Source organism: Thermasporomyces composti (genome assembly GCF_003386795.1).
In the GTDB taxonomy this organism is placed as follows: Bacteria; Actinomycetota; Actinomycetes; order Propionibacteriales; family Actinopolymorphaceae; genus Thermasporomyces; species Thermasporomyces composti.
Map to the genome: position 1 here is coordinate 2,010,864 of NZ_QTUC01000001.1, position 57,671 is coordinate 2,068,534.

At 67.3% G+C, this 57,671-nt stretch carries 50 protein-coding genes and 1 tRNA gene (2 of these 51 cut by a window edge); 23 read left to right on the forward strand and 28 right to left on the reverse strand.

Features of this window, described 5'->3' with window-relative positions; translation table 11 throughout:
* From DFJ64_RS08780 to DFJ64_RS08805, 6 genes are all read left to right on the forward strand, one after another.
* Window positions 1-845: the 3' portion of a MurR/RpiR family transcriptional regulator gene (locus DFJ64_RS08780; protein ID WP_115850019.1), read on the forward strand. Its footprint begins 64 nt before the window's first position; 845 of the gene's 909 nt are visible here — the last part of the coding sequence; its start codon lies off the left edge, out of view; its stop codon occupies window positions 843-845.
* Between the two features lie 167 nt (window positions 846-1,012).
* Complete coding sequence (locus DFJ64_RS08785) at window positions 1,013-1,966, forward strand: GNAT family N-acetyltransferase (RefSeq protein WP_211310543.1); 954 nt, start codon at window positions 1,013-1,015, stop codon at window positions 1,964-1,966.
* Window positions 1,967-1,982: 16 nt separating this feature from the next.
* Window positions 1,983-3,281, forward strand: coding sequence for an ABC transporter substrate-binding protein (locus DFJ64_RS08790; RefSeq protein WP_115850020.1), 1,299 nt, complete (start codon window positions 1,983-1,985; stop codon window positions 3,279-3,281).
* 18 nt (window positions 3,282-3,299) lie between these two features.
* Window positions 3,300-4,271 carry a carbohydrate ABC transporter permease gene (locus DFJ64_RS08795; protein ID WP_115850021.1) on the forward strand — a complete coding sequence of 324 codons (972 nt, stop codon included), beginning with the start codon at window positions 3,300-3,302 and terminating at the stop codon, window positions 4,269-4,271.
* Complete coding sequence (locus DFJ64_RS08800) at window positions 4,268-5,140, forward strand: carbohydrate ABC transporter permease (protein ID WP_115850022.1); 873 nt, start codon at window positions 4,268-4,270, stop codon at window positions 5,138-5,140. The genes DFJ64_RS08795 and DFJ64_RS08800 overlap by 4 nt, the downstream gene beginning before the upstream one ends.
* Window positions 5,141-5,147: 7 nt before the next feature.
* Window positions 5,148-5,837: a PIG-L deacetylase family protein gene (locus DFJ64_RS08805; RefSeq protein ID WP_115850023.1), complete on the forward strand. Its 690-nt coding sequence runs from the start codon at window positions 5,148-5,150 to the stop codon at window positions 5,835-5,837.
* Window positions 5,838-6,054: 217 nt separating this feature from the next.
* Here DFJ64_RS08805 and DFJ64_RS08810 read toward each other — a convergent pair whose 3' ends face one another.
* Entirely contained in the window at window positions 6,055-6,474 is a 420-nt protein-coding gene (locus DFJ64_RS08810; protein ID WP_115850024.1) for a VOC family protein, read from the reverse strand.
* Window positions 6,475-6,701: 227 nt separating this feature from the next.
* On the opposite strand from DFJ64_RS08810, the gene DFJ64_RS08815 reads away from it, so the two are divergent.
* The 3 genes from DFJ64_RS08815 to DFJ64_RS08825 all read left to right on the forward strand — a co-directional run bounded on the left by DFJ64_RS08815 (window position 6,702) and on the right by DFJ64_RS08825 (window position 10,115).
* Complete coding sequence (locus DFJ64_RS08815) at window positions 6,702-7,838, forward strand: hypothetical protein (RefSeq protein ID WP_115850025.1); 1,137 nt, start codon at window positions 6,702-6,704, stop codon at window positions 7,836-7,838.
* A 72-nt stretch (window positions 7,839-7,910) separates the two neighbouring features.
* Window positions 7,911-8,774 carry an endonuclease/exonuclease/phosphatase family protein gene (locus tag DFJ64_RS08820; RefSeq protein WP_115850026.1) on the forward strand — a complete coding sequence of 288 codons (864 nt, stop codon included), beginning with the start codon at window positions 7,911-7,913 and terminating at the stop codon, window positions 8,772-8,774.
* Window positions 8,775-8,963: 189 nt separating this feature from the next.
* Window positions 8,964-10,115, forward strand: coding sequence for an aminotransferase class V-fold PLP-dependent enzyme (locus DFJ64_RS08825; protein ID WP_115850027.1), 1,152 nt, complete (start codon window positions 8,964-8,966; stop codon window positions 10,113-10,115).
* A gap of 114 nt (window positions 10,116-10,229) precedes the next feature.
* On the opposite strand, the gene DFJ64_RS08830 is transcribed toward DFJ64_RS08825, so the two are convergent.
* Entirely contained in the window at window positions 10,230-11,597 is a 1,368-nt protein-coding gene (locus DFJ64_RS08830; RefSeq protein WP_115851935.1) for a TrpB-like pyridoxal phosphate-dependent enzyme, read from the reverse strand.
* A 419-nt stretch (window positions 11,598-12,016) separates the two neighbouring features.
* On the opposite strand from DFJ64_RS08830, the gene DFJ64_RS08835 reads away from it, so the two are divergent.
* Window positions 12,017-12,781, forward strand: a complete 765-nt coding sequence (locus DFJ64_RS08835; RefSeq protein ID WP_211310544.1) for a helix-turn-helix domain-containing protein — start codon at window positions 12,017-12,019, stop codon at window positions 12,779-12,781.
* A gap of 26 nt (window positions 12,782-12,807) precedes the next feature.
* Here the strand turns inward: DFJ64_RS08835 and DFJ64_RS08840 are convergent, their stop codons facing one another.
* The 6 genes from DFJ64_RS08840 to DFJ64_RS19425 form a co-directional block, all read right to left on the reverse strand.
* Window positions 12,808-13,542, reverse strand: a complete 735-nt coding sequence (locus tag DFJ64_RS08840) for an HAD hydrolase-like protein (protein ID WP_115850028.1) — start codon at window positions 13,540-13,542, stop codon at window positions 12,808-12,810.
* Between the two features lie 112 nt (window positions 13,543-13,654).
* Window positions 13,655-14,431: a class I SAM-dependent methyltransferase gene (locus tag DFJ64_RS08845; RefSeq protein ID WP_115850029.1), complete on the reverse strand. Its 777-nt coding sequence runs from the start codon at window positions 14,429-14,431 to the stop codon at window positions 13,655-13,657.
* Between the two features lie 93 nt (window positions 14,432-14,524).
* The gene (locus tag DFJ64_RS19225; protein WP_147304649.1) at window positions 14,525-14,800 is read right to left on the reverse strand and encodes a DUF6199 family natural product biosynthesis protein; all 276 of its coding nucleotides are present in this window, start codon (window positions 14,798-14,800) and stop codon (window positions 14,525-14,527) included.
* A gap of 410 nt (window positions 14,801-15,210) precedes the next feature.
* Window positions 15,211-16,833: a phosphodiester glycosidase family protein gene (locus DFJ64_RS08850; RefSeq protein ID WP_115850030.1), complete on the reverse strand. Its 1,623-nt coding sequence runs from the start codon at window positions 16,831-16,833 to the stop codon at window positions 15,211-15,213.
* A gap of 546 nt (window positions 16,834-17,379) precedes the next feature.
* Complete coding sequence (locus tag DFJ64_RS08855) at window positions 17,380-17,763, reverse strand: DoxX family protein (RefSeq protein WP_115850031.1); 384 nt, start codon at window positions 17,761-17,763, stop codon at window positions 17,380-17,382.
* A 191-nt stretch (window positions 17,764-17,954) separates the two neighbouring features.
* Window positions 17,955-18,497 (reverse strand): SH3 domain-containing protein, encoded by a 543-nt coding sequence (locus DFJ64_RS19425; RefSeq protein ID WP_211310545.1) that lies wholly within the window; start codon window positions 18,495-18,497, stop codon window positions 17,955-17,957.
* 467 nt (window positions 18,498-18,964) lie between these two features.
* Here DFJ64_RS19425 and DFJ64_RS08865 point away from each other — a divergent pair, with 467 nt between their 5' ends.
* The gene (locus DFJ64_RS08865) at window positions 18,965-19,432 is read left to right on the forward strand and encodes an SRPBCC family protein (protein WP_115850033.1); all 468 of its coding nucleotides are present in this window, start codon (window positions 18,965-18,967) and stop codon (window positions 19,430-19,432) included.
* Between the two features lie 159 nt (window positions 19,433-19,591).
* On the opposite strand, the gene DFJ64_RS08870 is transcribed toward DFJ64_RS08865, so the two are convergent.
* The 3 genes from DFJ64_RS08870 to DFJ64_RS08880 form a co-directional block, all read right to left on the reverse strand.
* Entirely contained in the window at window positions 19,592-20,188 is a 597-nt protein-coding gene (locus tag DFJ64_RS08870; RefSeq protein ID WP_245941020.1) for a DinB family protein, read from the reverse strand.
* Between the two features lie 161 nt (window positions 20,189-20,349).
* Window positions 20,350-21,234, reverse strand: a complete 885-nt coding sequence (locus DFJ64_RS08875; protein ID WP_115850034.1) for a TIGR03560 family F420-dependent LLM class oxidoreductase — start codon at window positions 21,232-21,234, stop codon at window positions 20,350-20,352.
* Window positions 21,235-21,401: 167 nt separating this feature from the next.
* Window positions 21,402-21,857, reverse strand: coding sequence for a hypothetical protein (locus tag DFJ64_RS08880; protein ID WP_211310546.1), 456 nt, complete (start codon window positions 21,855-21,857; stop codon window positions 21,402-21,404).
* Between the two features lie 371 nt (window positions 21,858-22,228).
* On the opposite strand from DFJ64_RS08880, the gene DFJ64_RS08885 reads away from it, so the two are divergent.
* Window positions 22,229-23,200 (forward strand): GlxA family transcriptional regulator, encoded by a 972-nt coding sequence (locus DFJ64_RS08885; protein WP_115850035.1) that lies wholly within the window; start codon window positions 22,229-22,231, stop codon window positions 23,198-23,200.
* Window positions 23,201-23,243: 43 nt separating this feature from the next.
* Here the strand turns inward: DFJ64_RS08885 and DFJ64_RS08890 are convergent, their stop codons facing one another.
* Entirely contained in the window at window positions 23,244-24,269 is a 1,026-nt protein-coding gene (locus DFJ64_RS08890) for an SDR family oxidoreductase (RefSeq protein ID WP_115850036.1), read from the reverse strand.
* A gap of 62 nt (window positions 24,270-24,331) precedes the next feature.
* Here DFJ64_RS08890 and DFJ64_RS08895 point away from each other — a divergent pair, with 62 nt between their 5' ends.
* The gene (locus DFJ64_RS08895; RefSeq protein WP_115850037.1) at window positions 24,332-24,937 is read left to right on the forward strand and encodes a TetR/AcrR family transcriptional regulator; all 606 of its coding nucleotides are present in this window, start codon (window positions 24,332-24,334) and stop codon (window positions 24,935-24,937) included.
* 19 nt (window positions 24,938-24,956) lie between these two features.
* Here the strand turns inward: DFJ64_RS08895 and DFJ64_RS08900 are convergent, their stop codons facing one another.
* Window positions 24,957-26,024, reverse strand: a complete 1,068-nt coding sequence (locus tag DFJ64_RS08900) for a phosphotransferase enzyme family protein (RefSeq protein WP_170152556.1) — start codon at window positions 26,022-26,024, stop codon at window positions 24,957-24,959.
* 65 nt (window positions 26,025-26,089) lie between these two features.
* Window positions 26,090-26,959 carry a phosphotransferase family protein gene (locus tag DFJ64_RS08905; protein WP_115850039.1) on the reverse strand — a complete coding sequence of 290 codons (870 nt, stop codon included), beginning with the start codon at window positions 26,957-26,959 and terminating at the stop codon, window positions 26,090-26,092.
* 120 nt (window positions 26,960-27,079) lie between these two features.
* Here DFJ64_RS08905 and DFJ64_RS08910 point away from each other — a divergent pair, with 120 nt between their 5' ends.
* Window positions 27,080-27,889 (forward strand): RibD family protein, encoded by an 810-nt coding sequence (locus DFJ64_RS08910; protein WP_115850040.1) that lies wholly within the window; start codon window positions 27,080-27,082, stop codon window positions 27,887-27,889.
* Between the two features lie 175 nt (window positions 27,890-28,064).
* Here DFJ64_RS08910 and DFJ64_RS08915 read toward each other — a convergent pair whose 3' ends face one another.
* Entirely contained in the window at window positions 28,065-28,709 is a 645-nt protein-coding gene (locus tag DFJ64_RS08915) for a hypothetical protein (RefSeq protein WP_115850041.1), read from the reverse strand.
* Between the two features lie 478 nt (window positions 28,710-29,187).
* Here DFJ64_RS08915 and DFJ64_RS08920 point away from each other — a divergent pair, with 478 nt between their 5' ends.
* A complete protein-coding gene (locus DFJ64_RS08920) occupies window positions 29,188-30,588 on the forward strand; it encodes an NsdA family TPR-like regulatory protein (RefSeq protein ID WP_115850042.1) in 1,401 nt (466 codons plus the stop codon).
* On the opposite strand, the gene DFJ64_RS08925 is transcribed toward DFJ64_RS08920, so the two are convergent.
* Window positions 30,589-31,530, reverse strand: coding sequence for a phosphotransferase family protein (locus DFJ64_RS08925; RefSeq protein ID WP_211310547.1), 942 nt, complete (start codon window positions 31,528-31,530; stop codon window positions 30,589-30,591).
* Between the two features lie 95 nt (window positions 31,531-31,625).
* Complete coding sequence (locus tag DFJ64_RS08930) at window positions 31,626-32,129, reverse strand: nucleotidyltransferase domain-containing protein (protein WP_115850044.1); 504 nt, start codon at window positions 32,127-32,129, stop codon at window positions 31,626-31,628.
* An 80-nt stretch (window positions 32,130-32,209) separates the two neighbouring features.
* On the opposite strand from DFJ64_RS08930, the gene DFJ64_RS08935 reads away from it, so the two are divergent.
* The 3 genes from DFJ64_RS08935 to DFJ64_RS08945 are packed head-to-tail and all read left to right on the forward strand — an operon-like array spanning window position 32,210 to window position 33,625.
* Entirely contained in the window at window positions 32,210-33,223 is a 1,014-nt protein-coding gene (locus tag DFJ64_RS08935) for an aminoglycoside phosphotransferase family protein (RefSeq protein ID WP_115850045.1), read from the forward strand.
* A complete protein-coding gene (locus tag DFJ64_RS08940; protein WP_147304650.1) occupies window positions 33,220-33,414 on the forward strand; it encodes a hypothetical protein in 195 nt (64 codons plus the stop codon). Before DFJ64_RS08935 ends, DFJ64_RS08940 begins: the two co-directional genes overlap by 4 nt.
* A 19-nt stretch (window positions 33,415-33,433) precedes the next feature.
* Window positions 33,434-33,625, forward strand: coding sequence for a hypothetical protein (locus DFJ64_RS08945; protein WP_115850047.1), 192 nt, complete (start codon window positions 33,434-33,436; stop codon window positions 33,623-33,625).
* 43 nt (window positions 33,626-33,668) lie between these two features.
* Here DFJ64_RS08945 and DFJ64_RS19230 read toward each other — a convergent pair whose 3' ends face one another.
* The 5 genes from DFJ64_RS19230 to DFJ64_RS08965 all read right to left on the reverse strand — a co-directional run bounded on the left by DFJ64_RS19230 (window position 33,669) and on the right by DFJ64_RS08965 (window position 47,218).
* Window positions 33,669-36,251 (reverse strand): DEAD/DEAH box helicase, encoded by a 2,583-nt coding sequence (locus DFJ64_RS19230; RefSeq protein ID WP_147304651.1) that lies wholly within the window; start codon window positions 36,249-36,251, stop codon window positions 33,669-33,671.
* Between the two features lie 37 nt (window positions 36,252-36,288).
* Window positions 36,289-39,663 carry a Swt1 family HEPN domain-containing protein gene (locus tag DFJ64_RS08950; protein WP_115850048.1) on the reverse strand — a complete coding sequence of 1,125 codons (3,375 nt, stop codon included), beginning with the start codon at window positions 39,661-39,663 and terminating at the stop codon, window positions 36,289-36,291.
* Window positions 39,664-39,670: 7 nt separating this feature from the next.
* Window positions 39,671-42,481, reverse strand: coding sequence for a DUF1156 domain-containing protein (locus DFJ64_RS08955; RefSeq protein WP_115850049.1), 2,811 nt, complete (start codon window positions 42,479-42,481; stop codon window positions 39,671-39,673).
* A complete protein-coding gene (locus tag DFJ64_RS08960; protein WP_115850050.1) occupies window positions 42,478-46,095 on the reverse strand; it encodes a helicase-related protein in 3,618 nt (1,205 codons plus the stop codon). Before DFJ64_RS08960 ends, DFJ64_RS08955 begins: the two co-directional genes overlap by 4 nt.
* A gap of 1,032 nt (window positions 46,096-47,127) precedes the next feature.
* Window positions 47,128-47,218, reverse strand: a tRNA-Ser gene (locus tag DFJ64_RS08965).
* Between the two features lie 153 nt (window positions 47,219-47,371).
* Here DFJ64_RS08965 and DFJ64_RS19235 point away from each other — a divergent pair.
* Together DFJ64_RS19235 and DFJ64_RS08970 are read left to right on the forward strand one after the other, a co-directional pair.
* On the forward strand, window positions 47,372-47,566 hold the full coding sequence (locus DFJ64_RS19235) for a hypothetical protein (RefSeq protein WP_147304652.1): 195 nt from the start codon (window positions 47,372-47,374) through the stop codon (window positions 47,564-47,566).
* An 81-nt stretch (window positions 47,567-47,647) separates the two neighbouring features.
* Window positions 47,648-48,226 carry an AAA family ATPase gene (locus DFJ64_RS08970; RefSeq protein ID WP_245941021.1) on the forward strand — a complete coding sequence of 193 codons (579 nt, stop codon included), beginning with the start codon at window positions 47,648-47,650 and terminating at the stop codon, window positions 48,224-48,226.
* Between the two features lie 3 nt (window positions 48,227-48,229).
* Here the strand turns inward: DFJ64_RS08970 and DFJ64_RS08975 are convergent, their stop codons facing one another.
* The 6 genes from DFJ64_RS08975 to DFJ64_RS09000 form a co-directional block, all read right to left on the reverse strand.
* Window positions 48,230-49,096, reverse strand: coding sequence for an endonuclease/exonuclease/phosphatase family protein (locus tag DFJ64_RS08975; protein ID WP_245941022.1), 867 nt, complete (start codon window positions 49,094-49,096; stop codon window positions 48,230-48,232).
* Between the two features lie 251 nt (window positions 49,097-49,347).
* On the reverse strand, window positions 49,348-50,400 hold the full coding sequence (locus tag DFJ64_RS08980; RefSeq protein ID WP_115850053.1) for a Gfo/Idh/MocA family protein: 1,053 nt from the start codon (window positions 50,398-50,400) through the stop codon (window positions 49,348-49,350).
* 19 nt (window positions 50,401-50,419) lie between these two features.
* A complete protein-coding gene (locus DFJ64_RS08985) occupies window positions 50,420-51,796 on the reverse strand; it encodes a hypothetical protein (RefSeq protein ID WP_147304653.1) in 1,377 nt (458 codons plus the stop codon).
* A 137-nt stretch (window positions 51,797-51,933) separates the two neighbouring features.
* Window positions 51,934-53,364, reverse strand: coding sequence for an MFS transporter (locus DFJ64_RS08990; RefSeq protein ID WP_115850055.1), 1,431 nt, complete (start codon window positions 53,362-53,364; stop codon window positions 51,934-51,936).
* A 91-nt stretch (window positions 53,365-53,455) separates the two neighbouring features.
* Window positions 53,456-54,220 carry a WecB/TagA/CpsF family glycosyltransferase gene (locus DFJ64_RS08995; protein ID WP_115850056.1) on the reverse strand — a complete coding sequence of 255 codons (765 nt, stop codon included), beginning with the start codon at window positions 54,218-54,220 and terminating at the stop codon, window positions 53,456-53,458.
* A 119-nt stretch (window positions 54,221-54,339) separates the two neighbouring features.
* Window positions 54,340-55,137 (reverse strand): carbon-nitrogen hydrolase family protein, encoded by a 798-nt coding sequence (locus DFJ64_RS09000; protein WP_115850057.1) that lies wholly within the window; start codon window positions 55,135-55,137, stop codon window positions 54,340-54,342.
* 394 nt (window positions 55,138-55,531) lie between these two features.
* On the opposite strand from DFJ64_RS09000, the gene mobA reads away from it, so the two are divergent.
* The 3 genes from mobA to DFJ64_RS09015 form a co-directional block, all read left to right on the forward strand.
* Entirely contained in the window at window positions 55,532-56,296 is a 765-nt protein-coding gene (gene mobA / locus DFJ64_RS09005) for a molybdenum cofactor guanylyltransferase (protein ID WP_115850058.1), read from the forward strand.
* Window positions 56,297-56,520: 224 nt separating this feature from the next.
* Window positions 56,521-56,850: a DUF6457 domain-containing protein gene (locus DFJ64_RS19670; RefSeq protein WP_211310548.1), complete on the forward strand. Its 330-nt coding sequence runs from the start codon at window positions 56,521-56,523 to the stop codon at window positions 56,848-56,850.
* 12 nt (window positions 56,851-56,862) lie between these two features.
* Window positions 56,863-57,671, forward strand: the 5' portion of a protein-coding gene (locus DFJ64_RS09015) for a potassium channel family protein (protein ID WP_115850059.1). The gene runs 292 nt beyond the window's last position; the window shows 809 of its 1,101 coding nt (coding positions 1-809); it begins with the start codon at window positions 56,863-56,865; its stop codon lies off the right edge, out of view.

A 57,671-nucleotide genomic window follows, 5' to 3' on the forward strand; every position in this document is an offset into this window, starting at 1 on the left:
TCCTGCCGCGGCTCGCGCGCGCCGAGCGCCGGGTCGCCGAGGCGCTGCTGGCGAACCCGTCCCTCGTCGTCGAGAAGACGATCACAGAGGTCGCCCGGGCCTGTCAGACCTCCGAGACCACGGTGGTGCGGTTCTGCCGCGCGGCGGGTTTCCGCGGCTACCCCGACCTCCGGCTGGCGCTCGCCACCGAGCTGGGTCGGGACACCGCCCGGCGGTGGGAGGAGCTCCTCACCGGCGCCGACATCGACCGTGACGACCCGCTCGCGCAGCTGGTCGCCAAGGTGGCGCGCACCGAGGCGGCCGCGATCGAGGACACCCTCAAGCAGCTCGACCTCGACCAGCTCGACAAGGTCGTGACCGCGCTCATCCAGGCCCGCCGCATCGCCCTCTTCGGGCTCGGCGCCAGTGGCTTCGGCGCGCAGGACCTCCAGCAGAAGCTGCTCCGCATCGACCGGATGGCGTTCGTCGTGGCCGATCCGCACCTGGCCTTGGCCACCGCGGCGCTCCTGACCAACGGTGACGTGGCGATGGCCTGGTCGCACAGCGGCCAGACCCGCGAGACCATCGCCTGTCTGGCCAAGGCTCGCGAGCAAGGCGCCACCACCGTCGCCGTCACCAACGACCCGCACTCACCGCTCGCCGCCCAGGCCGACCTGCTGCTGACGACGGCGGCGCGCGAGACGCGCTTCCGAACGGGCGCCATGGCCAGCAGGATCGCCCAGCTCGCGGTGGTCGACTGCGTCTACCTGGCTGTCGCCCAGCGCACCTACGACGCCACGATGGCGGCCTTGGCGAAGACCTTCGACGCCGTGCACGACCCGGATAGGTCCGGCAACGCTTGGTAACTCCTACGGGCCCGGTGCGCTGATCGCCACCCTCCCGTGCCACGCTGACGACGAACCGCTACCAGCAGGAACCCGTCCCGCACGCATGGCAACAAATTGACGCGAGCATTGGTCGTTGGTAATTTTCCAACCTATCACTAGCCCATGCCGTGAGGAGGCTGCAGCCCATGGCAGAGATCACCGGCTTCCGCGTGGGCGACGCCGAGGCCGTCGTCGACCTGTGGTGTCGGAGCGCTCCCGCGGACGCGATCACCCTTCCACGGTTCCGCAACCTGGTCTTGCTCGACGCCAACTTCGACCCCGAAGGGCTCCGTCTCGCCTGGGAGGGCGAGCGTCTCGTGGGAGCCGCCTACGCGGTCCGACGTCAGGTCGCGATGGTCGGTGACGACCTCGAACCCCAGCGCGGCTGGCTGACGTTCTTCTTCGTCGACCCAGACGCGCGCGGCCGCGGACTGGGGACGCAGCTCCTGCGCGACGCCCTCGCCTGGCTGCGCGGACACGGCCGGACCGAGGTGTACTTCGCCTCGTACACGCCGAACTACATCGTGCCCGGCCTGGACCGCAAGGCCTACCCCGAGGCCGCCGGCCTCCTCAGCAAGCTCGGCTTTACAACCCTGTACCAAGCCGCGGCGATGGACATGAGCCTCGTCGGCTACGCGACACCCCCGCGGGTCCACGAGCGCGCCGCGAAACTTCGTAGCGCCGGCTACTCCTTCGGCACACCCACCGACGACGAACTCGTCGCCCTCGTGCGGATGGCCAACGAGCACTTCAACCCCGACTGGGGACGGGCCATCCGGGAGGCCGTGATCGCCGGGCTTCCGCTCGACCGGATCGTGGTGGCCCGCGCGCCCGACGGTCAGCTGGTCGGCTGGGCCATGTTCGCGGCGTACGAGGGGATGGTGGAACGGTTCGGGCCCTTCGGGGTCCTGCCCAACCGCCGCGGCACCGGCCTGGGCGAGGTCCTGCTGCACCTCAGCCTGACGCGCATGCGCGCCCTCGGTGCGCATGGGGCGTGGTTCTTGTGGACCGGAGAGGAGAGCCCGGCCGGTCACCTCTACCGCAAGACCGGGTTCACCACGACCCGGTACTTCGACGTGATGCGACTCACCCTCGACTGAAGAGCGAAGGACGACCATGAGGTGGGGAACCGCTGGCCGCGCCGCCGCGCTGGCCACAGCCGCCGCACTCGCCCTGGCGAGCTGCTCGACCGGCGGCGGTGACAGGACGACGGACTCTGACAAGGTCACCTTGACGGTGCTCACGCACTACGGGAACGACCCGCTGAAGTCCGGCTTGCAGAAGATGGTCGACGAGTGGAACAAGAACAACCCGTCGATCCAGGTCAAGACGCAGGCCGTGACCTACGACGACCTGCTCCAGACCATCACAGTGCGCCAGACCGGCGGCAAGGCGCCCGACATCATCCAGGCCTACAGCTTGTGGGGTGGCCAGCTGGAGCGGGCTCGGGTCCTCGCTGAGCCCCCGGAGGACATCCAGCAGGACATCAAGACCAACTACTCCAAGGCGGCCGTCGGCTCTGTCACCGTCGACGGCAAGATCCTCGGCTACCCGACCGAGGTGCAGACCTACGCGCTCTTCTACAACAAGAAGCTGCTCGCCGAGGCCGGCGTGACCGAGCCGCCGAAGACCTGGGACGAGATCGCTGAGGTCGCCGCCAAGGTCACCAAGCGCGACTCCAAGGGCAACATCCAGGTCGCCGGATTCGGCCTGACCAGCGGCTGGGACTCCGCCGTCGTCCACCCCTTCCTCAGCCTGCTGCAGGCCGCTGGTGGTCAGTTCGTCTCCGACGACGGCACCAAGGCCGCGTTCAACTCCCCCGCCGGCAAGGCCGCCCTGGAGTTCGAGAAGTCGCTCATCGACGCCAAGGTCGCGGACCCGGCGATCAACGTCCTCCAGGCCTTCCCGTCGGAGAAGGTGGCCATGACCATCAACGCCGGGTGGTGGATCGGCAGCCTCAAGACGGCGATGAAGGACAAGTACGAGAACGTGGGCGTCGTGCCCGTTCCGGGTCCCAAGCCCGGCGACAAGGGCTCCCTCGCGTATGGGTTCTTCATGGGTGTCAACAACAAGAGCCCGCACAAGGACGAGGCGTGGCAGTTCCTCAAGTGGATGAACGCGGAGAAGGGCCCTGACGGCGCGACCCGCATGGGCTCCTTCCAGTACTCCATCGGAACGATCCCCGGTCGACCCGCGGACTCCGAGGCTCTCGCGGACGAGATCACCGACCCCAACTACCAGCCGTTCACCGAAGCGCTGGAGTACGCGATGCCCGAGCCCAACGGTCGTAACGGGCAGAAGATCAAGACCACCCTGCAGAAGAGCATCGAGGGAGTCTGGACCGGCACCCAGTCGGTCGACGAGGCGCTCGCCAACGCTGCCGAACAGGCGGACGCGCTCCTGTCATCCGGCTGAGCGAGGTCCACGGTCACCATGGCCACAGTCCTCCACGAGAACGAGCAGCGGAGCCCGCGCGGCGGCGCAAGCCGTCGGGCGGGCTCCGTCCCAAGCGGGATGGCGAAGGCACGCCGTCGCGAGGCGATCGTCGCCTACGCGTTCCTCTCGCCGAGCCTTCTCTTCTTCGCGATCTTCCTGATCCTTCCCCTGATCTTCGCGGTCGTGCTCGCCCTCTCGGCCTGGGGAGGTTTCGACCTCACCCAGATCGAGTTCGTGGGGCTCGACAACTTCGCTGAGATCCTCAACCCGGCGTCGACGTTTGTCGCGCCCATCCTGGTCAACACGCTGGTCTTCGCCGCCGGCTCCGTGGTCTTGACGTTGGTCGCCTCCGTCGTGCTCGCCAACGCGATCAACCGGCTGCGCTTCCAAGGCTTCTGGCGCACGCTGTACTTCCTGCCGATCGTCACGACCGTGGCCGCCGTCGGCAACATCTGGAAGTACCTCTACGAACCCAGCGGCGGTCTGATCAACGGCGTCCTCAACGCCCTCGGCATGTCGTCGGTCCGGTTCCTCGCCGATCCGGACACCGCGCTTCCCTCTGTCGTCGTCGTCCAGGCGTGGGCCTCGCTGGGCACGGCGATCCTCATCCTCACCGCGGGGCTGAAGAACATCCCCGAGACCTACTACGAGGCGGCCGAGCTCGACGGTGCCGGCAGCTGGCGGATGTTCTGGAACATCACGTTGCCGCTGCTGCGTCCGACGCTGCTGTTCGTCCTCATCACCCAAGTGATCGCCGGGCTCCAGTCGTTCGCCCTCATCATCGTGATGACCGGCGGCGGTCCCGGTGACGCCACCAACGTCGCGGGGTTCGAGATGTACCAGCAGGCGTTCAACTTCGGCATGTGGGGCATCGCGAGCGCGATGGCGCTGGTGCTGTTCCTCATCATCTTCGCCATCACGCTGCTGCAGCTGTGGCTCTTCCGGCAGCGAGGGGAGGAGACGTCGTGAAGCCGCGCAGGACGCCGTGGTTCTCCTACCTGCTCGTGGTGGCCGGCGCCGTCATCATGGTCGTGCCTTTCCTCGACATGGTGATGACGTCGTTCAAGGGCCCGGGCGAGGCCGGCCGGCTCCCGTACCGGTTCCTGCCGGAGAAGTTCCACCTGGACAACTACCTCGCGGCGCTGGAACAGCTCAACATGGGGCTGCTGTTCCGCAACAGCGTCATCATGACCGCTGTCGCCGTCGCGTCGGTCCTGCTGACCTCGAGCATGGCCGGCTACGCGCTGGCCAAGCTGCGCTTCCCCGGCCGGCCGATCGTCTTTCGGTTCGTGCTGGCCACCATGATGTTCCCGCCGTTCCTGTTCCTCATCCCCGACTTCCTCATCCTCACCAACTGGCCGTTGGCCGGCGGCAACGACCTGTTGGGGCGAGGAGGTGACGGCGGGCTCACCACCTCGGTGGCGGCGCTGTTCATCCCGTTCCTGGTGTCCGGCTTCGGGATCTTCCTGATGCGGCAGTTCATCGTCTCGATCCCGGACGAGGTGATCGAGGCGGCCCGGATCGACGGCGCGGGAGAGTTCACCATCTGGCGGCACATCATCCTGCCCCAGACCACGCCGGTGCTCATCACGCTCGGGTTGCTCACCTTCGTGGGCACCTGGAACGAGTACGTGTGGAGCCTGCTCATCTCCACCGTCAACCCTGACTTGATGACCCTGCCGGTCGGGATCCAGCTGCTGCAGAGCTACCTCGACCCGAACCAGACCCTCCCCATCGTCATGGCGGGACTCGTCATCAGCATCGTCCCGGTGCTGACGATCTTCCTGCTGCTGCAGAAGTACTACATCCGTGGCGTCATGATCAGCGGCCTGAAGTGAGGAGCGCATGAAGACCTACCTGGCCATCGGAGCCCACATCGGTGACATGGACCTGACCGCCGGTCCGCTGCTCGCCACGGCGGCGCTGGCCGGTCACCGAACCGCCATCGTGGCGCTCACTCCAGGCGAGCGGGGTCACCCCCGAATGAGCCCGGAGGACTACAAGGCGCAGAAGATCGAGGAAGGCCGCACGTTCGCGGAGAAGATCGGGGCCGAGTTCCGGGTGCTCGACTACTCCGACGGCTTCCTCGAGGCCACCCAGGAGGTGAGCCTGCAGGTCGCGGACATCATCCGCGAGCTCAAGCCGGACGTGATCATCGCGCACTGGAAGAACTCCATCCACAGCGACCACGCCAACGCGTCGATCATCGCCGAGAGGGCTCGCTACTACGCCGGCCTGCCGATGGACCACCCGCTGCCGCGCCACGGGGTCGGGCGGTTCGTCTACGCGGAGAACTGGGAGGACGAGGAAGGCTTCCAGCCGTCGCTCTACGTCCCCATCCCGGACGAGGCGTTCGAGCGCTGGCGTGACGCCATCTCCGGCCAGGCGTTCGCCCGCGGCGAGACGTACGGGTTCCGCTACATCGACTACTACACCGCGCTCATGACCATGCGGGGCTGCCTCGCGGGGGTGCCGCGGGCGTGCGCGTTCGCGGTCCCGAGCAGCTCGACCCGAGACGTCGTCGACCTGCTGTAGGTCAGGCGCGCATCGCTTCTCGAGGTGGTGGCAGGCATCGTCGGCCACCACCTCGATGCTTTTCGACGCACCCCGCTGGTCGGCGGCACGGTCGCGCCGCCCATCCCTTCGGTGCCGTTCGGCACGTCCGCGTCGTCGCGACCCGAGGGCAGGGCCGTCCGCGGCCGAGTCGCCCCGTCGACCACGAGCATGGTGGTCAGGCGGCCGAACCCCGTCGTCAGCGCAGTGTCGTCGAGCCGTCGTCGTGGATCGTCCAGAACGGGTTGTGCGCGACCTCCCACGCATGACCGTCGGGGTCGGTGAACACCCCCGAGTAGCCGCCCCACGACGTCGGCGCGCCGGGCCGCTTGACGGTGCCACCGGCCCGCTCGACCTCGGCGAGCACCGCGTCGACCTCCTCCGGCGACCGCACGTTGTGCGCCAAGGTGATGCCGCCCCAACCGCCGCTGTCGGTGACGACCGTGTCCTCGGCAAGGCGGGCTCGATCCCACAACGCGACGACCAGCCCCGGCATCTGGTAGAAGGCCACGTCATCCTCGGGCCTGGACTGCGTCCGCCAGCCGAGCGCCTCGTAGAAGGCACGGGCACGGGCGAGGTCGGCGACACCGAGCGTGATCAAGCTGAGTCGTTGTTCCACCCGGCGATGGTACGCGCACCACCCAGGGGACGTTCGCGGTCGCGCGTTCGCGGTCCCTGAGCAGCTCGCCCGGGGACGTGGCCCCCCCGCGCACGTCGGCGAGGGGCGTCGACGTGCTGAAGGTCGGACCAACGTCGGCATCCCGTCGTGGTGTCTGGCGTCCGCCACGGCGCCACCGCGCCGCCATCCCGGCACGTCCGTGTCGTTTGGGCTATAGGGTCGGGGCCGTGAGTGAGATCGACGCCGTCCTGGCGAGCCCGCGTGGACGCCGCTTCTGCTTCGAGGTCGCCGCCGTCCTCGACGAGGACATTCGCGGCGCCTTGTGGACCGTCTCCTCGCGTTCCGACGACGAGGACGTCGCAGCGTCGCTCACCGGCGCCCTCCGCGCCATCGACACGGCCTCGGTCGGCGCGCTGTCGGAGCAGGTGGTGACCGAGTGCCTCGCTGACGCCGTCTGCGAGGCACGGTACTGGCAGGAGCCCGACCCGGAGGACATCGTCCTCGCTCGCCCGGACGTCGCGAACGCGCTCGCGCCGCTGGCGGCGACGCTGCTGACCGCCGACGCGACGAGCTGGTGGCGCTCGCCCGCCGACCTGGACGACCAGCGCTTCGTGGAGTGGCTGGGCGAGTACGCCACCGAGCCGCCGTCGCTGTCGGGCAGTCGCGAACGCCTGGCCAGGTGGCGCGACGACACGGTGGCCGAGGAAGAGCGGGCGGCGCGGGAACGCCCCACCGACCCGCGGGCGAGCGTCTCGGGCGTGTGGTGGTCGACACCGCCGTCCGATGGGCTGGCGCACACCTGTCGTGCCCGACTTTGGCTCGGCGCGATGCAGCTGCTCCTGACCGAGGACGACGCCGGATGGGAGCACGCCCGCGTCTGGCCGCTCCGGCCAACCCGTGAGGTCCGCGTCTTCGAGATCACCGGGCCGGAAGCTTGGGCCGCGCTCGTCGATGGCTACCCGCTGCGCCTCACCGCGTCCAGGCGGCACGACTGGTGGCGTACCACTGGCGTGGACACCGAGTGGTACATCCCCGACTGGACGGCGGTCGCGCGGGACTACGACGCCGTCCACCTCACGATGGTCGGCTACCTCACGACGCCCGGCACCGCGATCCCCGTGCGCGGCGGCGCGACCGTCCTCGCCGGCTGGAACCCGGACGAGACGTACTGGCTCGCCGACCTGCTCGAGCCCGCCGGCGAGCCGGTCGAGTGGGAGCGCCGCGACACCGGCCGCGACCACGACGAGTGGACGCCCGTGGCGTCGGGCGCTCGACGTCCCGTCGGTTCGCCCGAGGAGCGGAACCTCCCGCGAGACGGTCACCGGATGCCGGCCAGCTACACCGACCAATCGCGAGACAGCTAGGAGCGACGCAGCCACACGGCCGCTCCTGGCCAAGGGCCCGCGGAGATCCAACGACATCCCTACGGTGTCGCTATGCGACGTTCTCACCTCAGCAGACGACGCCTGTTGGGGATCGGGGCCACGGCCGGTGCCGCCGGCCTCGGTAGTGCCCTCCCGACGACTCCCGCCGTCGCCGCCGAGCACGGCATGGCGGCAGCGAGGACGCGGCGGCGCCATGCGATCAGGATCGCGACGTTCAACATTCACCACGGCGCCGGACCCGACGACGTCCTCGACCTCGAGCACACCGCCGAGGTGATCGCGGCGACCGACGCCGACGTCGTCGCTGTGCAAGAAGTCGACCGGCACTTCAGAGATCGGAGCGACTGGAAGGACCAGGCTGGCGAGCTCGCTCGCATGCTGGCGATGCGGGTCGTCTTCGGCGCCAACATCGACCTGGACCCGCTCGAGCCGGGTCAGCCGAGACGTCAGTACGGGTGCGCGATCCTGACCCAGGGTGCGATCCTCTCCTGGCGCAACACGTGGTTGCCGAAGTACCCGACCAGCGAGCAACGCGGCCTGCTCGAAGCGGTCGTCCAGATCCACGGCACACGCCTCCGCGTCGCCACGACCCACATGCAACACACGGACGACGCCGAATGGCAGGAACAGGCGGACGCGATCGTCGATCTTCTCGCCGGTTCCCCCGAACCGGTTTTCCTCACCGGCGACACTAACGCGGTGCCGGAGTTCCCCGGCATGACCACGTTCACCAGCCGTTTCACCGACGTCTGGGCCGCGGTGGGCATCGGCGAAGGGCTCACCACCTCGCACTGGCGTTTCGACTACATCTTCACGCCACCGAACGCGGACATCCGCCACGCCTGGCTCATCTGCACAGATGCCTCCGACCACCTGCCGCTGGTGGCCGATGTCGTGCTGCCTGAGACACGGTGACAGCGGCTCGGTCGCACGGTGACAGCTGTCGCTCGGTCGTCACGCCTGAGCGGATACGACCCGAGGTAAGGACGCGTCCCCTGGTGGCGGAACACCGTGCCTGGTCGGCATCCGTCCCCCGGGCCCCCAAGGCCAGCCCCACTATGCTGCTCGGGCAAGCAAGCGTTGCCGACCCTCCCACCAGGAGCCGTGACGGTGGAGTTCCTCCCCCGACCCGAGCTGTGGTCTCTCGACCCGCGCGCCCTGCACCTCAACCACGGTTCGTACGGCGCGGTCCCGCGGCGTACCCAGCACGTCGCCGGCGGGCTGCGGTCGGAGATGGAGTCGAACCCGATGGCGTGGTTTCGTGGCTTGCCGGAGCGGTTGGCGGCGAGCCGTCGACGGCTGGCGGAGTACCTCGGCGCCGATCCGGACGGCTTCGCGCTCGTGCCGAACGCCAGCGCCGGCGTGACCGTCGCCTTGTCCGCCGTCCCGATCGCCCCCGGTGAGCGCATCGTCCTCACCGACCACGCCTACGGCGCGGTCCGCTACGCCGCCGAGCGGGCGGGCACTCTGCGCGGCGCGGAGGTGGTCACCGTCCCCGTTCCGCTCGAGGCGGATGACGACGAGCTCCTGGCGGCGGTCGCCGACGCCCTCGACGACCGCACGGCCGTCGTGGTGATCGACCAGATCAGCTCGGCGACCGCGCGGGTGTTCCCCGTCGACCGGGTGGCGCGCCTGTGTCGGGACGCCGACGTCCCGGTCATCGTCGACGGCGCCCACGCGCCCGGGCTCATCGACCAGCCCATCGTGGACGGCGCCGACTTCTGGACCGGCAACTTCCACAAGTGGCCGTGCGCCCCACGTGGCACGGCCGGGCTCTTCGTCGCCGAGCGATGGCGGGACCGGACGAAGCCGCTGATCACGTCGTGGGCGGAGTACGACGAGCTGCCCGCGCGGTTCGACCAGCAGGGCACCGGCGACTACGTGCCGTGGTTGGCGGCGCCCACCTCGCTGGAGGTGCTCGAGGCCCTGGACTGGCCGCGCCGGCGCTCCTGGTTGACGACGATGCTGACCGAGGCCAGCACGATCGTCGCGAAGGCGCTCGGCACCTCCCTGCCAGACGTGACCACTCCGGCACCGACGATGCGGCTGGTCGAGCTGCCCGCCTCTGTCGCCGTGACGAGCGAGTCCGAGCGCGCCGCCCTCGCGGCCCAGGCGTCCGAGCGGATCGGGGCCGAGCTGGCCATCACCGCCTTCGGCGGCCGGTTGTTCGTGCGGCTGTCCGCGCACGCGTACAACTCGTTCCGCGACTACGAGCTGCTGGCCGAGCGTCTTCCGACGTTGCTGCGGGAGGGGTGACCATCCCAGCTCGACAGGGGCCCGAGCGCGCCGTCCGGCGCCGCTCAGCATGGCGGCCGTGCGTGGCTGGGCCCCTGTGACCGGACCCAGCCACGCACCGAAACGGAGTCGACCTCAGGCGTTGGTGACGGGCAGCGCCGCGGTGTTGGCGGCCACCTCGGCACTGTCCAGCTCGTGGTCGACGAGGTCACCGGCGAAGTACGCGGCGTACGCCGCGAGGTCGAGGTGCCCGTGCCCGCATAGCGCGGTGAGGATGACCTTCTCCTCGCCGGTCTCCTTGCAGCGCAGCGCCTCCTCGATGGCGGCGGCGAGCGCGTGCGTCGGCTCAGGCGCCGGGACGATGCCCTCGGTCCGCGCGAACCGGACACCCGCCTCGAAGCACTCCCGCTGCGTCTTCGCCACCGCCTCGATCAGCCCGAGCTCGTAGATGTGGGAGACGAGTGGGGACATGCCGTGGTAGCGCAGGCCGCCCGCGTGGATCGGGTCGGGGATGAAGGTGTGGCCGAGGGTGTGCATCTTCAAAAGCGGCGTCATCCCGGCGGTGTCGCCGAAGTCGTACGCGTAGACGCCCTTGGTGAGCGACGGACAGCTCGCCGGCTCCACCGCGCGGATCGTCACGTCCATGCGACCCGCGAGCTTCTCGCGCAGGAACGGGAAGGCGAGACCGCCGAAGTTCGAACCGCCACCGGTGCAGCCGACGATGAGATCCGGCGTCAACCCCACCTTGGCGAGCTGCGCCAGCGCCTCCTCGCCGATGACCGTCTGGTGCAGCAGCACGTGGTTGAGCACACTGCCCAGCGCGTAGTTCGTGTCGGCGTTCCGCGCGGCGACCTCCACCGCCTCGGAGATCGCGATACCGAGCGAACCAGGCGAGTCTGGGTCCTTCGCCAGCACCGCCCGGCCGGCCTCGGTGAGGTCCGAGGGAGACGGGTGGATGACGCCACCGAAGGTCTCGATCATGACCTTGCGATAGGGCTTCTGGTCGTAGGACGCCCGCACCTGCCAGACCTCGCAGTCAAGCCCGAACTGCGAGCACGCGAACGCCAGCGCCGTCCCCCACTGGCCGGCGCCCGTCTCCGTGGTCAGCCGGCGGATGCCCGCGGCGGCGTTGTAGTAGGCCTGCGGCACCGCGGTGTTCGGCTTGTGAGAGCCGGCGGGCGAGACGCCCTCGTACTTGTAGAAGATCTTGGCGGGCGTGCCGAGCGCCTTCTCCAGGCGACGCGCGCGGTAGAGGGGCGTGGGGCGCCACAGCCGGTAGACGTCCAGGACCTCCTCCGGGATGTCGATGTAGCGCTCGGTCGACACCTCCTGGAGGATCAGGTCCCGCGGGAACAGCGGCGCCAGGTCGTCCGGGCCGATCGGCTCCTTGGTGCCCGGGTGCAGGGCCGGCGGCGGAGGGCTCGGGAGGTCGGCGAGCAGGTTGTACCAGCGACGTGGCAGCTCGGACTCGTCGAGCAGGATCTTGGTGGGCTCGGTCGTCATGGCGGTCACAGTAGCTACGTCGAATCTTGGACCGGAAGGACCCCGCCACCAGGTGATCCGCGGCACATCCCGCACCCTCCCTGCGCACAAAGACGCAACGTGCTCGTTACGCATTGTCATCGAGCCTACGTATCTGGCTGCCTCGTTCGCGGATCAGTTGGGTAGGCGGGCGGCCGGCTGAACTCACGACCGCCCGCCGAATCTCGCGGGGGAGGGCACGGGGAGGGAGACCGCAAGGGATGGGCCGAAGTCCGCAGTACGGCCGCCGACCATCCATGCCCCTCTCCCCGATGGGGGTGCAGCAATTGCAACGCTGAGGGCACGGACACCAACACATCACTGGAAGGGAACTTACGGACATTTCCTCCGCGTAAAATGTCCCATCTCGCCCCATCGCATGTCCCTTGGAGCGGGGTCTCATGGCCAAGATGGTGAACGACCGCCTGCGCAGCACGCTCCGGGCGAACGGCTATACCGTGGCGGATCTCGCGGACGAGCTGGGTGTCGACGCCAAGACCGTCCAGCGATGGGTGACCCAAGGCCGCGTGCCACACCGGACCACCGCCCATCGCGCCGCGAAGCTGCTTGGTGTGCCCGCACACTGGCTGTGGCCGAGCCTCGAGAAATCCTCAGACAACGGCGCAGCAAGTGAAGTCGTCAACTTCTACCCGCACCGCGCCGACACCCCGAAGCAGCTCTGGCTCGACCTCCTGCTGTCGGTGCGGGAGCGGCTCGACATCTTGTCGAACGCGAGCCTGTTCTTGCCTGAGGACAACCCCGAGTCGATCGACATCATCCGTCACAAGGCCGCGAACGGTGTCGCCGTACGCATCTGCCTCGGCGACCCCGACAGCGACACCATCAGACTGCGCGGGTGGGAAGAGAAACTCGGTGAAGGCCTCGTCGGTCGAGTACGCATGGCACTCGCCTACTATCGCCCACTCCTCGGCGCGGAAGGCGTCACTTTTCACCTGCACCAAACGACGTTGTACAACAGCATCTTCCGGTACGACGACCAGATGCTGATCAACCAGCATGCCCTCGGCATCTACGGCTACATGGCGCCGATCCTGCACCTGCGCCGTATCGAAGGCGCCGACCTCTTCGACACCTACATGAAAAGCTTCGAACGCGCCTGGGAGGAGTCCTACCCATACGTACCCAAGGACAGCTCGAGCCGGTGAGTCGCAGAGTGAGGCGAGCCGGCCAACTAGTTGCGCCTGCTCTCCAGCTCGATCCCCGTCACCTTGGCCAGCGTCGCCACGACCACATGCGGATCAGTGAGATCCGGAAGCGTCGCGTGTGCCCCCGCTGCCGACAACTCGTCCTCGCTCGCCTGACCAGTCGCAACGCCGATCACCAGGGCGCCACCGTTCAGGGCCGCCTCCACGTCTCGCTCCGTGTCACCAACGAGCAGGGTGTCAGCAGGTCCAAACTCGTAGCCATATTTGCGCGTGGCCTTCGTTTGGGCTATGCGTACCAGGCTCGCTCGGACCGGGGCGTCGGAGCCGTATCCGCCGACTTCGAGGTCCAAGACGGACAGAGACTCCCCTAGCAGTCGAAGCTTCGTCGCCGCGTTCGGCGCGATGTTCCCGGTCAGAACAGACTGCACGACGAGGTCGATCTCGCTGAGCGTGGCGAGTGTCTCCGCGACGCCCGGCAGCATGAACCCCCGTCGGAGCAATTCCCCGACGTTGTGCTCCATCGCTGCTGCCAGCGCGGTTGTCACCTCGTGCTCGGTGAACACCGCCGGATCGGCCCCATTGTCGCTGAGCAGGCCACGCATGATCTCGGGATCGGTACGCCCGTCCGTGCGGGCAGGCCGCTCCGGCCGCCGTCCGGTTAATAACTCGAACGCACGGGCGTAGTTCTCTTTCGAGACACCCGCATTCTCGATCAGCGTGTGGTCCACGTCCCAAAGGACCAGCAGTCGGCGATCGGACATGCGCGAGGCGACCTCTCCCTACCCGACAACACCGCCATCGACGGTACATGATTCAGATGTCGATTGACATGTCGAGCCAGCGCTGTCCGCTCGTCGGCCGTGGCATCCCGCGTCAGGGAGCGTCATCCGGCTTGACCGCCCTGATGATGTAACGGTGGTTGTGGACGACCAAGGGTCCCTCGGCGCGAATCCGGCGATCGAGCTCTCTCAGCTTCGCGTCGTAGCGCGTCACGTCAAACCCAGGCGCCTGCCACGACACGATCGTCAGCTGGTAGACCACCTCCGCGATGTTGTGAAAACGCACCGCTGGGAACGCCTCGACGGCTTCGAGCACCTGGAAGCCTTGGCGCTCGAGTCCCGCCACCGCGCCCGCGCAGGTGTCGGAGTCGGGCTCGAGCGCTGGCGGGGCGCCGAGTGCGGCGTTGAGCTCCAGGTCGTTGCGGCTCCCGACTTGCTGCATGAGGAAGTGCCCGCCGGGTGCAAGGGCCCGCCACACCTCCGCGACATCGAACGCCGCATGCCGGTTCAGGACGAGGTCGAACTCGCCATCCTCCACGGGCAACGTCTCTCCATGAGCTCGGCGGACTTCCACACCGAGAGGTTCGAGACGCTCCCGCGCGACACGAATGTTCGGCTCCCACCCTTCCGTGGCCACGGTGTGCGGCGGAAGCGGCGCCAGCGATGCCAGGACCTCGCCGCCTCCGGTGTCCATGTCGAGGAGACGCCTCGAACGACTGATCGCGTCGCGCGCGAGGTTCGGGTACGACCAGGGCAAGGGATCCGTGCTCGTACGGCCTTCGAGGTAGTCGAAGTCCCATCGGCGCATAGCATCGGCGGCCGCGAGCGCGTCGGCGACAAGCTCGTCGTAGCTGAGGTTCACGTCATCCACGTTCCTGATGGGAGGCTCAGACCGCTCAGTCAGGGCTACTCTGGCAAGAGGCCCTGGCACCAGTCCTCTGGTGACAGGAGACCATCCTCCTCGTCATTCTCTTCCAGGCACTCCTGGTACTGCTTGTCCTGCTGAGCGCGCTCCCAGTCGGTCGACGCTTGAGGCGATATGAATCCAGAGACCGATGAAGACCACCAGGAAAATGCCACCGAACACCCGCATCGTCGTGTACGCGGCGTCGCTCGGCTCGTTGGCCTCAGGGTTCTTGTACTGCCAGGCCGCGGTCTTCCGCCAGAATGATCCTGGCGAGATCAGCATCCACAGCATGAGACCGCAAAGCGTCATCAGCATAAGGTACACGAATCCCATCGGCACTCCAGTGGTTGAGGTGACCTCGACTTCTCCACGAGGCCACTCAGCGTGTCACTGATCTCGCCACGATTAGACTTGACCGCGTCGCGCGGCCCTCGGGAACCTGGGCGAGTCGGTGAAGTATCTCACCAGCAGCCAACGGGGGCGACGGTGTGCCTGGATGGGCATCGAACTTTGCCAGAGCACAACGGGCTACCTGCTCTCTCGCACCCGGCAGCTGCCAATCGGCGTACCGCGCGGCGGCAACGACCTATTCCTCCCGGACGAGGCACAGTCGACCTCGTGAACGGCACCTCGCTCGTGTCCCTTGGCTGCACGAGACAGCAGCGATCCGACACGTGCGGCAAGTGGCCTTGGCAAGTGCAGAGTCGAACAACGCCGCTCTTCAGCGGAAGCGTTGACGACGGTCACCGCCGCACGACGATGTAGTTGCCGAGCGACCGTTGCCCGGTCGCGTCCGACGGGCGGTTGACGATGCCCTCCTGTGTGGCCATGACGCTCGAGCCGCCGCCGTCGAGGTTGACGGCCTCGCGGGCACCGAGCAGCTTCATGAGCTCGGCTGCTTGGGCGACGCCAAGTCCTTCGCTGTAGCCGGCCTGGCGCCCGTCGACGACGACGAGCATGAGGCGGCCCTGCTCGTCCACGCCCATCATCGTTCGGGGGTTGCCTCGTACCACCCAGTTGTACGTGAACGTCTGGTCGGAGCCCTCCCGGATCAGGCCGTCACCACGCGCGTTCACTGACACCTGACCGTCTCTCACCAGGGTGGGACCGGCCTGCACGATCGTCGTGTCCTTGGTGAGTGCCACGACGTCGCCGTCACCGTCGACGACGCGGGAGATGACCTTGACTCGCCGGCCCAGCGCGGTGTGGTCGAGCAGCCACGGGGCCAGGTCTCCCGTCGCCTGGATCGTCGCGCCACCGGGCGGGATCGCGGTCCCGCGGTGCTCGTGGATGGCGACGACGGTGTTTCGCGCGTCCAAGACCACTTCAGCGCCCGCACCGGTCGGTGTCGTCGGGCCCCACTGGTGGGTGAAGAGGACGAGCTCGCTGTCGTCGGTACACATGAGGTCGTGTTGCGGGTTCTCCGTCGGCACGTCGCCACCGATCCCACCACAGTTCCAGACGCGGCCGGGCAGCCTGTTCACCGCGTCGAGCACCGTCGTCGTCCGATCCAGGTGGACGCGAATCGTGGAGCGGAACGTGTCGACGTCGACCGTCCGGCCACCGTTGCGCAGGAGCACTCCACCCCGCCCGTTCGTCGCGGACGTGAGGAGATCGCCGCCGCTGACGAACAGTCCGCCCGGCGCGCTGTCGTAGAACCACTGGCCGTTGACGCCCGCTAGCGCGGACGTCTCGGCGAGATGGTCGGTCAGCTTTTCCAGCGTGGACAGCGTCTCGCCGTACTCCGCCTCGACACGACCGTCGAAGACGTCGAAGTCGATCCTCATGATGTGGACCTTCTGCGGGGCGAGCGGATCCGTCCCGTCCTGGGCGGTGTAACGGGTGCCGCCCGCGAACCCGGCGGCACGCAGACGGGACAGCTCCTCCGCCGCCTCCGCCGATGTCTCGTAGGCACCGACACGCACGATCCAGCCAAGTGTTCCAGCCGGATAGTCGGCGAACTCCGGCATTAGGACTTCTTCGAGCCGAGGCTCGAAACCCTTCTCACGCAATGCGTCCGCGACCCGCTCGGCGATCGGACGCGGACCCAGTGCCGTGTTAGCCGTCGGCAGTGGGTCGTCGATAGCGCCAGGGAGGTAGACGTGGACCGTCCAGAAGTCGTTCTCGTCCTTCTCACCGAGGGTGAGCGACGTCAGGGTCACCCCAGGTGCGATGGTCCGTGTTTCGGGCGGTGCGCTGATCGGTAGCTGACCGCCGAAGAACCCGGAGGACGCGGCACCGGCGTCTGATCTCGTGCCGACCTCGCCGGTTGTGACGCGCGGTGCCGTCGCCTGGGCCGACGTGAACGTCGTGCCGGCCAGAGCGAGGACAGCGGTTGCAGCGACGATCGCACTGCGGGCGCCCATCGGTGCCTCCTTGTCGACGGCTGTGCGGCTGGACGCTAGCAACGTGCGCCCGTCTCGTAAGGCACTTTCCACTGAGCCGTCCGGAGGCAGCCGTCCGGAGGCGGCACCTGGAGGGCAGCGTCGTAGGCCAGTGCGCTGTTCGCAGCTATGCGACAACTGTCGCAGCGCCGCTCAGGCGAGCGCTATGACACCGGCCCGAGACCGGAGAGGAATGTGTTCTCCCGGTCAGGTGAAGCCCTCGTAGGGGCGATGAGGACGTTCTTGTATGGGACAGTTGAGCTGGCGGAGCTGGTTGCGACCCCTCGTGGTGGGCGATGAAGACCCGATGGTAAGCCCTAGGTCCGACACTGCTTTCGCCCAGCGACGCGACGGCAGTTTGCAGCAGACCTCCGGTTGCGCACCCGGCCCCGGCGTGTCGCTGCGACGACAGCATGGCTGGCCACCTCCGCGACCACAAGAAGGTCGCCGCCTAGGAGCGGCCTGGTGAACCACGCACCCCGACCGCTCCTCCCGCCAGCGTCCGTCTGCAGAGTTCGAGTGCCGGTGTCACCCCAGGAAGGACTCGGGGCCGAAGCGACCCCACGCAACGAAGCCGGCCAGGGCTAGGTAGACAGCGTTCGCCACCAGGTGCGCGTTCTCGCGACGTCGTAGGTGGACGATCATCGCGCCCACCATCAGCAGGATCACTCCCACGGCGGCCAGCGGCACCAGGACCGGTGCGAGGTCGAGGACGGCGGGCAGGACCAAGCCGACCGCGGCCAGGACTTCGAGAACTCCAATGAGCTTGACGGCGGCGGCGCTGTAGTTCTCGACCCATCCCGCACCGCGAACCGCGAGCAGCTTTTCCCTCGGAACGGCCAGCTTGACGACACCGGCCAGCAAGAAGACGAACGCGAGCAGCGCGGCGACGATCCACAGGGCGAGATTCATGGCTTTGCCTCCCTTCACGAGCGAACCTCGTGCAGGAGACGAGGAAGGACCTCAGCCCTGTGACATCCCGCCGCGTGACGTGCGTCACGCGGCATTGGTCGGCGCGCCGGGCAACGCGGCCGGCGCGCTATCGCTCAAAGCAGAAGTGAGGTGGCGAGGCCTCGACCCGGCCACCTCACGTGAAGAGCTCGTCAGCAGTACGGCGGAGCCGCGCCGACGTTCGCCACGTACCGGGCGGCCACCCACTGGCCACCGCCGTCACCGGTCAGCTGGTACCAGCGAGGGTTGCCGTCGACCACCTGGCTGTCGACCTTGCAGACGATGAACAGCCGCGCGCCCAGCGTCGCCGAGGACACCTTCGCGTTCGCTGTGTTGGGACCGCTGCGAACGTTCAGGACGGAGGTGGTCACGCGTCCGACGTATTCCTTCCCGTCACCGCAGAATCGCGGCGCCGAGCCGATGTTGGCGACGTACCGAGCGGTCACCCACTTCTTGGTGGAAAGCTTGTACCAGAGCGAGTTGCCGTCGACCGACGGTCCGAAGACCTTACACTGGATGGTGACGGTCGCGCCGGAATTCAAGCTACCGACCTTGGTCGCGGCTGTCGTTGGCGCGCTACGGATACTGAGGAAGGCGGTAACCCTGCCCTTGTAGGTTGTGGCCGCGTGGGCTGGCGGCGCCGCCGCTATCGTGGCCGCCGACAGCAGGGCGGCCGCGGCGGTTGCGACCGTCACCTGACCTGCGCGACGAAGAGGGACGTGGACGCGGCTCAGCCGTCGGAGGGCAGCAGCGCGTTCGCGGATGCGGAGACCGAGTCGTCGCAGGCCGGAGCTGTTCCCACCGGCGGTGGTGGATGTGCGATGAGTCATGATGGCTCTCTTTCCCCGTGTTTTGCCCGGCACTAACTAAGACTCCTCGCGCCGGGTCGGGGTTGCCGGCCGCGCGAACGTTTCCCGCTCGACGAGCGCGAGCGCCGAGGAGGTGGCCGCGGACGAGGCGTGCGAGACGCAAATTTGCGCACGCCTTCCGTTGACCGACGGGTCGCTCCCCCTCTTCGCCGCGAGGACGTCGCTGGGGACGGCTCGCCGCCGGGCGCCTTGAAAGAACTGTCGATCAGGCTCCGCCGATAGCGATGAGTTCTCGGACCGAGAGCCGTCTCTAGAGGCGACACCGCAGAGCACACGCACGAAGGAGCGGAACCATGGCGGAGACGACGTTCACCGCTGAGCCCAACCGTCACGACGCCACCACGGTGTCCCTGATCGACGCGCCCCTGCCCGCCGTGTACAAGGCGTACACCGACGCCGACCTCTACAGCCAGTGGTGGGCGCCGCCGGAGCTCACGGTCCGCGTCGACCGGTTCGAGCCCGTGACGGGCGGATCCTGGCGGATCGTCAACGTCGACGCGGACGGCAACGAGTACGCGTTCCGCGGTGTCTTCCACGAGGTGTCGCCGGAGCGGATCGTCCAGACCTGGGAGTTCGAGGCCATGCCCGGCCACGTCTCACTCGAGACTGTGACGTTCGAGGAGGTCGACGGCAAGACCAAAGTGACCAGCCACACGGTGTGCCAGTCGATCGAGGATCGGGACGGGCTCAAGGACTCCGGTATGGAAGCTCACGCGCCCGTCGGCATGAACCAGCTCGAGAAGGTCGCGCAGAGCCTCTGAATTTCCGTCGTCCGGTTGGCTGTGGACGCACCCGGCGGCCCGGGTCACGCCCCGTCGTGACCTGGGCCGTTTCACGAGACAAAGACAGCAGGGGGATGAGGCCGGGTCCCCTGTGGCCGCGTCGCCGGAGAGGTGCCGTCCGACGGATGAGGCCGTCGGCTACTGACCTACGCGCCCGTCAATCCGCTCACGCAGCAAATCGGCGTGGCCGTTGTGCCGGGCGTACTCCTCGATCATGTGGACGAGGACCTCGCGCAGAGTCAACCCCGACCTCGTGCCCACGATCTCAAGGCTCGGCGCCTCGTCGACGAAGCGGTCAGCGAAGGCGACCTCCGACCGCCACCTCCTCCACGCCTCGGCGACGACCTCCGGGTCGGGCACGGCGCCGTTGAAGTCGGCGTCCCGATCCTCGGCGGTCCGGTAGTGCCGCTGACCGTCCTCCCCGGCCAGGTCCAGCCGGAACCACGTCTGCTCCACACCTGCCATGTGGCGCACCAACCCCAGAAGCGACAGGTTGGACGGGGGCACCGACCGCCGGGCCAGGTCCGCCGCGTCCAGCCCGGCACACTTCAGCTCCAACGTCAGCCGCTGGTCCCGCAGGTATCCCACGAGGGTGGCCTTCTCGCCCTGGAAGCCTCCCTCGCTACGGGGATCCTCCTCGGGCTTGACGAACATGTTCGACCAGCCGAACCTCCGGTCGCTCGGTGAGATTCGGGTATCGCCAAGGTTGGGCTGGGGCGCCGGATTGTCGATCATGGGGTCCCATTAGAGGCCTCTACCGCACACGACAGCAACCGGAATTCGCGGCGAGCACCCGCCGCGCGAGACAAAGCGGTGGTCGGCGACGACGACGGTTGCTCCGCGATCGAGCTGGTCCAGACCGCTCACCGAGCGAGCGGACACCAAGGCGTCCAAAGCTATGTGCCGCCTGCACCGATCGGGGCGACCGCGCGAGCCGCGTCGCCGACCGTCCGGACGGCGTCCTCGGTCCACGGGCCCCTCGTGATCACGACGACGTGGTCGAGACCGAGGTTGGCCAGCTCCACACACCGGCGCGCGAACTCGTCCGCGGACTCACCCGGCTCGATCCGGGTGGAGATGGTCGTCTCGATCTCCTCGTACGGACGCCCGATCGCCGCGCAATGGTCGGCCAGGACGCTGAGCTTGTGCCGGACGGTCCTGCCTCCGTCCGGGATGTCGAACACGTTGCAGGCGTCGGCGTACCGTGCGACCAGCCTGAGGGTCTTTCGCTCGCCCGTGCCGCCGACCAGGATCCGTGGGCGCTTGATCGGATGAGGACTGTCGACCGGGTGAGCGAGCTGATAGTGCCGACCCTCGAACGGGGACTCGTCACCGGACCACATCTGGTGCGCGAGCCGCAGCGTCTCCTCGAGGCGCTCGAACCGCTCGGTCGCCGGGCCGAACGGCAGCCCCATGTCCCGCGCCTCGCCCTCGTGGTGCCCGGCGCCGATCCCGAACCACGCGCGACCGCCCGAGAGGACGTCCAGGGTGCTGATCGACTTGATCAGGACAGCGGGCGGACGGAAGGTCACGCCGGCGACCAGGGCACCCAGGCGGACCCGCTCGGTACGCGCGGCGAGGAACCCGAGCGTCGTCACCGCCTCGAGGTGCTCGGTGTGCCCAGGGTCGACGAACGGGTCCGCCTGGAGGAGATGGTCGGCGACCCAGACGGTGTCGACGCCCACCTCGTCCGCGACCCGCGCGACCCGGCTGAGGTTCGTTCTGATGCTCGCCGCACCGCCCGGCCAGGAGTAGTTCGTCACGCCGATGCTGACACGCATGTGGCCTCGCCTTCTCTCGGCTCCTCCGGGACAGCCTCCCCAGGGATCCGCCGCGCGGCGCCCCTTCGGCACCAACGATCGACCGCCCGCTGGTGCTCCCTGGCCGGCACCCGGTCGAGGCGGGATGTGCGGCGGAGCGCTCGGCGTTCGACATGGGTCCGTCGACGTCACGGTGACTCGGACACCTGGCCGCCAGCGGCGACGACCTCGTGGCACGCGCTCGGCGAGGCGTGCGCGTGGTGGTGCGTGTACTCCCCTCGCCGGGCCAGCATCGCGCCGAGCATGAACAGCGGCATCAGGATGTGCCCGACGACCATGAAGGTGGCGGTGCTGATCGCGCCCACCCACAACGGCGGGAGCAAGACCAGGAAGCCGGCGAACATCGCGGCCACCATCTCCACCGTCAGCAGCGCGCGGTGACGCCGGTACACCATCCAGGCGACCATGGGGATGGACATCGCGGTCGCCATCACGATCCCCGCGACATCAGGCCGGTGCACCCAGCTCTCCGCGGGAGCGTCGCTGGTCGCCATGACCCAGAGCGGGTAAAGCGCCATGCCGAGCAGCATGGCGACGATCATTTCGAGGTAGTGCCGGACGAAGATCCAGATCGGTTTTCTCACCACGCACCCCCAACCAGTGCCCGGCACCGCGACCGCTCAGCGTCCGGGCGATCTCGAACAAGCGCCGACGACCCTGCGCGCGGCCATGCCTTCTCGGCTCTTCACGAGGTCACTCGGTCGTGGGCATGGCCGCCGGACCGCCGTCTCGAGCGAGAACGTAGGCACGGCGGCAGGCCAGGGGCACGTCGTCGCGGCACGCGTGGCCGCGATCCTGGTGATCGTGTCCGAAACAGCCGCCCGCTGGGCGGGAGGGGGTGGCCGGCGGACCTCATCACCACCGTCCCGAGCGGGCCAGCGGCGTTGTCGAGCATGCCGCCTGGCGAGTCTCCACACCGCCCGGTCTAGACAGCTTCGGCTCGTACTGTGGAGACATGCCCGGAGCACGGAGGGTCGTCGTCGTGGGGTATCCCGCCGCCGAGGCGCTGGATATCGCCTGCGTCGTCTCGACCCTCAAGATCGCGAACTACGTGCGGGGAACGACCGAGTACCGAGCTGAGCTGGTCTCGCTGGGCGGGGCGCCGATCCACACCGCCACGGGGTTGACGGTGCACGCGGATGCCGCACTGGAGCGCGTCACAGGACCACTCGACACGCTCATCGTGTCGGGCGGGCTCGGGTACGTGGGGGCGATGGAGGATCAGCAGCTGGTCGCACACGTCCGACGCCTCGCCCGCGAGAGTCGCCGGGTGGCCTCCGTGTGTACCGGCGCGGGCATCCTGGCCGCGGCGGGCCTGCTCGACGGACGCCGCGCGGCGACCCATTGGGACCACGCTGAGTACCTGGCGAAGCGGTTCCCGACAGTGGAGTTTGATCCGGTGCCGATCTTCGTCGTCGACGGCTCGCTGTGCACGTCGGCGGGCGTGACCGCGGCGTTAGACCTGTGCTTGTCGTTCGTCGAGTCTGACGTCGGGCCGGACGTCGCCCGGGCGGTCGCGCGGCAGCTGGTCACCTACATGCAGCGGCCGGGAAACCAGGCGCAGATGAGTGTCTTCACCTCCGCGACTCCACGTCACTCAGTCGTCCAGCAGGCCGTCGAGTACATCGAGACGCACCTCGGCCAGGAGCTGACACCGGCGCTGGTCGCTCGGCATGTCGGGGTCAGCGAGCGGCACCTGACGCGGCTGTTCACGCGTGATCTGACCGTGAGCCCGGCGAGGTTCATCCGCCGACGCCGCGCGAGCGCCGCCGCGCGGCTGCTGTCCGAGACGAACCTGACCCAGGACGCGATCGCCGCCCGCGTCGGCTTCCGGACGGTCGAGACGATGCGCCAGGCGTTCCAACAGTTCTATGGCGTCTCGCCGTCCCACTTCCAGTCGACCCAGCGCAGCACCCAGCGACCGTGACGCCTCGAGGCTCGGGGAGTACTCCGGAACTCTTGCCGCGGGCTCAGGCCAATCCGCGCTCCAGGAGGCTTCGCGCGCTCGCAACAACCGCCTCGTGCGTGGGCCGCAGAGGACGGCCAAGAAGCTGAAGACCGCTGGAGACGTCATAGCTGCGAGGAACATCGAGCCGGGAGAGGTTGTCGCGCAAGGACTTGTTGAACAGCGCGACCACGCGCGCCATCCACGCCGGCATGCGTCGAGCTGGGATCCTCTCCGCATGTTCGGGGAATCCCTCGCGCAGCATTCGGGCGATGTCAGCCAACGGAACACCGTTGTTCGCGACGATATGACGCTGTCCGCCGGCTTCTGCTGTCTCCATCGCGGCCACGTGTGCGTCCGCCACGTCTCGCACGTCGACATAGGGGAAGATGAGGTTCGGAATCATCGCCATCTCGCCCTTCAGCAGGCGCTGGATGATGGCGACCGACGTTCCAGGATCATCGTCCAGCAACGGCCCTAACATCGTGCCCGGGTTGATGACCGCAAGCTTCTGCCTGGCACCTTCGGAATCCACCAGTCGCCAGGCCTGCTGTTCCGCCAATGTCTTGGACTTGTGGTAGGCGTTGACGTGAGGACCGTCGACCCGGGTCCAGTCGTGCGTGGTGAATGGCCGACCATAGCTGACGTGACCGCCGTCGATCGCCACAACCGACGAGGTGAGGACGATTCGCTCATGGCCGGCCTCGAGCCCCGCGCGGATCGCCCTCCGCGTCCCCTCGACCGCGGGGCGGATTAGCGCGTCCTCGTCCTTGGGCATCGTCAACACGAAGGGTGAGGCGACGTGGTGCAGATAGCGGCATCCCTCGGCGGCTTCAGCCCAACCGCGATCGTCGAGCAGATCGAGCACGCACAGCTCAAGCCGTGTGATATCCGCACCGGCCGCTCGAAAGCTTTCCCGTACCTGACTCGCTCGAGCTGGGTCGCGTATGCTTCCACGAATGGAGTAGCCTCGCTTCAGAAGCGCGGCAGCGACGTAACCCCCCAAGAATCCCGAAATTCCAGTGACGAGGACGCGCTTCTCGGACGACATACTCACACTGATTCCTTCGATGTCAGGTCCAAACCGTACGAGCTGATCTTAACAATGTCAAGATGAAGCGGAGCTATCACCACGGGGACCTGAGGCAGGCGCTGATCGACGGCGCGTTGGAGGTGCTGGCGGAGAAGGGTGTCGACGGCTTCAGCCTCCGCGAGACGGCGCGCCGTGTGGGAGTGTCGCCGGCGGCGTACAAGCACCACTTCGCCGATACCAGAGCCCTGCTGACCGCGCTCGCGGCCCTCGCGTTCACGCGGCTGGCGAACCTGCTCGAACAGGCGTGCGCAGCGGTGGACCTGGAGCGGCGTGACTGTCTCAGAGCTCAGGCCGCCGCCTACCTCGAGTTCGCGCTGACCGAACCGGCGCTGTTCGACCTGATGTGGCGGACTCCGCTGCTCGATCTGTCCGATCCGACGTTGGTGGCGGAGAAGACGCGCGCCTTCGAGTGCCTCGACCGAGTGGTACGAGGGCCCGATGCGCCACGCGTCCCACCGGACGACCCAGCCATGGCCCCCGCCATCACCTGTTGGTCGCTCGTCCACGGTTTCGCGCGTCTCGTGCTGGATGGGACGCTCGGCCACGACGGTGAGGCACGGACGCGTGCGGCCAGCCGCCTGCTTCCGCTCATGCTCGACCTGGTGACGATCCCGGAGGACGTGTGAGACGCACGCCGGGAGCCCGCTAGGTGAACGCCACGCGCCAGCGTTCCAGGTCGCGTGCGATCGGGAGGGTCCGGTGGAGCTCACGGACCAGGATCTCCGCGAGACGACGGGCGGAGGCCTCGTCGAGCCTGGTGATGTGGCCGAACGCCCACAGTTGCTGACGCGCGAGCGCTGCCGGAATGGCCGCTCGTTCCTCCGGTGCGAGGGGGTGGTCGAGGCCGCTCTCGTAGCGGTCGACCAGACGGCGTAGCAAGGGGATCCGCTCGTCTTCGGGTGGTGTGAGCGTGAGGTCGGCGAAGAAGAGCGTCAGGGCGAGGTCATCCACCCGTGGACGGTGCCCGAGGAAGTCGAAGTCGATGACAGCGGCGACGTTCCCGCAACGGAACAGCACGTTGTTGTCCCAGAAGTCGCCGTGAACGAGCTGCCGGCGCGTCGGTGGCGAGGCGGCTTCCGCGGCGGCGACGATGTCCGCGAGCTCTTCCGCCTCGTCGCACATCCGTTGGACGTCCCTCCTGACGCTGTCTCCCCAGGAGCGGATCCGCGCGACACCTCGGGCGGTCGTCGCGAGCGCGTCCGTCGCGTCGACCGCGTTGGCGAAGTCCGGGTACCGCGTCTCGGTCGAGGCACCGACACCAGCGAGCGTGGCGTGGATGCGGCCGAGCAACGGCATGCCAGCGTCGAGACGCGTCCAGGTGTCCATGTGGGCGTCGTGCGCGACGTACTCCTCGACCTCGACGAGGCGCCCATCGACCGAGATCCACGGCTGTTCGTCGATCGTAGGGATGAGCGCGGGGATAGGCATTCCCGCATCGCGCAGCAGGCCTCGGATGCGTTGCAGGTCCGCGAGTCGTCGCGAGGTGACTCTGGGCAGATACGCCCGAACGACGACAGGACGTCCGTATTGTTCGGCGAGCAGGTTGAGATTGACGCCCCTCTCGACACCGGTGGGGTCGTCAAGGTCCCGCACTCCAGAGCCGGTGAGCAGCCGCGGTTCACCGGTGAGCCGATACGCCGCCCACACCTCGGCCAGCAGCTCCCTGGTCGGCGTGGAGCACTCCGCCTGCTCGCCTTCGATGCTTTCCGTCATCTGTGCGTCTCCTGGCATCGATCCCATGTCGTCCGCGACGTGTCGCCAGCGTCGGCGGAGGCCGCTCACACCAGCCGCTCGTACTGGGTCTGGGCGAGGTGGCCGCGCGCCTTCTCGACATCCCCCTCGTCTGCGAACCGAACGGCGTGGTGGATGACAAAGGCGAGGAGGTAGAGCGGCAGGAGAAGCTCTCGGTCACCGGGTCCGAGAGTGTCCCGCCCGTATCCGTCGAGGAGCGCGTCCAGCGCGGCGACGCCGTCCCAGAGGGGCACGCGGGCCAGGTCCCAGCGGGGGTCACCGACCTGGGCTTGGTCGAAGTCGATGAGCCCCAGGTACTCATCACCGCTGACAAGGATGTGCCCGCCCTCCAGGTCGCCGTGGAGCAGCCGGCCGTCCGACCAGCTGTGCAGGTCCGCGGCTGCCTCGTCGTAGCGCGCTTCGAGCCGACGACCCACCCGCGAGTCCAGAACGCCCGCGTCGACGAGCGTGCGGATGCCGTCCTCCCGCGCCGACCGGACGAACGGGCACCAGCTGTCCGCGTGGCCAGCGATCCCGCGACCGTCGGGAACGATGGGGCCGAAGCCAGGAAGCCTGATCTCGTGCAGCGTCCGCAAGTCTTCCCCGGCCCGCCGCCAGGCGAACGAGTTGTCCTTGTCGCGCCGTTCCTCGGACCACAGGGAAACGCCGTCGAGAAACTCCAGGGCCATCGCCTCGGGGTCGGTTCCGGTGGCGAGAACGCGCGGTACCCGCACATCGTGTGCCGCCGCGGCTTGGTACGCCCGCGCCTCCGCCAGAACCGAGTGGCCATGTGTCGACAGCTTCAGCACGACGGTCCGCGTCCCCATGTCGAGGAGGTAGACGCCGTCACTGCCAGTAGGGCGCACTCCGACAGGGGTGGTTCCCAGCAACCGCTCCGCTACCGCGACGACATCCATCCCGTCAACCCTGACCGCTTGAGACCCGCGGTCGCAAGCCGATATCAGGCAGCTGTCGGTGGTCGCTGGTAGACGCGGCGTTGTCCCTTCTCGAGGCCTCCGCGAGGAGTCAGGCGAGCGATGACGCAGGGGTCTGCATCTGGCGACACTGGTCGGCCACGGGTCGTGGTCTCGGTGACGATGTCGGTCGACGGACGGATCGCGCTCCGCCGCGGTCAGCTGTGGACCGACGAGGACGCCTCGTTGATCTTTCCACCCCGGCCGCCCAGCAGCCAAGCGCTCGAGGACGCGCGTACGTCGCTGCTCGACAAGCTGTACCAGCCGCAGGCCTTCCTCGAGGGGAGCGGATCGTTCGTCCGGGACTCGGCCGGCCCGCTGACCGGGCTTCCCACAGACATCGATGAGCCGCCCGACGTGCTCTACACCGACTTCCTTCCCAAGGAGGTCGTCGAAAGGCCCGGTCACGAGAAGTGGTTGACGGCTGTCGACAGCCGCGGCCGAGTGCGCTGGGAAATGAAGAGCACCGGCGAGTGGGACGTCCTCGTGCTGGTGGCCCGGGCCACACCCGCGGCGCACCTGGCCTACCTGCGCAGAGAACGCATCCCGTACCTCGTGGTCGGTGACGAGCGCGTGGATCTCGACGCGGCCCTGCGCCGGATGCGGGAACGCCTGGGCGTCACCTGTGTCGTGTCGACGGCGGGTGGCGGTCTCAACGGCGCGCTGCTTCGGGCGGGACTCATCGACGAGATCCACCTCCTCGTCACCCCGCAAGTGATCGGCGGCCTCGGCACACCGACCGTCTTCGACGGTCCCCCGCTCGCCATTGGCGAGACACCCACTCGCCTGCGACTGCTCTCCTGTCACGTGGAGACCGACGGAATGCTCTGGCTTCGCTACGAGGTCATCCGCGACACAACGACGACCGCCTAGATCGGGCTACGTCACCCACGGCGATACGCCGACGCCGCCCCTCCTCACTACCACATCAGCGACTCGCGATGGACCAGTCCGTCGCCGCGCTGTCAGCCAAGGCTTGGACGCTACCTAGGAAGTCTCGCCGCCTATTGCTGGGCGGGCGGTCCGAGCGCTGCGATGATCGGACGCCTCAGCGCGAGACGACGTCGACTTCGGCGTCCGTTCGGCGCACACCGTGCGGCCTGTCCGTCGTTCCCGGCGGTCGACCAGCCCGGCAAACCCCATCAGCGCCTAGGCGATCTGTCGAATCACCACGAGCCGACCGTCGGGCGGCGATCTGGTCGGCGATCCACCACACAGCCGCGCGTCGCGACCTGAACCCGTCAGCATGCGCGATAGCGGGCTCGAAGCCGAACGCAGCGGTCCAGATCCGACTGCCACGTGGGCCCTGCCGCCAAGCGACCGCCCCCACGAGCTCCGTCTTCTCGCTCGGCGTGGCCCGACCCGTCGTGACCAAGTACGTCTCGGGGCCGCCGTCGTCGGAGAACTGGCGACCCGGGTGCAGCCACAACCCTGCCACCAGCACCGGCGGGGAGCCGTAACCGATGTGACGCACCGTTGTGCACCACCACGTGACAGGCTCGCTGGCGAACGTCTGCAGGTAGACCACCCCACAGGACCGGCAGACCACGCGCAGCGTCACTTCGCCCGGCTCACCCTTGGAACCGCGTTCGACGTGCTGGGCGACCTCCCAGCCCGGGCCAGCCGCACAGCCAGCCGCGTGAGCATACCCGGTGAACTCGAAATAGTGAGCGGTCGTCGACAGCGGGCTCATCAAGCCTCCCCACAACCAAGCCACGCCGGGTCCATCGACCCGTCACGCCGCACGTTTCTCGATACGTTCCTCGAAACGAAAGCGCGCTGACACCGCACCACGTCCAGCGCCGCCGGCGAGGGCGCGACGTCCGTGCAGTCCGCCCACGCCGGCACCGACGTGGACCTGGCAGCAGCGCCCGCGCAAACCCAGCAAGCGCCGCCGCCAGGAGCCAAGAAGCTTCTGGACCCACCCGGGGTCCCCTGTCGCCGTCCTATCGCCTGGCTACGAACCAGAGAGATCAGACCCAACCTCCCCTACGTAGACGACCTCGCCATGGCTGTCGACGCGCGAAACGACTCCGCCTCGCGCGTCGATGACGTCCGCATCCCTGGCACTTCCGTGGACCGTGCGATGTAGCGATTCTTGGCTGTGAACAGCCCGCACAATAGGGCACAGAAAGGGGCACACTTGGACTCTTGGGGCATGGAGGTGATCGATGGCCAACGACCGTCTCGCAGCGCTCATGAGGGAAGCCGGCTTTTCTGCTCCCGATGGCTCCGTGGGACGCAAGGTCTTCGCGCGCGCCGTACAGGAGGTGGCGGCGAGTCATGGTGTCGTGCGAAAGTTCAACCACACGTATGTCTCCCGTTGGCTGCGGGGCGTACTTCCCCGCGATGTCGAGACGCGCGGATTCATCGCCGAGGCGCTGGCCAAGAGGCTTGGACGACCCGTCGCCCTCCATGAAATTGGTTTGGACTCGCCAGACGTGGTGCCGCCTGACCTTGGAACTCGGTATCCCGCGAAACACACGGAGAGTACTCAGGTCCTAGCCAGACTTCTGCAGGCCGATCTCGATCAATTGCCAATCTTCCTGCGTGCGGTGCCAGACGTCGCCGCTTGGAACGAGGCTGCGCTGACGTGGCTGGTGTCTTCCGGTCCGCCCGAACGGCCAACCGGCAATACGGGACATCGGGTGGGCACAGCGGACGTGGCACGCGTCCGGGCGATGGTGCGCTCGTTTGATCAACTAGACGGTCAGTTCGGGGGAGGTCACGCTCGCCGGGCGCTGGTCGAGTATCTCCGACACGACCTCACGAGACTACTTTCTGGGACATATAGCGAGGAAGTAGGCCGACAGCTGTTCGAAGCAGCCGCGCAAGCCCTCCAACTGGTCGCGTGGATGTCCTACGACGCGGGATTGCACGATCTTGCGGGACGGTATTTCGTCCAAGCACTACGACTGGCGGAGTCATCTGGAAATCGACTACTCGCAGCTAGCGTTCTCGATGCGATGAGCCATCAGGCAACGTTTCTCGGGCGATTAAGCGAAGCGGTTAATCTCGCTCGATCTGCTCGACTAGGGACATCGCGAAACTCTAGCCCCATTCTTACAGCACACTTCTACATGATGGAGGCCAGAGCACTCGCGCGACTTGGCGACACTAGCGGCTGCGACAAAGCACTAGCAGCAGCGATCGGCGAATTCGACCGACGAATCCCCGGAGACGGACCTCCTTGGATCCAATATTTCGACGATGCAGAGATGGCCGCCGAGATGGGCCACTGCAATCGTGACCTCGGTAGAGCGGAAATCGCCGCCGAGTACGCCTCGCAGTCTGTCAGGGCAAGCGACGGTGGCTACGCTAGAAGCGACTTCTTCGCGGCGATGGTCCTCGCAGATTCATACCTCGATCAAGGCGAGGAAGAGCAGGCCTGCCGAATCGCGTTGGATGCCTTGGAGATCGGCGAACAGCTCAGCTCCGCGCGTTGCCGCACCTACGTACAGGAGTTCCGCGATCGCCTCGCGAAAGTAGGATTTGCCAATCGCACTGTCCGGGAATTTGTCGAGCAGGCTCGATCCTACAAGCTATGGACGACACAAGCGACCACGCGATAGCTACAGAGGGCTCCAATTCTTGCGACTTGTGCCGCTCTGGAGTGATACAAGTCGCTTCTTAAGCTCCTGCTTGCTGCGGGCATTCCTTGCGGCATTGCGACTCAGCCAGGCAACCATACGCAGCTCGTGAATGTCGGCCAGGGTCTTATAGCCGGGCCACGTCATGATGTCGAAGCCATACACCTGGCAGAACTCGGCGTACTCCTCCCGAGTGTGCCAGCCGAAGCGTTCATAGTAAAGCGCGGTTTGCACGAGATCCCATTCGCGGGGACCGCGGCAGAAGTTGTCCAGGTCGATGAGAACTGGATTGCCTGACCTGTCGAGGATGACGTTTCCGACATTGGCATCACCATGGATTGGTCCACGGGAAAGAGTGAACTCCAAGGATGCGAACCGAGACTGAGTCTCAGAGATCCTCGCCTCAAGGAAAGCACACTCCTCCTCGGTGAGTACGGCGTCAACGTCGTGCATCCGGCGTATGACTCGGTCAAACACCGCAATGTCAGGAAGCTGGAGCGATGGCGGCGCCTCCAGCTCGTGCAGGCGCCGGATGAGATCAGCTACGTGTGGGAGAGGAGCGTAGTCTTCCGCATCGGAGATTGACTCCCAGAACGTGACGACACGTCCTTCGGCGTAGACGGGCTGCTCGACCTCCAAGGCTCGAGTGGCCGGGTAGTCAACAGCCCGCAGCCAGCGTGCCACCTCCACTTGCCGGCTCGCGCTCTCGGCCACATCCGATCCTTGCGCGATACGGACGATCACCGGGCTTCGCAGGCGGAAGACGGCGTTGGATCCGATGCGGATCAACTCGGCATCGCTCGGATCGAGGTTCACCTGTCGACACGCGGTCGTGAGCACCCGGCGAGCGACCCCAGGTGTCATCGCGCCCTGGTCCCCAACGGTGCCGTCCGGACTTGGTGTGGTACCACCTGGCTGCGCCATGACATGGACCGTACTGCGCTCAGCAGGCGCAGAGAGTAGACGGCAGATCCGGACGGTTGGGACGCGGTTCCGGGGTCGTTCAGCCATGTTGCGCGCTAGTCGCTCGGCTCCCCTTCGCCGTCCAGGCGGGAGAGGGCGTCACGGAGGAGCTTGGCTCGCTCGGTCCGGCCGATCGCCTCGTACGCCTCCGCTTCGTACGCCAAGGACAGCACCGGGACGGTGCGGCCGTCGACGGTGACAAGGCGGCAGTGGTCGCGTGGATTGGTCGGCGGTCCCCATGGATCGCTTGGCTGAGCGCGTTTGCGGACGGCGCCCATGACCTCGACCTGGAGCCCGTCGATCTCGAACGCGCCGAAGAGGGAGGACATCAGCGGCGAGGTCCGCCGGTGCACCTCAACGCGGACGAACTCCCGCAGGGCGTCGTTGGCGAGCCACGCACCGTCGTCGTCCGTTTGCACGTCGATGTCGTGGACGTCGACCCGCGCACCCTGCAGGTAGTGGCCAAGGCTTCCGGTGAGGGCCCAGTTCACCTGTGGGAACGGGAGCCGGTCGCAGAGTAACCGCAGGACACGCCGGTAGGCCTCGGGTAGCTCGTCCATGCGGTCCATCGTGACACGCAGGGCACTGTGGCCAGGGCGAGCCGGACCGATCGCTGAAGGGGTCGGTCTAGGCTGCCGGGATGATCGACGTACCCGAGCCGTTCGCACGCGAGATCACGGAGCGCGAAGGCGCGGACGGTGCGCGATGGATCGCGTCCCTTCCCGACCTCGTCGACGAGCTCTGTGCGCGTTGGAGCTGCACCCCGTCCGGATGGGTCATGCACGGCAGGGTCGGGATCGTCGTTCCGGTACGACGCGGTGACGGATCGTCCGCGGTGCTCAAGGTCTCCTTCCCCCACCCCGGGAACGACCACGAGCCGGTCGCCCTCGCCACCTGGTCCGGCCGCGGGGCCGTGCTGCTGTACGAGCGTGACGATGCTCGGTACGCCATGCTGCTGGAGCGGGTCGACCACAGCACCCTGCTCAGCCTCGACGACACGGACGAGGCCGCCGCCATCTGCGGACGGCTGACCCGTCGCCTCGCGGTCCCAGCACCACCGAACGTTCCACGGCTCAGCGAACGGGCGAAGGCGCAGGAGCGCGCACTCCTCGACGCGTACGAGCTGCTGACCGACCACGTGCCTCGTCGAGTCGTCGACACCGCGATCGACACCATCCGCGAGCTCGCCATGGAGCAGCCGGACACCCTCGTCCACGGCGACCTCCACGACAAGAACGTCGTCCGGGGGACCCGCGAACCATGGCTGGCCATCGACCCCAAGGGCTTCGCAGGAGACCCGGCGGTCAGCGCGATGAGCGTGGTGATCGGCGGGTTCCAGCGTCAGATACCCACGGACGAGCTCTGCGCCGAGCTCCCCGGCGATTGGCGATCTTCGCCGACGCCGCCGAACTCGACCGGGAACGCGTCATCCGCTGGACGCAGGCTCACGCCCTCCTGTACGCCTGCCATAAGCGCACGACGCCGGGGAAGGAACGCGACGGGACCGTCCACCTCGCCGAACGAGTCGCGACCGCTCTCGCGTGAACGCGAGGGCTGCCGTGCCGCTGTAGCGCTGACACCGCCGCCACCTGTGGACGTCTCGTGGATGAATACACTCCGGTGCCGAGTCGAGCGGGAGTGCGTCTCCTCATGACACCGGCCGTCGACCGGCTCGAGTGGATTCTCGCCGGACTCGATGGAACCCAGGACTGGGGTTCCGACGCGGCGTCCGTGCCGGCGCCCGCGTTCACGGCGATCGTGCCGCCGGATGTCAATGTCGCCCGGACACGGGCCCGCTCCAAGATCTACGCCCCGGTCTTCCGTCGTCGGCCTCGACGTCTCTGAGCACACCGCGAAGGCCCGCTTGCGCCGTCCCGATGGCGACATCGACGCCCTCCACTGTGAGGTCAAGCCAGAGCCGCCGCACCGCATCACGATGACCTGGATCTCCGGCGTGGTGCCGACGGACCTGGCTCCGCGGTTGCCGATAGACTTCGCCGACTACGACCTGCCGTCATCTTGTCCAGCTGCCCGAGCCTACGCGACCTTCTCCTAAACGAACTCACGAGTAAGATCCCATCTATCACTGACCGATCCGATCAGTCATACGGTCTAATTCGGTTCAGGGTGAGACGGTTGATGACCTGGCTGGGCAGGCAACCGTTCTCCGTCATCACGGCAAGAACATGCCTTCTCCGCGCGTCCTCAGAAGCAATTCCGTTGACGCTCGAAAGCAGGTTGTCCCATACGGCCGAAACGTCCGCAGCGATCTGCCTAACAACCTCGGTCGATGTCATGTAAACGTTCTCGTTCGCCACTGATGCATCCTTGGGATCGACCGCTAGGCGATCCGAAATGATAACCGCACAACTTCCCGGAGGGGGATAGTCCAAACCTCGATCCGCCGCTAAAAGACCGAGCTGGGAATTCGCTTGCCTGATGCTACTAAGCGGCAAAAGCTTGCCGGGATCCTGCTCAGACTTCGCTTCAAAAGTAATCCACATTGCAGTGCCCCATTCCCATGCCGAGTCACACCGACCGGGGCCGGGCGGCTTGGATGCATCTGCACCGAGGTACAACCCGAGCGTCGTCAGCGCCCTTTCGTAGACGCTCGCATCTTTCTGGTTCAGTTCCTCACACATCCGATTCAACTCATCGGCGATGCGGTTCGGGCGCATTTTTCCACCTAGTCGCGCCGTCATGGCTTTGATGGCGATTAAGTCCTCCGGCGCGGGTGACATCGCCTCCGCACCTGGAAGCTCCCGCATCTCCTTGAGCCACGTGCCGCGGTTCGCAGCAGCAGCTGCAGCTTCTCGCACTAGTGCGCGCGCCCGTGCCCGCTGCGCCTCATTCTGCGCCCCAAGGTGAAGCCATACGGCGGCAATGTAAAGCAGTAGGCCTCGGTAACCCCGTGTTGCTTCACCGCCAGCGCCGACTTCGCGTGCCGCATCCTGCATCTTCCCGCTTGCACCGCGCCAGTCACCGCTAAAAGCGAGCTGCCATGCCTCGACCTCCAACGACGCCGACTTCCCGAGTGCATCGGAGCCATTAGGTTCAACTTTCACCGCATCCTGCCGAAATTCGGCGACGGTGGGTTCGCCCTGCTCGCGCCATTCAATACCATGGTCGAGAAAAATCTTGACCTTGTCAATGATCTTGTCAGGATCGACACCTCGGCTGTTCTCCCAGCCGAACTCGACTTCAGCCTGCAGCTCAGGATCCAACGCCTTTCGGTTCTCAGGTAGCGAAAAGTATCTGGTAATGTCTGATCCCAGTACAACAACTACCGCGTAGTCGTTCGGCCCGCGAGTGCACCGCCCAGCACCCTGCACAATGCGAGTGCGTACCCGCTCGGCAAGCGCGACACTGGCCCCGGCTCGCTCACTGAGAAACCTCTCTTGTAAGCCAACGGTATCTGGCCTTCCCTCCAGTACCACAATGCGGCAGGCCTCATCTGGCAAGTCGAGCCCGTCGTAGCGGTTCGCGAGACCTAGAACGCCCTTCGGCGCATCGATGAAGGTCTCCAGACCTTCTCTGATGTCGTCGCGACCCATGACCGGAACCTGTTCGTCCGCGAGCCGTCTAGCGGCTGCTTCTGCCTTTCCAACTGTCTCTTGACAAAGAAGCAAAGCTTTATCTGTAAGGCTAACAATACGCTTGGTGAGCGTCACACCGTCACCGCCTGCGGCCAGGTCAGGAAAGACAAACAGCCGGCGACCGGAGCGAGGCAGTGTTTTCGTTGGCCGCGGCATACGTACAATCTCGGCCCGCCCAAACGCGCGTTCCAGCTCACCGCCTGATCCAAGCGTCGCAGAAACGTAAATACGCTGCTTAGCCCGCGAAAAAACCCTGTTCTCAAACGTGGGTGGAATCATGGGGCGGATCTGGATACCACCGTACGATAAGTAAACACAGCACGAATGTAGTCCTTCACGAATCATGCCAAATCGAAACTTGTAAGGCTCAGGGAGCTGAGCGAGAGTGGCGTCTAGTTTGGCGAGCGCATCCTTATCTACAGCAGGCAGAATTAGACGCACCTGGTGGTGTGCACCCAGATCATCTTTTCCGCTGAGACGTTGCAGCAGTAAGTCGGGCAAAAAGGGCTTCAATGCATCTAGAACTAAAAAATAGAAGTCGCGCGCATCATGGCGGCGGATTGTCACACCGTACTCCTCGCCCACGAACTGCTCGCCAGCATGGGCGTCATCAAAAATGATCAAACGCGGTTCTGGCAGTTTAGGGTTGCTGTTGAAGATCGCACTGTACGTGACAATTCCGATAGCCTCAGCACCCTCAACAGCGCTTTGTTCCCTGACCTCCCAATTGGACGCCGGTCCGATGAGCAGGTGACTAGGCACGCCCTCACGTCGAGCGGTCACAAATACCTGTCGGGCGAGCTGCTTGGTCAGCGCAGCATAAATGACGGGTCCCTCGTTTTTGCGACGAACCCACTCACCAATCAGGAGACTTGGAATGGTCTTTCCGGATCCAGTCGGCAGCTCCAATGCAAGATCAGGTATTTCTTGATATTTTTCCGCGTAGGCTCGAATGACATCGCCCTGGTGCACCCAAAGTCCATCCACTGCCTCTGTAGTTCGAGGTAGTGTGCCGCTGAGATACATTTCCTCGGGCGAATCGAACCGCTGCTGCGACTTCTTTGACTTGCCGACGAACACCATCATGACTCGCTCTGCACCTCGTTAAGCACCTCTTGCGTGCTCAGTCGTTCTCAAAACCAAACTGTTCGAACTTGAGGGTTCTGGCGTTCTCGGTCACGATGCGAACCTTGTCATCTGGAAATCCGTCGGGCTTCACGGCGCTGATCTCCACTCGTACCTGCAGCTGAGCTCCCTCGGCGGCGGCTAGGTGCTGCAGGATCTCTTGTGCGATGCGGGTGAGGTCGCGGCCGTAGCGTTCGGGGTTCAGCTGCATGACGCCGAAGAAGCGAACGTTCTGCGGGGACGGTGGCTCGGGACGGGGTGACTGATCGGCCTCGTCAGGAGCAGGACGGACGGAAGTGGTCGTGCCCTCTGCGGCGCCGACTTCCGCACCACCCGTGACGGTACTGACGGTCGCCGCAGCTCGTTCGGCCTCTTGCTGTTGACGCGCGATGGCTGGCAGGACCAGCAAGGTCGAGTCGGTGATCGGCCCGAAGGTTCCTTCGTGCGGGATAGTCAGACCCTTGTAACGGCCTGATGTCTCGTCGAAGCCTTCAGCGAGCGCGAAGCCCTCCTGCTCCCAGGTGATTTCATTGAGCACGGCCCGTACCGCGTCGTCGAGCACCGAACGGTCGCGCAGCCGAGTGAGGTACGGGTGGCGGCAGTAGTACGCCCACAGGTCTCCTACCGAAACGTGGCCGTGGGACCACACCACCGAAAGCAGACCGTCCAGCTCCATCCGGATGTTGCGAGGCGCGTAGGTACTGGTGAGGAGTCCTTCCTGGCGGAGCCTCGCGGAGACGCGCGGTCCGAGCCCGTCCCTCGCACTCTCCGCCCGGAGCGCCCGCAGAGTCACCGGCCCGGCCGGATCCGGTTGGTCCGGTACGAGCACCCAGATGTACGTCTCGGCGATGCGCCGCTTCACCGTGTCGTCGGCGTCGTCGCGACGGCGCTGCGCCATCGCCGCCTGCTGTGGCGCCAGGTTCAGCTCGGTGACCCGCTCACAGATGTACCGCCACGCGAGCAGGTCGCGCACGGCCTCGTCCAACTCCTCCAGGCGCCGGTCGTCCGGGGCGAGGAACACGACCATGTTGCGGTTGGTCCGTGGCGCCGTTCCGCGGGTCTCCAAACACTGCCGGGCGAACCGCATCGCCGGCGAGTCGTCACCATTGCGCACGTGCTTGTCCCGCGGGTGCAGGATGACCAGCTTGGCCTCCTCGCTGTCGGGCACCGAGCCGGTGTCGTCTGGGCAGGCGTGGACCGTGGCGAAGTCGCCAGCCGTGCGACGCTCACGACCAAGCCGCTCGACCAGCTCAGCCCAAACCGCCTCGGGGTGCTCACGCAGCCGGTCGGCGTAGTCCTGCGCGGTTCTGGTGACCGATGCCTGCGTGTCATACCAGTAGCGCGCGTTGTCGACGTAGAGGTAGGTGGCGCGCTGGCTGAGCACCTCCAACGCCGACCCGAAGTTGCCGACGGTGTCGCCGGGCACCGCCACGCCGGCCCAGATGTGCTGACGTTCGATGCCCTTGTGAGCGCTGCGCAGAGTAGGTGCGGATCCGATGAAGATCGTGCGGGCGATGCGGCGGGTCAGCGCACGCTCACCAAACGCGGGCCGCTGTGTGTCGATCTCGACCGGGGTGGAGCCGTCACCGTCGATGTCCGCGTCAATGATCGGTTTCCAGGCGTCGGGTAGGTACTGGGTCAACTCACCGGAGACGGTGTTGAGCATCAACGGCACCGAGCCGGGCATGATGAGCGGGCTCGCGTCCTGTGACCGCCACAGCTCGTGCACCACCTTGCTGATCAACCGCAGGACGCCTCGAGTGCGCTGGAAACGCTCGAGTGTGGACCAGTCCTGGTAGAGCCGGTCGAACAGCTCCGGGTGGATGGGGTACGCCCGACGAATCCGCTCCTCGTAGGCGATCTCCCCGAACTGGCGAGGAAACTCGTCCCGGTGCTGGGAGTAGAACTCGACGAACCGCCGGGCAACCGCGGCGATGTCCCGCTGGGCGTCCGCATCGGGCGGCTCGAAAAGCCGCCGGCGGACGATCTCGAACGACTCCTCGCCGGTAGCCGGCCGCCATGGATGGGCGATGCGGCGGACGACGTTCTGCAGGCGTTCCAGCGCCTTCTGCCCGTTGGGGCCTCCGACCTCCAAGTCGCTTCCACCCGTACCGTCCGGACCGGTCGGGGTATCCGATGCTGGGATCGAGATCACCAACAGCGCGCCCTTGATGGCCTTGACGGTCTCGGTGAGGGTCTGCGCGAACGTGAACTGGGTGTCGAACGTCCCAGCAGGCAGGTCGTCGCGGCCGTAGAGCTGACGAGCGTACGCCACCCACTCGTCGATGAGGATGAGGCAGGGGGTGTGCGCGGCGATGAGCTCGTGCAGCGCGGTGCCGGGGTTGGTGGCGGTACGGTCCGCCTCGGCGACGATGTCGTACGCGGCTCGCCCGCCGAGCTGCCAGGCCAGCTCGCCCCAGATAGTGCGAACCTCGGTGCCATCCTCTTTGACACTCGTTTCACCAGGGGCAGGCATGAGCCGAGTGCCGACCAGCGCCACCCTGCGCACCTGGCCAGGGCCGGGAAGAGTGATCCCCTCGAGCGCGTCCTGCACCTCCTGCGGGAAGGCGGTGACTGGCGTACCAGAGAACAGGTGGTAGAGCGCCAGCATGGAGTGAGTCTTGCCACCGCCGAAGTTGGTCTGCAGGTTGATGATGGGGCTGGCGTTCCTATCGCCGGCGATCCGGCGCGCGGCCCGCTCGATGAGGTCCCGCAGCCCATCGGTTAGGTAGGTACGTTGGAAGAACTCGACAGGGTCCCGGTACTCCGGACCCACGTCAGTGCTGCCGGTCGCGACCATGTAGAGGTCGGCGGCGAACTCGGCGGCGTCGTAGCGCCCTGTGGCCACGTCCTCGTGTGGTGTGATGACCTCCCGCCAGGGCTTGAGCCCAGTACCAGGCACGTCCGGCATGCTCGATCGGAGCGCTCGCCGGGTCTCCGCCTCGTACTGCGCCCGCTGGTGATCCAGTCGCAGCTTGCGTACCTGCTCGGCGTGTCCGAGCGCACCAGCGGCTATCAGGAGGCGTTCCATGGTGTCCAGGGCACGGTACGTGTCGTCCGGGCTGAACGGAGCGTTGTGCGCCCAGCGGTTGCCAACCTCGCGCAGCTCGGTGGCAAACGACTGCTCCGTGCGCGAAAGCTTGTCCTTAAAGACCCGCCACTCTTCGGTTATCACGCGCAGCAGCAGCCGAGGATCGCGCTTGTCGTATGTCTTCGCCGCGCCGTGCCTCGTTTCGTCGCGGGCGGCCAGCATCTCCAGCCAATCGCGCCCAGCCGGCACCGCAGCGGTCATCGCGTCGTCAACGAAACGCTCAAGCCCGGCCGCCAGGATCTCCAGGCCCCTGCCAATCCGTTCCCGGTTGCTGATGGCCATCCGCGCCTCACTCCTCGTCCGTGCCGAAGTCCAGCTGGGTCTGGGCCGATGGCGGCGTGAGCGCACCGCCGGTCCGGGTCGCCGCGGACACGTCCGTCCACGAAGTACCGAGGTTGTTGAACAGCAGACCGGTCCTACTCCAGTTCTTCTTCTCGCAGATCGAATAGAGCAGGTACGCCAACTCCTTGGCGGCGTCCAAGTCGACCCGTCGGCCGGCTGTAGCCATCAACCGGGCTGCCTCATCTACGCCCTTCTCGTCGAGCGCTTTGGCCAGCCGTAGCACGACCTCCCACACACTGATCCGGTCATCGCCGGCCGGATCCCAGTTCTCCGACAGCTCGGAGGGCTCAAGCAGTCGCGCCTTGCCTGCCCGTGACCAGAAAATCCCGCCACGAACAAGCCCGTCGACCGATGTGTTAGTGGCACGTGACAGCTCGTCGGCGCGCCCGTACGGCTGCTCATCCCAGCCGAACTGCTGAAACCAACGCACGCAGAACCGGGTGTCCGTGTCAAAGTCACCCTCCTGCTCCGCCAGCACCTCATCCAGTGCCTCGTTGATGAGCGTCAGTGCGGTGCGCACGGTCATTTTGGAGCCATCCGGCTCGACAACCTTCGCGTACCGGGAGAAGATCGCCATGCCCGGCCCGATCGCCGCCTGCGCCAGGTCTACCGGCGCGATGCTAGCCTGCTGCAGCTCCTTGAGCCGACTCGGAAGCTCCCCCTTCAATGCAGCTAGGAATGCCCGCCGAGTTGACGGTGGCGCATCCTCCGGCCGTGGACGGCACGCCAAGACAACGGACGACGCCAGCGCGTTAGAGTCTTGTCCGCGCAACCGTGAAGCATTCTCCGTCCGCATGGGCCATGTGCCAGTCACTTCCCATCCGGAATGGATCAACCCTTCGAGAAGGGCTTCCCAACCCGTACTCGCGGCTCCCTCATGACTCTTCTCGGTCTGCTTGAATGCATAGAAGATGGTGATCGGCGTGGTAGGCACACCCCCACGCCGTATTAGGTCAAATACACGGACGAAGCCTTTCTCAAAGTATCTAGTAGCAGCTGCCTTGTCACCCCGGCGGAAGGGATCTGCGACGAGCTCGGCTTCTTTTGGAGTCAACATCGTCCCAAGAACCGACGGCAGGACCCGCGCTAGGCATCGGCGCAGCCACACATAGAAAAAGTCGGCGAGGTCGGCATAACCGACGTTGTCGTAGTAGGGAGGGTCTGTGGAAACCAGCATGGAGTCATAGGGGCGACGTGCGGCGTCAGCACAAGTGACCCTTCCCGGTCGAGCTGCGGGTGGCGCGAATGGTCGGCTCTCTATCGCCCTGATCGCGCCATCGATTAGTACGGCTACGGAGCCCGACGACTCGCCAAGTGGCGATCCCTCGGCGAAGTCCCAGGTCATCGGGATAGCCTGCCTACCGAAGAGGTGGCGGGGACATTCCGCTACAGGCTCCCAGCCGCACAGGCGATTGCCAAGATCAGCCAGTCGACTAACGAGAAACGCCAAATATACGCTAACCGCGTCCGCGTAGGCAGCCGCGTCAGCGCCGCCCGCTTCGAGGCGGTCGCCCTCTGGCATTCCGGCGGCAAGTGCGTCGGCGAGAACCTTCTCACGGGCCTCTTTAACAATGTCGCAAAAAGTGTTGAGCGCGGTCAACTGGCGCGGAGTGAACAAGTCGGCGTGCCGGGTAATGCCGTATCCCTGGACCCGGAAACCGAGCGCCGCTTCCGGGAGTTCGGTATCGGGGACTTCGGCAGGGATGGGGACGTCAGCGGCAGCTTCGTGTTCCGAGTTGGGCGGGAGGTAGACGCGGCGGCGGTCACCTTCAGCGACGATCGCCATCAGCTGCGCACCCATCCGCTTTGCCTTGCCCTCGGCGCGTACATAGGACAGCGGTACAGCCGTCTTACACGCCACGCAGACCGCACCGTTGCGGGTGACCGTGCCATCGTTGTCCTTCGTCGGCGCATGCGCAGGGTCGTGACCGATCGAAAACTCGACCCGGCCGTCGACCACCTTCGGGACGACGTACGCCTCCTTGCCCTTCTTCTTGCCGAGCCACCACGATCGGACTAGAGGCATACGGATGCCGCAGGCGGGGTTGGGACAGGTGACTGTGCGCGCCCAGATCCAGGCGATCACATTCGCCTCACTGCCGTCGGGCAGCTTCGCTTTCGGATACATGTACCCGATGCGCTTCTCGGCCTCGTCGCGAATCCACTCCCCGTACCGGCGCACGTCCTCGGCTAGCCCAGTCGCCCGTGGCCACTCTCCCATGCGTGACTCCGCTGCGCCTGGGAACACCGGCGGCCGGCCAGCGAACTTTGGCGGAATTTCGATCAACGCCTTATTGATCAACACCGCCACTGGGTTCAGGTCGCTGGCGTGCGCCTCCAGGCCGAGCCGCTGCGCCTCGAGCGGGATCGAGCCGCCGCCAGCGAAGGGATCGAGAATCGTCGGTGGCTTGCCGTCGAAGCACTTCGCGATCTCCTCGCGCGCCTCACGGAGAAGCGTCTCATCGTTACTGTTCTCCCACTTCACCAGGCGCTCTATGAGATCGAACAGTCGCCGCCGTTCTTTGGCCTGGAGCTCCTCGGTGGGGAACCGGTCCGGGTGCGCGGACGGATCGTCGACGAGCTGAGCGAACAGCACCGCTCGGCAGGCAGCCAATGGTCGTCTCGCCCACCACAGGTGCAGCGTCGACGGGTGGCCGTGCCGGATCGACTTCTCCCGTGCCGACTCCCGGTTAATCGCCTCCAGCGGCAACGCCACCTCAATGAGCTTGCGCTTGACCGGCGCTTGCGTCGTGCTCACAGCGGTGCTACTCCCTTGCTCCACATCTCCTGCCAGTTGCCGCGTACCGCGTCCGCGGCGAAGCTACCGAACTCGAATCCGCGGAACGGATCGAGCACGTACCGCACCTCATCAAACTCGGGCCCCTCCGGGTGGACGCTCACCAGTGCCAGCCGGTACCGCTCGGCGTTCTGGCCATACAGCACCTCGTTGCGAGTCACCACGAAGTCCTCGGCGCCTGCCATTCGGCCCTTCACTTCGATAAAGACGTAGTGACCGTCCGGCGTCAGCGACCGGATGTCGTAGCCCTTGTTGTTGTGCGGCATCTCGGTGGGCATCCGGCCTAGACGCCTCTCGGCGGCCATCACGGCCGCCACAGCACGTCGGTTCACCTCCGCAGTGTCCTTGGCGTACGTCACGACTGGCCCACTACGCCGGCCGAGGAGCCGATCCAGGAGACCCTGCGGCACCACGAGCGCGCCACCGACGACCACGGGGGGCAAGGGTCGCAGCGCCTCGTCGAGGTCGAGCTCGGCAAGCCGCTTCTCCAGGCGCCGCTCCAGGTCGCGAGCACGGCGATGTGCGGTCTCCGGCTTGATCTTCAACGTCTTGCCGGCGGCTTGTTGGTCGAGCAACTCGGCGTACCGTGTGTCCCAGTAGTTGATCTCCTGGGTGAGCCGCTGCCGCACGTGGACCCGTGTGCGGGCAACCATCGTCTTGACCCGCTCCTCGGCCTCACGGAGGTGATCGTTCACTCCATGGGTGATCGCCCAGTTGATCGCCAACTCTTCCACACCGGACGTGAGCCAGGATTCGGTCAACAGGCGCTTGAGGTGTGGCTCTTCATCGGCGGTGGGCGCCCTGTAGTCGAGGTACGGTGCCGGTCCAGCGGACTCCGCCTGCCCGTCTCGGCGAATCTCCACGAACTCAAAGCGCTTCGAGATCGTCTTGGCAGGGGTACGCCCATCGACGATCTCGTGCGTCATCGCCACCAGCAGTCGCGGCTCTTCACCCGGATCAGTTCCGTCGATGAGCAACGCGCCCTGCTTGAGCAGAGTGCCGTACCGCTCGATCACCACATCGACGACCGAGTCGAGCAGCGGATGGCCTGGCGCGATGAGCGCGGCCTTGCTCTTTCCGGGTGGCTGGATGTACTTCCGGTCGAAACACACGCGCGCATAGCTGCGCAACACCGGTGGACCTGTGCCGATCTGCCGGTCGCGATCCCTGACCTCACCAGGAACGTGGCTGATCTCGTACCGGCCGGCCTCGCGCGCTGACATCACTCCGCCCAGCAGCCGGAACACCTCGCTGAAGAACGCCTGCACGTAGTGCGGCTGAAGTCTTCTGATACGCGCTTCCTCCATACGAAGTCGCAGCTCTTGAACGTCGGCCTCAGCGAGGACGTCATGGTGTAGCGCCCGCTCGGAAATCAGCTTCTCCATCGCCCTGCGGGGCTCGGCGTCGATGACCTGGTTGAGACGCTCTCGCACCTCAGGCTGATCTCCGTACCTGATCGCCTCGATCAGCACCTCACGCAGCGACCGTCCCTCGAACGCACGTCCGAGAACGTCGAACACCTTCCCCTGGTAGGCACGCCGCTGCTCCTCCACCTTGGCGAGCAAGCGAAGGAAGACCGCGCCCTCACGGGTGTCGTCGGCCACAAGGTTCCAGAGCCGGCATACCTCCCGCTGCCCGATTCGGTGGATACGGCCGAACCGCTGATCGATACGGTTAGGGTTCCACGGCAGGTCGTAGTTGACCATCAGATGGGCACGCTGCAAGTTCAAGCCTTCACCAGCCGCGTCGGTCGCCACGAGAACGACCGCATCCTTGTCGTTGGTGAATCGCTCCTGGGCAGCACGTCGTGCCTCACGCCGAACACCGCCGTGGATGGCGATGACAGCATCGTCTCGACCGAGCAAATCTTGAATTTGGTCGACGAGGTAGTTAAGGGTGTCGCGATGCTCGGTGAAGATGATGATCTTGCGACGCGAGCCGTCCGTGTCATACATCGAGCTGTTGTCGAGCAGCAGGCTGCGGAGCTCGGTCCACTTCTTGTCCGTGCCCGACCACCGGACCCGTTGAGCCAGCTCCTCCAAGCCGGCGAGAATCTTGATCTCAGCGTCCAGCTCGGCAAGTGTGCGAGCCGCGGATGCGGTGTCGACGAGCTTCTCTTCAAGCTCCTCACGTTCGTCGCCAGTGAGGTCCTCGAGCATGTCCTCAGTGACCTCATCGGGTACGACCTCCGTCCCGTCACTGACGCGGCCGAGCAACAGGGCGAGGCGGCGTTCCAGGTTGGTCTCACCCGCGCCACGTTCGGCGTACAGCTGCTGGCGGCGCTGCTCCAGCCTGCGGCGCCGGCGTTCCAGTGAACGCAAGATCGCTTCGGGACTCGAGGCCAGCCGACGCTGGAGGACGGTCAAGGCGAAGCCGACTGTGTTGCCGCGCCGACCCTCACCTTCGGCCTTGAGCTGGTCAGCGCGGTTCATCTCCTCACGGACGTACTGGGTGACCGCCTCGTACAACTCACGCTCGAACGGCGAGAGCTGGTAGCGCAGGGTCTCCGCGATCCGCTCGGGGAACAGCGGCTTTCCCTCGAACGTCACCAGCTCTTCCTTGACCATGCGCCGCATCAGTCCGTCGGTATCGACCGAGTGCACTCCGTCGCGGTATCGGCCCTCGAATCGATCCGCGTCGAGCAGTGCCATGAACAGCTGGAAGTCCTCTTGCTTCCCGGTGTGCGGGGTGGCGGTCATCAGCAGGAAGTGCCGCGTCACCCGGCCGAGCAGGCGACCCAACTCATACCGCTTGGTGGTCTTCAGCTCCGTGCCGAAGTAGTGCGCGGACATGCGGTGCGCCTCATCGACCACCACCAGGTCCCAATCCGAACGCTCCAGCTGCTGCTTCAAGTCCTCGGCACGGGACAGCTGGTCCATCCGGGCGATGAGGAGCGGCACCTTGTCGAAGACCGACTCGTCCAGGCTCGCCTCGACCATCGATCGGGTCAGCAGCTCGAAACGCAACTCGAACCGGTCTAGCAGCTCCTCCTGCCACTGCTCGACCAGGCTGCCTGGAGCCACGATGAGACACCGGGCCAGATCGCCGCGGAGCATCAACTCTTTGATGTAGAGGCCGGCCATGATCGTCTTGCCGGCGCCCGGGTCGTCAGCGAGCAGGAACCGGAGCGGAGTGCGTGGCAGCAGCTCGCCGTACACGGCCTTGATCTGGTGCGGCAAGGGCTCCAGGTCACTCGTCGTCACCGCCAACATCGGATCGAACTGGGCAGCCATCCTGATGCGGAGCGCCTCCGCCGCCAGCCTGAACAACGCCGGGTCGCCGTCGAACGCGTAGGGTCGAGAGGCCTCCTCCAACGACAGGATGGACTCGTGATCGCGGTACAGCAGTCGCTGATGCGTCTGCCCAGAAGGATCCCGGTAGGTCAACGTGATGGCGTTGGATCCATGCCACACGACGTCTACCACGGTGACTGGCTGGTTGACGACGACGCCGCTGACCCGCGTCCCTGGCGTCAGCGCCTCGAGCTTGACCCTCCTGGGCTCTTGGTCGCCATGTCGTCCATTCAGCGTTGGCTCGGAATTAGAGTGCGGAAGCGAGTCATCCGCGCTGCCCATGCCGACCCCTTGCCTCGATGAAGTTCCGGCTCACGTCGCTGCTCCAGCGTCACCCCACAATGTCACACACCCTCAGTCATCACACCATCACGTTATCGAGACCGTGAGACTCGCCAGGCCCTGTGGGCCACCACCGCGAGCAGACGCCGTAGTGTGGTCAACCGTTACTGACCGTGGCTGCTCTGGTCGCAACGACCACTGGGGCGGTGTCGCTCCTGCTCACCCACGCATCGAGGGAATGGATGGAAGCCGATCTGGCACGTTGAGGTCCCTCGCGACCATGAGCCGGCACCGCAACTCAGCTGGGGTACCAGTCGAGTACGTGGAGCCTGGCGTACCAGGAGGTAGTCACAGACCGCGCGCTTGACCCGATGCCGGCGGCCTGAGCGGTCCAAGCACCACTCGACCAGGGAGCCGAAGGCGACATGACAATCAGGTTCGACGTCTAAGTCGACCTCGGTAATCGCCACACCTTCCATCTCCGACGCTTCGTAGCGTCGCGGCCGTGGCGACCATCGGCTGGAAGTCACCGATCAGACAGCATCGGTTGGGTGCCGCCACGAAGGCGCCCATGGCCAGGTCACGTGCGGTCGATACCGCCATTCGCTCACCCCCCTGTAGATCGCCAAGCGGTGCGAAGCGATCCTCCCTGGCTCCAGGGCTTCGGCTGCTGCCGGCTACAAAGTCCGAAGCCATCTCCTGCCGCTACCGAAGTCCATCCCCACCAGCGGCGGAGTTGCCTGAAAGGTCATGACAATTTAACGCAGGGATCTGACACACGTCGAGACCCGCCTACTACTCGCGGTCAGGAGATACGTACAACGCGAGGCGCCATCACAACCGGCCGCTCCGCCTCCCAGAAGAGCCGGTCGGTCTTCGCCAGTAGCCCTTTGGGGAACCTTCACCCCACGGCTACCACGGCGAGCCAGACTCACCGCAGGTGCCCCGAACCATGCGCCATGCGCGGCCTTCCGGGCACCTCGACCAACCGGTTGCACGCGAACCCGACCACCGCGTCGGTCTGAGTCTCCGCGGAGGGCGTGGGATTCGAACCCACGACCGAGAGGGGTCCCTCGGTAGCGGTTTTCAAGACCGCCGCACTAGGCCACTATGCGAGCCCTCCTCGCCAGCAGGCAGGTCGGAGCTCTCCATGTGGCGACGCCGTGATCCCCCCGACGTGCCCGCAGGCAACGCCCGGACGTCCCCGGGCGCGTAGTCAAGTCTCCCATAGACGCGCTGCGTGACCACGTCGGCTGACCTGCGTTGGCTAGGCGGCATGTCGATCATGATCACGAATGCTTCGCTCACGGCACGCCTCAGCCGCGACATTGCCGCTGAGCGAAGCCCGTCAGTGATCAATAGTGCGAATGTGGCAAACGGCATGCGGTTGACCGGAGAGCGCTACCAGGCACTGGACAGGCGCCGCGGCGAGGTGAGCCGCTCGCCCGAGACCAGCGAACCAACAACGTGACGGCGCACGTGCGAGCGATCTCGCGATGCCGCGCCGAAAAGCGGCTGCGAGCCTGGCGATCACTCCACCACGATGGGCGCCGTGGAGCACGACGAGCCAGGAGAACACATCGCCAAGCGCCCCGACGGGAGGCCTCGCGTCTTCGTCGTCACCGGGATCATGGCGTCGGGCAAGTCGACGGTCGCCCAGGCGCTCGCCGAGCGGTTCACTCGCTCGGTCCACGTGCGTGGCGACGTCTTCCGCCGCATGATCGTCTCGGGCTCGGCGCCGATCACGCCGGCTGGCGGCGAGGCGATGGACGCCGAGCTGCGCCTGCGGTATCGGCTGTCAGCCATGGTCACCGAGGAGTACGCCCGGGCCGGCTATACCGTCGTCGTCCAGGACGTCATCCTCGGCCCGGACCTCGCGACGTACGTCGGCATGATCGGGCACCGGCCGCTGTCCGTCGTCGTGCTGGCGCCCCGGCCGGAGGTCGTGGCACGACGCGCCGACTCATCAGCTGGGCGAGGATCGCGGCACGGCGAGGTCGAGAAAGCCGAACGGGCGGACGCGCCCTTGCGCCCGCCCGTCGGGAGAGCCCGCCAACCCGTGTGCCTCGAACCCGATCACGGTGCTCGTGCCAACCGCAGGGTCGAGTTGACGAGCGTCAGTCGACGTTGACAGTCACTTCACGAACCGCTTGATGGTGATGTCAGCGAAGTATGGACGGTGGTCCGACGCGTCGGCGTTCACCACCTCGGCGTGGTGGACGTCGATGTCGCGCGAGGTGAGCACGTAGTCGATGCGGCGGTCCGGGTTCTCGGCCGGGTAGGTGTAGCCGTCGCCCTCGCCGGCCAGCTCCCAGGTGTCGTTGAAGACATCGGTGAGGATGGAGATCTCCGGCGTACCGGGCACGGCGTTCAGGTCACCGGTGAGGATGGTTCGCGTCGGGTTGTCACCGAGCAGCTCGACGATCTTCGCGGCCTGGACCTCGCGCTCCAGGTTGTCGTTGTGCTGCAGGTGGGTGTTCGCGAAGCGCACCGGCACCCCCCGCACCCGAAGGTTGGCGACGAGCAAGCCGCGCTGCTCGTGGTCGTCGAACTTGGGCAGGTAGGTGTTGCTCCACGAGGTGATCGGGTACCGGGACAGGATCGCGGTGCCGTACTGCCGACGCTCCTGGCCAGGCTCGGCGGGGTCGAGGTCGAGGTTGGCGCCGTAGACCACCCGCATGTCGAGCCGGTCGGCCAGCCACGCCGCCTGGTCGACGAAGTCACTGCGCTCGCCCCAGTGCCGGTCGACCTCCTGCAGACCCACGACGTCGGCCCGCATCGTCTCGATGACCTTGGCGACGTGCTCCAGGTCCAGGACGTCGTCCGGTCCGGCGCCGTGGTGGATGTTGAACGTCGCCACCCGCAGCGACACCTCCCGCGCGACGTCGCCAGGCTTGTCGCTGGCGTTCGCGGCGGTCGGCGTCAGCGTGGCGGCGGCCATGGAGACCAACATCCCAGTCAACGCGAGGACACGTCCCCACCTCTTCGTACGTTGAGGCACGGACACTCCCTTCCTGACGGTTCGCTCGGTTGGCCGTCAAGCTAGGGGAGGTCCGGTCGTTCGGGATGACGAGATGATCACCTGTCCGATCTTGGACAGCAGCGCGATCTCACTGCGAAAGCACTTCTTGACAATGTGTGATCGCGTCGGCGAGTGGCAGGCGTTGCCCGGCGGCGCGTCAGCGGCTCGTACGACTGCTCGCCTCCGCGACCGGCGCTTCCGCCGCCAGACTCGGGAGCGGCCGAACGGGATCAGGCCAGCGTCGCCGGATCGACGGGCTCGCCACGGCGTGCCGACTCCACGCCGGCCAGCGCGATGAGCAGCGCGGTCAACCCGTCCTCGGCGGTGACCCGAGGCTCGACCGTGCCCTCGATGGCCGCGAGGAACTCGCGCAGCTGCTCGGCGTACGGGTCGACCGACAGGTCGTCCTCGAACAGCACCGCGCCGGAGCCGTCGGTGAGCACCGGCGTGGGCGAGGAGTCGAACCGCAGCACACCCTCGGACCCGACGATTTCGAACGTCGACCGCAGCGGGGTGCCCGCGACATCCCACACGGCCGTGACCGTCGACTGGACTCCGCCGGCGTGGGTGAGGGTCGCCGTGTGGCGGGCGGGCAGCCCGTCGTGGGGTCCTTCCTCGTACGTACCCGCCACGCTCGTCACGTCGCCCGCGATCCACCGGGCGAAGTCGAGGTCGTGGATGCCGAGGTCGACGAGAACACCCCCGGAGCGCTCCACGTCGGCGAACCACGTGTCGCTGCCCGGGCTGGCGTTGATCCGGGAGAACGTGAGCTTCTCCAGCTTCCCGACGCGTCCCGAGCTGATCGCGTCCCGCGCGGCGACGTACGCAGGGAAGTACCGCAGCACCTGGGCGGCGAACAGACCCACACCCGCCGAGCGGCACTCCTCGATCATCTGCCGCCCCTCGGCGGGCGTGCGGGCCAGCGGCTTCTCGCAGATGACGTGTCGACCGGCGGCCGCCGCCCGGAGCGTCAGCTCCGCGTGGGTGTCGGTCGGCGTGCAGATGTCGACGACCGACGCCTCGGCCAGCAGCGTGTCCAGATCGGCGACCGCGGTGGCCCCGTGCTCGGCGGCGAAGGCCTGGCCGCGCTCGGCGGACCGGGAGTAGACCAGGACGTCGACGCCCAGCGCCCGCCACGCGCGCGTGTGCGTACGCCCCATCTCGCCCGTGCCGATCACCCCGGCTTTGGTGTCGCTCATGGTGCCTCCCGCTGGTCGGCTGCTCGCCGCGTCATGCCCTGACTCTGGAGCCGGACAATAGCGGCTTCCCGTGGCCTCGCCCATCCCCTCGGGGTGCCCCTGGTCACAGGTCGGCGAGCACCGCGTCCACGGCCGCCGTGACCCGCTCCTCCACACCGAGCGCCCACCGACCGGGCCGGTAGATGTACGGATACGACTCGTTCGGCTCGTAGCCGCCTTGGCGCAGCTGCTCGTCGGTCACGACGTACCCGACCATGCCGTTGGTGTAGGGCAGCGGCAGCACCCGTGAGCCCGAGCGCCGCTTGACCTCGAACCCGTACGCGACGGTCACCTCGGCGTCGAAGCCCAACAGCGCCAGCTCCGGGCTGAGGGACAGCAGGGTCAACCGCAGCGGGACGTGGTCGACGAGCCGCGCCGGGTCCGCGAGGAGGTGGCGCGCCCAGTCGCCCCAGATGCCCTCGTCGTCGCGCAGGGCGAGGAGCTGGTCCCGGGACGGCGTCGCGAGGGGAAGGTCGACCGTCCGGGTCTGGACACGCACCTCGCCGTCCGGCAGGTCGGTCATCGGCCCGGACAGGACGTCCCGCACGCTGGCCGCCAACGCGCTACCGAGCTGGGCGAGCTCGGCGTCACCGCCCCGGTGGAACTGGCCGTCGCGCACGACCGCGGGGTTGATGTCACCGCAGCACCCCTGGAGGAAGCTGATCACGACGTCCTCGCCGAGGCTCTCCCGGAGGGCGTCCCGCATCGCGCCCGGGTAGTCGGCGGAGACCTGAGGCGCGTCACTGGTCGTCGGATGACAGGTGTAGTGGACGAGGACGGCGAGCGTCTCGTCCGCCATCGTCCCCTGGGACTCAGCCGTGAGGGACGCAGCCGAGCCGTGCGGCTCCGTTGAGCCCGCCTCCTCGGCGTGGGCGCCCTCGCCTGTCACACGGCTGAGCCGCAGGACGTGCACCTCGGGGTCGACGGGACCGCCCGGGTTGGGTGCCAGCACCCACCCGTCGGGTCGGGCGCGTCGGCGGTTCACGCCGATTCGGCACGTGCCGACGCCACGGCTCAGCCGCACCGGCACCATCCGGTCGATCGCCCGCCCGACCGCGTCCACGACGGTGGCCTGCAAGGCGTCCAGGTAGTCCGGGTCACCCTTCCCCAGCAGTGGCGAGCAGGTGAGGCCGGGCTGGGGAGCGCCGTGGGTGTGGGTGGCGTGGAGGACGATCGCCTCCGGCGGGATCGCGTAGCGCTCCGCGATGCGCTGGGTGAGCGAGGCGACGAGGTCCGGACCCCACCAGAGCAGGTCGGCGCACACCAGGACGGCGGAGCAGGTGACTCGCCCGTCCACCCCTGGCGTGCCGAACGCGAACGCCTGGAGGGACAGCGGGTCTCGGATTTTCTCCCACGGCACCAGCCGGACCGCGAACCCGGCGAGAGGCACCGGCTTCTCGGGCGTGATGTCCGCGACGGAGACTCCGACGTAGGTCGCCACGATCACCCTCGTTCCCGGTCGGTCGCTCGCGCGCACGGCTGGCGGACACGGCGCACGGACGCCCCCACCGTCGGTGGGCCGGCACGCGGATGACCGGATTCTCCCGCCGTACCGCCGATCGAGGAAGACGTCGACACTCACACCGTGGTGGACGAGCGGGCCGCCTCGGACCGGGCGAGCGGCGCGATCTCGTCGTCCACGTATGCCGGTCGGGCGGCCACGAGACCCGCCACGACCTGCGGGATCACGAGCAGCAACAGCGACCAGAGCGGGATCGTCCACCCGCCGGTGAGGTCGAACAGAGCCCCCAACCCCAGCGGTCCGACGATGGCCACGAGGTAGCCCACGCTCTGGCTGAATCCGGACAGCTCCGTGGTGACGGCCGCTTCCCGCGAGCGCAGACCGATGAGGGTGAGCGCGAGCGGGAAGGCGCCGCCGCCGAGCCCGAGCAGGACCGCCCACGTGAGCGCGCCGCCCCGAGGCGCCACGATGAGGCCGACGTACCCCACGACGTAGGCGAGGCCGCACAGCCACACCAAGAGGCGCTGGTCGGAGCGACGGGCCGCGACGATGGGGAGGACCAACGACAGCGGGATCCCCATGAGCGGAAGGACCGCCACGAGCAGCCCCGCGCTGGTGGGGTCGAGCCCGGCGTCCCGGTAGATCTGTGGCAGCCAGCCGAACGCGGCATACGCCTGGAGCGACTGGAGGCCGAAGTAGAACGCGAGCGACCACGCCAGGGTGGAGCGCCGCAGTCGCGGCACCGAGTCCCGGGAGGCCGACGCGGACCGGCTCGGAGAAGGGCTCGGCAAGGGTCGCCGGAACACGGTCCGCCAGCCACGCGACCCGAGAGGCCCTCGCCGTCCGATCGACGCAGGCCGACCGATGGACCCACGACCGATGGACCAAGAACGACCGGTGAACGCAGGCTGCTCCCTGCATCCGGGGCGCGCCCCGGCGGGCCGCCGACCTGCGGGGTCTCGCGCGAACGCGACCCAGGCGGCCAAGGCGACGGCGGCCGTCCCCGCCCACACGACCAGGCCGTACCGCCAGCCACCGAGGCTGTCACTGATCGGCACGGTGAGTCCGGACGCGACGGCCGTGCCCGCCGAGAGCGAGGTGGTGTACGCCGCGCTCGCCAGCCCGATGCGTCGAGGGAAGCGCTGCTTGACGAACGCCGGGACGACGACGTTGCCGATCGCCATGCCGGCCAGCGCGACCCCGCTGGCGAGCAGGAAGAGCGTGGGGGACGACCCGAGCACCCGGACGACCTGACCGACGACCACGGCGACGAGCGCCCACGCGAGCACCTGCCAGGCACCGTACCGGCGGGCGCACCGCGCCGCCACCGCTCCGAAGACGGAGAAGCACACCACCGGCAAGGTGGTGAGCACGCCAGCGGCCGTGGGCGACAAGCCCAGGTCGGTGCTCACGTCCTCGAGGACCGCGCCCACACTCACCGCAGCGGACCGCAGGTTGAAGGCGAGGAGGACGACGGCGGTGAGAAGGAGCCAGCCCCGCCGTGCTCGCCACACACGCGGTCGGGGCCCGGGTCGGAATAAGGGCATCACGGCCGATGGTAAGCGCGGTCGGCGGCGAGGAACGCGTCTCCCTCGCCCGCCTCGATCAGCTGGTACCGCTCTCCGAGCGGTCGGGCCGTCACGTGCGGTTGGCGCGGGGACGCTGCAGCACCGCCCGGAGGACCAGGACCACGAACTTCGTGTTGGTCACCGCGTACCGCCGGAACAGCCGACGCGGCTCCTGGACGAGCCGGAACAGCCACTCCAGGCCCATTCGCTGCAGGGCACGGGGCGCGCGACGCAGCTCACCAGCCAGGACGTCGAAGCTGCCGCCGACACCGATGCAGACGGGGACGCCCGTGAGGCAGCCGCCGTCGATGATGAAGCGCTCCTTGTCCGGCGTGGGCATGCCGACGAAGAGCACGTCGGCCCCGCTCTCCCGGATCTGCTCGAGGATGCGCGGCTCCTCACTGCGGTCGAAGTAGCCGTCCCGGTAGCCGGCGATGTTCACACCCTCGGCACGTAGGCGAGCGGACAGGCGTTCGACGACGTGTGGCTTCGCCCCCAACAGGAAGATCTTCCAGCCGGTGTGCCGGGCTCGCTTGAGGATCTCCTCCATCAGGTCGATGCCGGCGACCCGCTCCGGCAGCGGGTGGCCGAGCATGCGGGCCGCCCACACGAAGGGCTGGCCGTCGCAACCGATGAGGTCGCCGCGCTCGAGCAGCGCGAGGTACTCGGGGTCGTCGTGGGCGCGGACGACGTTCGCGGCGTTGACGCACAGGTGAGTGCCGGGCTCACGGGTGCTGATGCGGTGCTCGACCCAGGCGAGGGTGTCGCTCATTCCGACGGCGTCGACGGGCACGCCGAGCACGCGCAGCCTGCGATCCCGGCTGACCAGTGCCATCTCTTGCACCCACACCCCTCTGTGGCGGTTTCGCTCCAGGCGCAACCCTAGAGGCGAACAATCCTTGCAGATGTCCGGGGCGCCGCTCGTGACGGTGTGCGGCCGCTCGATGACGGAGCTTACGAGACGTCGCGAGGCGCGACGCGGAAGCGTCGGTGGGCGAGTGTCGGGTTGCGCCGCCGCACCTCGGCGATCCGTTCCGGCTCGACGTCGCCCACACAGACGCCGACCTGCTCGCCGAGGGAGGTCACGACCACGCCCATGGGGTCGACGAGCATGCTGCGCCCTGAGTACGACGGACCGCACTGGGCAGCCGCCGCGACGTAGCAGGTGTTCTCGATGGCGCGGGCTCGGACCAGGGTCGTCCAGTGGTCCTCCTTGAGCGGTCCGTGCACCCACGCCGCAGGCACCACCAACGCCTGCGCACCAGCGTCGACGAGTGCGCGCCCCAGCTCGGGAAACCGAAGGTCGTAGCAGGTCACCAGACCCCACCGCAGGCCGCCGACCTCGATCACGCAGCAGTCGTCCCCGGCGATGAGCCGGTCGGACTCACGGAAGCCGAACGCGTCGTAGAGGTGGATCTTGCGGTACGCGCCGGCCAGGGTTCCGTCGGGGGTCACGGCGACGACGGTGTTGTACGCCCGGTCAGCGTCACCTGCCGTCTCGAACATCCCGGCGACCACGACGGCGCCGAGCTCGCCGGCGAGGTCGGCGAGCGCGGAGACGAACGGCCCGTCGACGGGCTCCGCGGCCGGCGCGAGGGGGGCGTCCGCGGCCCCGAAGTCGTACATGCTCGCCTCGGGACACACCACGAGGTCGGGCTCGCTGGGCGCGGCACGTCTGGCCAACTCGCGGATCGTCGCGAGGTTCTCCGCCTTGTCCTGGCTGGCCGCGAACTGCAGCAAAGCGACACGCACGAGAGACAGTCTGCCCGCCCGAGCCTGGCACTCACCGCACCTGTGTCCACAAACCGACAGGTGGCGGCGTCGCCCACAGACCGGTTCGCACCACGCCTATCCCCGAGCCGCGACAAGTGCGAGACTCGACCTCGTGCGGCGCAACCACCCGGGCGCGCGGAACAGCCTGTGGCCGGCGGCCACGGGCCGGCCGGAAGACCCCACTCAGCTGGTCCACACCCTTCAGCCACTCGGCGCGGATGGTCGACACCGGGCACCCGGTCAGCGTCAGGCCTTCAGTCACGACAGAACACCCGGTCACTCCGACCGACCGATCGGCACCCGACAACCAGTCGACACCGGACACGCGGCGAACGCCGGCCAGCCGGCGAGCACGAGAGGGCGGCACGCAGTCATGTGGAACCCCGCGGAAGCACCGACGCGGTCACCTATCCCTCAGGTCCCTCAGGCACCCAGCTCTCAGGCGCCTGGCTCTCCGGCACCAGTCGCCTCGGCGGCAGGTGAGCCCACGACGCCAGGGCACGGGAACGCGCTGGGCTTCACCTCGGCCGGCGGGTGGCGGCCAGCCACCGCGACCCACCTCCAGGCCTACGACGTCGTGGTCCTCGCGGGAGGCGCCGCCCGACGCTTCGGCGGAGCCGACAAGGTGCTGCTCCCCGTGGCAGGCCGGCCCATGCTGGAGCGGGTGCTCGCGGCGGGCGCCGGCGCACGGACGACCGTCGTCGTGGGTCCACGCCGCCCCCTCCCGGTGGCGGTCCGATGGACCCGGGAGGATCCGCCTGGTTCCGGCCCGCTCGCGGCACTCGCCGCCGGGTTGTCGCTCTGCGAGGCTCCGATCACCACCGTCCTCGCCGCCGACATGCCCATGCTCGACGAGACCGTGGTCGCCGCCTTGGTCGAGGCCGCCTCCGCCGACGACGTCGACGGTGCCGTTCTCACCGACGACACCGGCGAGCAACAGCCGCTCGCAGCGGCCTACCGTCGGCAGGCTTTGCAGGATGTCCTCACGACGATCGGCGATCCCCGTGACCGTCCGATGCGGCTCCTGCTCCGTGCGCTCCGGCTGGCCACCGTGCCGAACCCACGGGCCGCCCTCGACTGCGACACTCCGGACGACCTCTTCCACGCCGACCGCGTGGCGGAGCAACGTCTCTCGTAGCCCTAGCCAGAGCGCGCTCCCCGATGCACATCCGTGTGGGCACGTGCTTGACCTGGGACCACCCTCGCCAGGTGGCCGTGACGTCCAGGTGGCCACGACATCGACGGGCCGTCTGTGGATGACCGACAACTGCGAGGGATCGAGGTGGGTCAGGCAGGGAAGGGCAACAAGCAAGGCCAGCGCGGGCCCACGCGCGTAGGCCGCTCCGAGCAGGAAGGTGCAGCGTGCTTCTCGACTGGTCTCGCGAGGTGTCGTCCGCTCTCGGACTCGACTCGACGTCCGCCACCACGCCGGACGGTGAGGGCCTGAACGTCGACGAGAAGGTGATCGACGACGTCCTGGCGCTCGCCCGGGACGCGGCGCACGCCGTCGAGCGGCCAGCGGCGCCTCTCACGACCTTCCTCGTCGGCTACGCGGCCGGGCTGCGCGGAGGCGGCGTGAGTTCCGTCTCCGAGTGCGTCGCCGTCGTCCAGTCCCTCGCCCGCTCCTGGCGCGAGGGCGCGCCTCGGCGCACTGCCGACACAGGCATCTCCGGTGACCGAGGCGCAAGCTAGTGTCGTCCCGCCATGATCAGGCCTCCGTCAAGCGAGCGGGTGCAGCCGACCACCGACATCCAGCTGCCGCTCCGCTACGCGTCACCGCCTCGGCAGATCGGGATCCGAGTGCTCGTGGCGCTCGCCCTGGTCATGCTCGTCGTCCTGATCGTCTACCTCGGGCGGGACGGGTACCGCGACGCCGCCGGTGGGCCCATCAGTCTCCTTGACGCGGCCTACTACGCGACCGTGACGCTCACCACCACCGGGTACGGCGACATCACGCCGGTCACGCCGACCGCCCGACTGGTCAACGTCGTCCTCATCACGCCGTTGCGGCTGACGTTCCTCATCGTGCTGGTGGGAACGACACTGGAGGTCCTGGCGACCCGGAGCCGCGAACACTGGCGAATCACGCGATGGAGGAATCGGTTGCGCGACCACACCGTGATCATCGGCTTCGGAACCAAGGGTCGCGGCGCAGCCGACACCCTGGTCAGCAGCGGCGTGCCCAAGGACCAGATCGTGGTGATCGACGCCAAGCAGGCCGCCGTGGCTGAGGCGAACGCGCTCGGGCTGGGCGCGATCGTCGGCGACGCCACCCGCACCGAGGTGCTACGGCGGGTCAAGGCGGAGTCGGCCGCCCGGATCATCGTGACCACGCACCGCGACGACACCGCGGTCCTGGTCACCCTCACCGCCCGCCGGATCAACCCGGACGCCTTGGTGGTCGTGTCGGCCCGGGAGACCGACAACATCCCCCTGCTCAGGCAGAGTGGTGCCGACATCACGGTGACCTCCTCGGAGGCGGTCGGCCGCATCATGGGCCTGTCGACGGTCAG

Coding starts and splice junctions, on each gene's coding strand:
- DFJ64_RS08840 (WP_115850028.1), bottom strand. CDS start 13,542: ATGTCCGATCGCCGACTGCTGGTCCTTTGGGACGTGGACCACACGCTG.
- DFJ64_RS08925 (WP_211310547.1), bottom strand. CDS start 31,530: ATGGCGCAGCCAGGTGGTACCACACCAAGTCCGGACGGCACCGTTGGG.
- DFJ64_RS08820 (WP_115850026.1), top strand. CDS start 7,911: ATGCGACGTTCTCACCTCAGCAGACGACGCCTGTTGGGGATCGGGGCC.
- DFJ64_RS08885 (WP_115850035.1), top strand. CDS start 22,229: ATGCCCGGAGCACGGAGGGTCGTCGTCGTGGGGTATCCCGCCGCCGAG.
- DFJ64_RS08785 (WP_211310543.1), top strand. CDS start 1,013: ATGGCAGAGATCACCGGCTTCCGCGTGGGCGACGCCGAGGCCGTCGTC.
- DFJ64_RS08835 (WP_211310544.1), top strand. CDS start 12,017: ATGGCCAAGATGGTGAACGACCGCCTGCGCAGCACGCTCCGGGCGAAC.
- DFJ64_RS08900 (WP_170152556.1), bottom strand. CDS start 26,024: ATGACGGAAAGCATCGAAGGCGAGCAGGCGGAGTGCTCCACGCCGACC.
- DFJ64_RS08890 (WP_115850036.1), bottom strand. CDS start 24,269: ATGTCGTCCGAGAAGCGCGTCCTCGTCACTGGAATTTCGGGATTCTTG.
- DFJ64_RS08940 (WP_147304650.1), top strand. CDS start 33,220: ATGACACCGGCCGTCGACCGGCTCGAGTGGATTCTCGCCGGACTCGAT.
- DFJ64_RS08790 (WP_115850020.1), top strand. CDS start 1,983: ATGAGGTGGGGAACCGCTGGCCGCGCCGCCGCGCTGGCCACAGCCGCC.
- DFJ64_RS08980 (WP_115850053.1), bottom strand. CDS start 50,400: ATGGGCGAGGCCACGGGAAGCCGCTATTGTCCGGCTCCAGAGTCAGGG.
- DFJ64_RS08950 (WP_115850048.1), bottom strand. CDS start 39,663: ATGGCCATCAGCAACCGGGAACGGATTGGCAGGGGCCTGGAGATCCTG.
- DFJ64_RS08895 (WP_115850037.1), top strand. CDS start 24,332: ATGAAGCGGAGCTATCACCACGGGGACCTGAGGCAGGCGCTGATCGAC.
- DFJ64_RS08915 (WP_115850041.1), bottom strand. CDS start 28,709: ATGAGCCCGCTGTCGACGACCGCTCACTATTTCGAGTTCACCGGGTAT.
- DFJ64_RS08990 (WP_115850055.1), bottom strand. CDS start 53,364: ATGCCCTTATTCCGACCCGGGCCCCGACCGCGTGTGTGGCGAGCACGG.
- mobA (WP_115850058.1), top strand. CDS start 55,532: ATGTGGAACCCCGCGGAAGCACCGACGCGGTCACCTATCCCTCAGGTC.
- DFJ64_RS08865 (WP_115850033.1), top strand. CDS start 18,965: ATGGCGGAGACGACGTTCACCGCTGAGCCCAACCGTCACGACGCCACC.
- DFJ64_RS08805 (WP_115850023.1), top strand. CDS start 5,148: ATGAAGACCTACCTGGCCATCGGAGCCCACATCGGTGACATGGACCTG.
- DFJ64_RS08910 (WP_115850040.1), top strand. CDS start 27,080: ATGACGCAGGGGTCTGCATCTGGCGACACTGGTCGGCCACGGGTCGTG.
- DFJ64_RS08875 (WP_115850034.1), bottom strand. CDS start 21,234: ATGCGTGTCAGCATCGGCGTGACGAACTACTCCTGGCCGGGCGGTGCG.
- DFJ64_RS08930 (WP_115850044.1), bottom strand. CDS start 32,129: ATGGACGAGCTACCCGAGGCCTACCGGCGTGTCCTGCGGTTACTCTGC.
- DFJ64_RS19235 (WP_147304652.1), top strand. CDS start 47,372: ATGTCGATCATGATCACGAATGCTTCGCTCACGGCACGCCTCAGCCGC.
- DFJ64_RS08960 (WP_115850050.1), bottom strand. CDS start 46,095: ATGGGCAGCGCGGATGACTCGCTTCCGCACTCTAATTCCGAGCCAACG.
- DFJ64_RS08870 (WP_245941020.1), bottom strand. CDS start 20,188: ATGATCGACAATCCGGCGCCCCAGCCCAACCTTGGCGATACCCGAATC.
- DFJ64_RS08995 (WP_115850056.1), bottom strand. CDS start 54,220: ATGGCACTGGTCAGCCGGGATCGCAGGCTGCGCGTGCTCGGCGTGCCC.
- DFJ64_RS19225 (WP_147304649.1), bottom strand. CDS start 14,800: ATGGGATTCGTGTACCTTATGCTGATGACGCTTTGCGGTCTCATGCTG.
- DFJ64_RS08935 (WP_115850045.1), top strand. CDS start 32,210: ATGATCGACGTACCCGAGCCGTTCGCACGCGAGATCACGGAGCGCGAA.
- DFJ64_RS08795 (WP_115850021.1), top strand. CDS start 3,300: ATGGCCACAGTCCTCCACGAGAACGAGCAGCGGAGCCCGCGCGGCGGC.
- DFJ64_RS08830 (WP_115851935.1), bottom strand. CDS start 11,597: ATGACGACCGAGCCCACCAAGATCCTGCTCGACGAGTCCGAGCTGCCA.
- DFJ64_RS08855 (WP_115850031.1), bottom strand. CDS start 17,763: ATGAATCTCGCCCTGTGGATCGTCGCCGCGCTGCTCGCGTTCGTCTTC.
- DFJ64_RS08850 (WP_115850030.1), bottom strand. CDS start 16,833: ATGGGCGCCCGCAGTGCGATCGTCGCTGCAACCGCTGTCCTCGCTCTG.
- DFJ64_RS08905 (WP_115850039.1), bottom strand. CDS start 26,959: ATGGATGTCGTCGCGGTAGCGGAGCGGTTGCTGGGAACCACCCCTGTC.
- DFJ64_RS19230 (WP_147304651.1), bottom strand. CDS start 36,251: ATGATGGTGTTCGTCGGCAAGTCAAAGAAGTCGCAGCAGCGGTTCGAT.
- DFJ64_RS08920 (WP_115850042.1), top strand. CDS start 29,188: ATGGCCAACGACCGTCTCGCAGCGCTCATGAGGGAAGCCGGCTTTTCT.